At 62.8% G+C, this 55,562-nt stretch carries 54 protein-coding genes and 1 tRNA gene (2 of these 55 only partly in view); 30 read left to right on the top strand and 25 right to left on the bottom strand.

Annotation, left to right across the window (positions count from 1 at the left end; all coding sequences use genetic code 11):
- On the top strand, nt 1–416 hold the final stretch of the coding sequence (locus ACYG9V_RS27050) for a LysR family transcriptional regulator (RefSeq protein WP_373420136.1). The gene continues 463 nt to the left of window position 1, outside the view; only the last 416 of its 879 coding nucleotides appear in the window; the start codon falls outside the window, past its left edge; its stop codon occupies nt 414–416.
- A 63-nt stretch (nt 417–479) separates the two neighbouring features.
- Here ACYG9V_RS27050 and ACYG9V_RS27045 read toward each other — a convergent pair whose 3' ends face one another.
- The 3 genes from ACYG9V_RS27045 to ACYG9V_RS27035 all read right to left on the bottom strand — a co-directional run bounded on the left by ACYG9V_RS27045 (nt 480) and on the right by ACYG9V_RS27035 (nt 3,516).
- Nucleotides 480–1,130: a dihydrofolate reductase family protein gene (locus tag ACYG9V_RS27045; RefSeq protein WP_352762300.1), complete on the bottom strand. Its 651-nt coding sequence runs from the start codon at nt 1,128–1,130 to the stop codon at nt 480–482.
- 116 nt (nt 1,131–1,246) lie between these two features.
- Nucleotides 1,247–2,104 carry a protein-L-isoaspartate O-methyltransferase family protein gene (locus tag ACYG9V_RS27040; RefSeq protein ID WP_023821924.1) on the bottom strand — a complete coding sequence of 286 codons (858 nt, stop codon included), beginning with the start codon at nt 2,102–2,104 and terminating at the stop codon, nt 1,247–1,249.
- A 53-nt stretch (nt 2,105–2,157) separates the two neighbouring features.
- Entirely contained in the window at nt 2,158–3,516 is a 1,359-nt protein-coding gene (locus ACYG9V_RS27035; protein ID WP_023672432.1) for an Nramp family divalent metal transporter, read from the bottom strand.
- Between the two features lie 257 nt (nt 3,517–3,773).
- Between ACYG9V_RS27035 and mntR the strand changes: the two genes are divergently transcribed.
- Nucleotides 3,774–4,229 carry a manganese-binding transcriptional regulator MntR gene (gene mntR, locus ACYG9V_RS27030; RefSeq protein ID WP_023672433.1) on the top strand — a complete coding sequence of 152 codons (456 nt, stop codon included), beginning with the start codon at nt 3,774–3,776 and terminating at the stop codon, nt 4,227–4,229.
- A 91-nt stretch (nt 4,230–4,320) separates the two neighbouring features.
- The gene (locus ACYG9V_RS27025; protein ID WP_023672434.1) at nt 4,321–4,509 is read left to right on the top strand and encodes a hypothetical protein; all 189 of its coding nucleotides are present in this window, start codon (nt 4,321–4,323) and stop codon (nt 4,507–4,509) included.
- Between the two features lie 28 nt (nt 4,510–4,537).
- Here ACYG9V_RS27025 and ACYG9V_RS27020 read toward each other — a convergent pair whose 3' ends face one another.
- Nucleotides 4,538–6,604 (bottom strand): hypothetical protein, encoded by a 2,067-nt coding sequence (locus ACYG9V_RS27020; RefSeq protein WP_031215366.1) that lies wholly within the window; start codon nt 6,602–6,604, stop codon nt 4,538–4,540.
- 188 nt (nt 6,605–6,792) lie between these two features.
- Here ACYG9V_RS27020 and ypfJ point away from each other — a divergent pair, with 188 nt between their 5' ends.
- From ypfJ to ACYG9V_RS27005, 3 genes are all read left to right on the top strand, one after another.
- A complete protein-coding gene (ypfJ, locus tag ACYG9V_RS27015; RefSeq protein WP_352762298.1) occupies nt 6,793–7,728 on the top strand; it encodes a KPN_02809 family neutral zinc metallopeptidase in 936 nt (311 codons plus the stop codon).
- A 176-nt stretch (nt 7,729–7,904) separates the two neighbouring features.
- Nucleotides 7,905–9,170, top strand: a complete 1,266-nt coding sequence (locus ACYG9V_RS27010) for a TCR/Tet family MFS transporter (RefSeq protein ID WP_023683790.1) — start codon at nt 7,905–7,907, stop codon at nt 9,168–9,170.
- A complete protein-coding gene (locus tag ACYG9V_RS27005; protein ID WP_352757631.1) occupies nt 9,167–10,087 on the top strand; it encodes an aldo/keto reductase in 921 nt (306 codons plus the stop codon). Before ACYG9V_RS27010 ends, ACYG9V_RS27005 begins: the two co-directional genes overlap by 4 nt.
- Nucleotides 10,088–10,351: 264 nt before the next feature.
- Here ACYG9V_RS27005 and carA read toward each other — a convergent pair whose 3' ends face one another.
- Complete coding sequence (carA, locus tag ACYG9V_RS27000) at nt 10,352–11,569, bottom strand: glutamine-hydrolyzing carbamoyl-phosphate synthase small subunit (RefSeq protein WP_352762295.1); 1,218 nt, start codon at nt 11,567–11,569, stop codon at nt 10,352–10,354.
- Nucleotides 11,570–11,827: 258 nt separating this feature from the next.
- Here carA and ACYG9V_RS26995 point away from each other — a divergent pair, with 258 nt between their 5' ends.
- Together ACYG9V_RS26995 and ACYG9V_RS26990 are read left to right on the top strand one after the other, a co-directional pair.
- On the top strand, nt 11,828–12,277 hold the full coding sequence (locus tag ACYG9V_RS26995) for a GatB/YqeY domain-containing protein (protein WP_352762293.1): 450 nt from the start codon (nt 11,828–11,830) through the stop codon (nt 12,275–12,277).
- A 110-nt stretch (nt 12,278–12,387) separates the two neighbouring features.
- A complete protein-coding gene (locus tag ACYG9V_RS26990) occupies nt 12,388–12,945 on the top strand; it encodes a GNAT family N-acetyltransferase (RefSeq protein WP_352762292.1) in 558 nt (185 codons plus the stop codon).
- A gap of 7 nt (nt 12,946–12,952) precedes the next feature.
- On the opposite strand, the gene ACYG9V_RS26985 is transcribed toward ACYG9V_RS26990, so the two are convergent.
- Together ACYG9V_RS26985 and ACYG9V_RS26980 are read right to left on the bottom strand one after the other, a co-directional pair.
- Nucleotides 12,953–14,134 (bottom strand): MFS transporter, encoded by a 1,182-nt coding sequence (locus ACYG9V_RS26985; RefSeq protein ID WP_352762290.1) that lies wholly within the window; start codon nt 14,132–14,134, stop codon nt 12,953–12,955.
- Nucleotides 14,135–14,229: 95 nt separating this feature from the next.
- Entirely contained in the window at nt 14,230–15,894 is a 1,665-nt protein-coding gene (locus ACYG9V_RS26980; protein WP_352497543.1) for a Na/Pi cotransporter family protein, read from the bottom strand.
- 388 nt (nt 15,895–16,282) lie between these two features.
- Here ACYG9V_RS26980 and ACYG9V_RS26975 point away from each other — a divergent pair, with 388 nt between their 5' ends.
- The 5 genes from ACYG9V_RS26975 to ACYG9V_RS26955 all read left to right on the top strand — a co-directional run bounded on the left by ACYG9V_RS26975 (nt 16,283) and on the right by ACYG9V_RS26955 (nt 22,134).
- Entirely contained in the window at nt 16,283–16,651 is a 369-nt protein-coding gene (locus ACYG9V_RS26975; protein WP_023672444.1) for an RcnB family protein, read from the top strand.
- Between the two features lie 171 nt (nt 16,652–16,822).
- Complete coding sequence (gene dnaG / locus ACYG9V_RS26970; protein ID WP_023683795.1) at nt 16,823–18,763, top strand: DNA primase; 1,941 nt, start codon at nt 16,823–16,825, stop codon at nt 18,761–18,763.
- Nucleotides 18,764–19,175: 412 nt separating this feature from the next.
- On the top strand, nt 19,176–21,200 hold the full coding sequence (gene rpoD, locus ACYG9V_RS26965; RefSeq protein ID WP_023672446.1) for an RNA polymerase sigma factor RpoD: 2,025 nt from the start codon (nt 19,176–19,178) through the stop codon (nt 21,198–21,200).
- Nucleotides 21,201–21,390: 190 nt separating this feature from the next.
- Nucleotides 21,391–21,684: a GYD domain-containing protein gene (locus ACYG9V_RS26960; RefSeq protein WP_023733294.1), complete on the top strand. Its 294-nt coding sequence runs from the start codon at nt 21,391–21,393 to the stop codon at nt 21,682–21,684.
- 69 nt (nt 21,685–21,753) lie between these two features.
- On the top strand, nt 21,754–22,134 hold the full coding sequence (locus ACYG9V_RS26955; protein WP_023733293.1) for a thiol-disulfide oxidoreductase DCC family protein: 381 nt from the start codon (nt 21,754–21,756) through the stop codon (nt 22,132–22,134).
- A 44-nt stretch (nt 22,135–22,178) separates the two neighbouring features.
- On the opposite strand, the gene ACYG9V_RS26950 is transcribed toward ACYG9V_RS26955, so the two are convergent.
- Nucleotides 22,179–22,436 carry a DUF2798 domain-containing protein gene (locus ACYG9V_RS26950; RefSeq protein ID WP_023683797.1) on the bottom strand — a complete coding sequence of 86 codons (258 nt, stop codon included), beginning with the start codon at nt 22,434–22,436 and terminating at the stop codon, nt 22,179–22,181.
- A 272-nt stretch (nt 22,437–22,708) separates the two neighbouring features.
- Between ACYG9V_RS26950 and ACYG9V_RS26945 the strand changes: the two genes are divergently transcribed.
- Together ACYG9V_RS26945 and ACYG9V_RS26940 are read left to right on the top strand one after the other, a co-directional pair.
- Nucleotides 22,709–23,386, top strand: coding sequence for a PadR family transcriptional regulator (locus tag ACYG9V_RS26945; RefSeq protein WP_023733292.1), 678 nt, complete (start codon nt 22,709–22,711; stop codon nt 23,384–23,386).
- Nucleotides 23,387–23,487: 101 nt separating this feature from the next.
- Nucleotides 23,488–23,781: an HlyU family transcriptional regulator gene (locus tag ACYG9V_RS26940; protein WP_023701148.1), complete on the top strand. Its 294-nt coding sequence runs from the start codon at nt 23,488–23,490 to the stop codon at nt 23,779–23,781.
- A 1-nt stretch (nt 23,782) separates the two neighbouring features.
- Here ACYG9V_RS26940 and ACYG9V_RS26935 read toward each other — a convergent pair whose 3' ends face one another.
- From ACYG9V_RS26935 to ACYG9V_RS26925, 3 genes are all read right to left on the bottom strand, one after another.
- Nucleotides 23,783–26,359, bottom strand: a complete 2,577-nt coding sequence (locus tag ACYG9V_RS26935) for a polynucleotide kinase-phosphatase (protein WP_023733291.1) — start codon at nt 26,357–26,359, stop codon at nt 23,783–23,785.
- A complete protein-coding gene (locus ACYG9V_RS26930) occupies nt 26,356–27,789 on the bottom strand; it encodes a 3' terminal RNA ribose 2'-O-methyltransferase Hen1 (RefSeq protein ID WP_245260775.1) in 1,434 nt (477 codons plus the stop codon). Before ACYG9V_RS26930 ends, ACYG9V_RS26935 begins: the two co-directional genes overlap by 4 nt.
- 110 nt (nt 27,790–27,899) lie before the next feature.
- The gene (locus tag ACYG9V_RS26925) at nt 27,900–28,535 is read right to left on the bottom strand and encodes an FMN-dependent NADH-azoreductase (RefSeq protein ID WP_023672454.1); all 636 of its coding nucleotides are present in this window, start codon (nt 28,533–28,535) and stop codon (nt 27,900–27,902) included.
- 109 nt (nt 28,536–28,644) lie between these two features.
- Between ACYG9V_RS26925 and ACYG9V_RS26920 the strand changes: the two genes are divergently transcribed.
- Complete coding sequence (locus ACYG9V_RS26920; protein WP_023748198.1) at nt 28,645–29,601, top strand: LysR family transcriptional regulator; 957 nt, start codon at nt 28,645–28,647, stop codon at nt 29,599–29,601.
- Here the strand turns inward: ACYG9V_RS26920 and ACYG9V_RS26915 are convergent.
- Nucleotides 29,534–30,160, bottom strand: a complete 627-nt coding sequence (locus ACYG9V_RS26915) for a TetR/AcrR family transcriptional regulator (RefSeq protein ID WP_023748199.1) — start codon at nt 30,158–30,160, stop codon at nt 29,534–29,536. The genes ACYG9V_RS26920 and ACYG9V_RS26915 overlap by 68 nt on opposite strands.
- A 66-nt stretch (nt 30,161–30,226) precedes the next feature.
- Between ACYG9V_RS26915 and ACYG9V_RS26910 the strand changes: the two genes are divergently transcribed.
- The gene (locus ACYG9V_RS26910; protein WP_023691511.1) at nt 30,227–30,652 is read left to right on the top strand and encodes a VOC family protein; all 426 of its coding nucleotides are present in this window, start codon (nt 30,227–30,229) and stop codon (nt 30,650–30,652) included.
- Between the two features lie 94 nt (nt 30,653–30,746).
- The gene (locus ACYG9V_RS26905; RefSeq protein ID WP_352762285.1) at nt 30,747–31,658 is read left to right on the top strand and encodes an arginase family protein; all 912 of its coding nucleotides are present in this window, start codon (nt 30,747–30,749) and stop codon (nt 31,656–31,658) included.
- Between the two features lie 4 nt (nt 31,659–31,662).
- Here the strand turns inward: ACYG9V_RS26905 and ACYG9V_RS26900 are convergent, their stop codons facing one another.
- Nucleotides 31,663–32,613 (bottom strand): S1C family serine protease, encoded by a 951-nt coding sequence (locus ACYG9V_RS26900; protein WP_352446394.1) that lies wholly within the window; start codon nt 32,611–32,613, stop codon nt 31,663–31,665.
- Nucleotides 32,614–32,782: 169 nt separating this feature from the next.
- Here ACYG9V_RS26900 and ACYG9V_RS26895 point away from each other — a divergent pair, with 169 nt between their 5' ends.
- From ACYG9V_RS26895 to ACYG9V_RS26885, 3 genes are all read left to right on the top strand, one after another.
- On the top strand, nt 32,783–33,655 hold the full coding sequence (locus ACYG9V_RS26895) for a S1C family serine protease (RefSeq protein ID WP_352461910.1): 873 nt from the start codon (nt 32,783–32,785) through the stop codon (nt 33,653–33,655).
- 8 nt (nt 33,656–33,663) lie between these two features.
- Nucleotides 33,664–34,371: a helix-turn-helix transcriptional regulator gene (locus ACYG9V_RS26890; protein ID WP_352446398.1), complete on the top strand. Its 708-nt coding sequence runs from the start codon at nt 33,664–33,666 to the stop codon at nt 34,369–34,371.
- Between the two features lie 119 nt (nt 34,372–34,490).
- Entirely contained in the window at nt 34,491–35,357 is an 867-nt protein-coding gene (locus ACYG9V_RS26885) for an SDR family oxidoreductase (protein WP_023697090.1), read from the top strand.
- Nucleotides 35,358–35,487: 130 nt separating this feature from the next.
- Here ACYG9V_RS26885 and ACYG9V_RS26880 read toward each other — a convergent pair whose 3' ends face one another.
- Together ACYG9V_RS26880 and ACYG9V_RS26875 are read right to left on the bottom strand one after the other, a co-directional pair.
- Entirely contained in the window at nt 35,488–36,003 is a 516-nt protein-coding gene (locus tag ACYG9V_RS26880) for a TIGR00645 family protein (protein ID WP_023672463.1), read from the bottom strand.
- A gap of 326 nt (nt 36,004–36,329) precedes the next feature.
- A complete protein-coding gene (locus tag ACYG9V_RS26875; protein WP_352762284.1) occupies nt 36,330–38,540 on the bottom strand; it encodes an OmpA family protein in 2,211 nt (736 codons plus the stop codon).
- 202 nt (nt 38,541–38,742) lie between these two features.
- Between ACYG9V_RS26875 and ACYG9V_RS26870 the strand changes: the two genes are divergently transcribed.
- Entirely contained in the window at nt 38,743–39,189 is a 447-nt protein-coding gene (locus ACYG9V_RS26870) for a YcgN family cysteine cluster protein (protein ID WP_023672465.1), read from the top strand.
- Between the two features lie 220 nt (nt 39,190–39,409).
- Nucleotides 39,410–39,754, top strand: a complete 345-nt coding sequence (locus ACYG9V_RS26865) for a hypothetical protein (protein WP_023672466.1) — start codon at nt 39,410–39,412, stop codon at nt 39,752–39,754.
- 268 nt (nt 39,755–40,022) lie between these two features.
- On the opposite strand, the gene ACYG9V_RS26860 is transcribed toward ACYG9V_RS26865, so the two are convergent.
- Entirely contained in the window at nt 40,023–40,733 is a 711-nt protein-coding gene (locus ACYG9V_RS26860) for an SIMPL domain-containing protein (protein WP_460222043.1), read from the bottom strand.
- 134 nt (nt 40,734–40,867) lie between these two features.
- Here ACYG9V_RS26860 and ACYG9V_RS26855 point away from each other — a divergent pair.
- Nucleotides 40,868–40,943 (top strand) — tRNA-Ile (locus ACYG9V_RS26855).
- Between the two features lie 217 nt (nt 40,944–41,160).
- Here ACYG9V_RS26855 and ACYG9V_RS26850 read toward each other — a convergent pair.
- The 6 genes from ACYG9V_RS26850 to ACYG9V_RS26825 all read right to left on the bottom strand — a co-directional run bounded on the left by ACYG9V_RS26850 (nt 41,161) and on the right by ACYG9V_RS26825 (nt 46,731).
- On the bottom strand, nt 41,161–42,849 hold the full coding sequence (locus tag ACYG9V_RS26850; protein WP_460222042.1) for a recombinase family protein: 1,689 nt from the start codon (nt 42,847–42,849) through the stop codon (nt 41,161–41,163).
- A complete protein-coding gene (locus ACYG9V_RS26845) occupies nt 42,846–43,352 on the bottom strand; it encodes a DUF2924 domain-containing protein (RefSeq protein WP_023727441.1) in 507 nt (168 codons plus the stop codon). Before ACYG9V_RS26845 ends, ACYG9V_RS26850 begins: the two co-directional genes overlap by 4 nt.
- A 5-nt stretch (nt 43,353–43,357) precedes the next feature.
- Nucleotides 43,358–43,732 (bottom strand): DUF3489 domain-containing protein, encoded by a 375-nt coding sequence (locus ACYG9V_RS26840; RefSeq protein ID WP_023727440.1) that lies wholly within the window; start codon nt 43,730–43,732, stop codon nt 43,358–43,360.
- Between the two features lie 284 nt (nt 43,733–44,016).
- The gene (locus ACYG9V_RS26835) at nt 44,017–45,060 is read right to left on the bottom strand and encodes a CBASS cGAMP-activated phospholipase (RefSeq protein WP_352762280.1); all 1,044 of its coding nucleotides are present in this window, start codon (nt 45,058–45,060) and stop codon (nt 44,017–44,019) included.
- Nucleotides 45,057–45,497 carry a hypothetical protein gene (locus ACYG9V_RS26830; protein ID WP_023740268.1) on the bottom strand — a complete coding sequence of 147 codons (441 nt, stop codon included), beginning with the start codon at nt 45,495–45,497 and terminating at the stop codon, nt 45,057–45,059. The genes ACYG9V_RS26835 and ACYG9V_RS26830 overlap by 4 nt, the downstream gene beginning before the upstream one ends.
- The gene (locus ACYG9V_RS26825) at nt 45,490–46,731 is read right to left on the bottom strand and encodes a nucleotidyltransferase domain-containing protein (protein ID WP_023727438.1); all 1,242 of its coding nucleotides are present in this window, start codon (nt 46,729–46,731) and stop codon (nt 45,490–45,492) included. Before ACYG9V_RS26825 ends, ACYG9V_RS26830 begins: the two co-directional genes overlap by 8 nt.
- A gap of 163 nt (nt 46,732–46,894) precedes the next feature.
- Here ACYG9V_RS26825 and ACYG9V_RS26820 point away from each other — a divergent pair, with 163 nt between their 5' ends.
- Genes ACYG9V_RS26820 through ACYG9V_RS26810 form a run of 3 tightly spaced genes read left to right on the top strand, consistent with a single transcriptional unit; the run spans nt 46,895 to nt 48,699 of the window.
- A complete protein-coding gene (locus ACYG9V_RS26820) occupies nt 46,895–47,512 on the top strand; it encodes a hypothetical protein (RefSeq protein WP_023740269.1) in 618 nt (205 codons plus the stop codon).
- 24 nt (nt 47,513–47,536) lie between these two features.
- Nucleotides 47,537–47,929 (top strand): hypothetical protein, encoded by a 393-nt coding sequence (locus ACYG9V_RS26815; protein WP_023727435.1) that lies wholly within the window; start codon nt 47,537–47,539, stop codon nt 47,927–47,929.
- On the top strand, nt 47,926–48,699 hold the full coding sequence (locus ACYG9V_RS26810; RefSeq protein ID WP_352762276.1) for an ImmA/IrrE family metallo-endopeptidase: 774 nt from the start codon (nt 47,926–47,928) through the stop codon (nt 48,697–48,699). The genes ACYG9V_RS26815 and ACYG9V_RS26810 overlap by 4 nt, the downstream gene beginning before the upstream one ends.
- A gap of 195 nt (nt 48,700–48,894) precedes the next feature.
- Here the strand turns inward: ACYG9V_RS26810 and ACYG9V_RS26805 are convergent, their stop codons facing one another.
- Both ACYG9V_RS26805 and ACYG9V_RS26800 read right to left on the bottom strand, forming a co-directional pair.
- Nucleotides 48,895–50,328 carry an HD domain-containing protein gene (locus ACYG9V_RS26805; protein WP_023727433.1) on the bottom strand — a complete coding sequence of 478 codons (1,434 nt, stop codon included), beginning with the start codon at nt 50,326–50,328 and terminating at the stop codon, nt 48,895–48,897.
- 30 nt (nt 50,329–50,358) lie between these two features.
- Nucleotides 50,359–51,777: a B12-binding domain-containing radical SAM protein gene (locus ACYG9V_RS26800; protein ID WP_352762275.1), complete on the bottom strand. Its 1,419-nt coding sequence runs from the start codon at nt 51,775–51,777 to the stop codon at nt 50,359–50,361.
- Nucleotides 51,778–51,822: 45 nt separating this feature from the next.
- On the opposite strand from ACYG9V_RS26800, the gene tmk reads away from it, so the two are divergent.
- Nucleotides 51,823–52,473 carry a dTMP kinase gene (gene tmk / locus ACYG9V_RS26795; RefSeq protein ID WP_023727431.1) on the top strand — a complete coding sequence of 217 codons (651 nt, stop codon included), beginning with the start codon at nt 51,823–51,825 and terminating at the stop codon, nt 52,471–52,473.
- A 667-nt stretch (nt 52,474–53,140) separates the two neighbouring features.
- Here the strand turns inward: tmk and ACYG9V_RS26790 are convergent.
- Nucleotides 53,141–54,076, bottom strand: a complete 936-nt coding sequence (locus ACYG9V_RS26790) for a LysR substrate-binding domain-containing protein (RefSeq protein WP_352762274.1) — start codon at nt 54,074–54,076, stop codon at nt 53,141–53,143.
- 103 nt (nt 54,077–54,179) lie between these two features.
- Here ACYG9V_RS26790 and gabT point away from each other — a divergent pair, with 103 nt between their 5' ends.
- Complete coding sequence (gene gabT, locus ACYG9V_RS26785) at nt 54,180–55,466, top strand: 4-aminobutyrate--2-oxoglutarate transaminase (protein WP_023740272.1); 1,287 nt, start codon at nt 54,180–54,182, stop codon at nt 55,464–55,466.
- Between the two features lie 10 nt (nt 55,467–55,476).
- Nucleotides 55,477–55,562: the start of an NAD-dependent succinate-semialdehyde dehydrogenase gene (locus tag ACYG9V_RS26780; protein WP_023727428.1), read on the top strand. 1,369 nt of this gene lie beyond the right edge of the window; 86 of the gene's 1,455 nt are visible here — the first part of the coding sequence; it begins with the start codon at nt 55,477–55,479; its stop codon lies beyond the right edge, outside the window.

The raw sequence follows: 55,562 nt of genomic DNA, 5'->3' as shown, positions 1-55,562 counted from the left end.
TCGGCCCGTCGGCCGGTGAGTGCCTGGCCATTGACCGGCTGGTCTGGGTGGGGGCCAAGGGCGGCGTCGCCCGCGCCAAGCGGCCGCTGCCGGTGTCGATCGTCGCCGACACCTGCGCCTTCCGCCCGGTGGTGCTGTCGGCGCTGAACGAGCACGGGCTGGAATGGCGCACCGTGTTCGAGAACGGCAACATCGACGCGACGACCGCGACAGTGCGCTCCGACCTTGCCGTCACCGCCTGGCTGGCCTCCACCGTGCCTGCCGATCTTGACATCCTGGCTTTTGATGCCGGGCTGCCGCCGCTGCCGAATTTTTCCATCAATCTGCATTTGCCGAAGTACGGCACGGCGCCGGCAGCGCAGGAGTTCGCGCGGTATATCCGGGGTGGGTTGGCACGGCGGGCTGTGGCGGCTTGACAGAACTTGCATTTCCTCTCCCCCGTCGATCGGGGGAGAGGAAAGGTGCCAAGCCTGTCCCTGTTACTTCCAGTTCTTACGCCGCTCGAGCTCGGCCTCTGACGGCTTCTGCGTAGCGAACGACCCGACCTTGACCTCACCCCCGCGTTCGTAGGTCGCCATGATGACGCCTGTGGTAGTGGCCTGCGACTTGACCAGCTTGAAAGCGGCGGGCATCGCACCACCATCGAACAGCCGCTTGCCCTTGCCCAGCAGCAGCGGGAAGATCATCAACCGGATCTCGTCGATCAGCCCGTTGGCGAGCAAAGTCTGGATCAGCTCGCTCGAACCCTGGATGAGCAGGTCAGGCCCATCTTCCTTCTTGAGGCGGCGCAACGCCGCGACGATATCTTCTCCAAGCCATTGCGTATTTTCCCAGGTGAGCGAATCCGGCCGATGCGTCGCCACATATTTAGTCGCAGGGTTGAAGGCATCTCCGATGGCATCTTTCTGGTACGGCCAGTAAGCGGCGAAGATGTCGTAGGTTCTGCGGCCGAGCAGCAGGGCGAAGGGCTTAGAGAACAATTCCTCCATGGCCACGCCCGCCACCTCGTCGAAGTAGTGGAACGTCCAGCCGCCGAACTCGAAGCCGCGAACCGGGTCTTCTTCCGGGCCGCCCGGCGCCTGCATGACGCCGTCGAGGCTGACGAAGGTAGCGGCGATGATCTTTCGCATTGGATTTTCCTTTTCCAGGATCCGCGCCGTCAGGGCCGGATTTCGATCTAAGGACGGACAGGCCGGCGGCCGCCCGACAGGCGTTGGCAAAAAAACGCTGCGGCCGACAAGAGTACCTACCGCCGTCGCCCGCCGCCAAGCGCCTGCGACGAAAACCAGACATCGCCGATGATGGCGGTGGCGGTCCGGTCCGGCGCCCTGTCTGATGTCAGCCAGATCGAACGGCTGCGCGCGGCCTTCTGGAGGTCGGGGATTTTGGCCGCCGAACCGGCGACCGAGGCGCCGACGCAGGGGATGAACCACGAGCGCATGAAGGGGTCGCAGGCAAAACCTTGTTTGGTGCGGGTCACCATTACGGCCAGGCCGACGCCCTGGGACGGGCGCCAGGGAAAGATCATGCGGCCGCCCGCTTTCAGCGCCCTCAGCCAGGCAGCCGGCGGTGCGACGACACCGGCATTGACATAGATGATGTCGGACGGCGGCAGATCGCCGGTGACGGCATCGCCGTGGACGACGCTTACATTGCCGTAGGTTTCGAGATTCTTTGTTGCTCTGGCAGCAAGATCGGCCTCCATTTCGAAGGCGGTCACCGGGCCGGGCGCAACCAGCCGGGCCAGCAAGGCGGTGTAGTAGCCGGTGCCGGCGCCGATATGGGTGACGGCCTCGTCCGGCCTGGGAGCGATCCTGCCTATCCACATGGCGTGCAGGGAGGGTTCGCCATTGTTGATGCCCTTGTCGGCATCGAGCGCCACCAGCACGTCCTGATAGATGTGAACAGGATCGGCGCTCGGCGTCATGATCTTGCCGTTGCCGGTGGTGAGCGCCCTGCCGGCGACGACCGCCCAGGGTCCGGGACCGAGAAAGGCCTCGCGCGGCACGGTGGCAAACGCCTCTTCGAGGCGCGGGTCGGCCGAGCCGGCATTGGCCGCCATCAGTTGCGCGTAAAATTTCCTGGCGTCTTCGACACTTGTCATGATGGCGATCAAGATAGCGCAAGCGGCCGGTTTGTCGCGGTCGGGAATGAAACTCAGCCGACGCCGAAGACGGTGTCGTAGAGCAGCTTGAAGTTGAGCACCAGGATGACCGCCGCGACGACCCAGGCGAGGACCGCCACGCCGCGGGGAATGGCAAGGTTGCCCATCTTCTTCTTGTCGGAGACGAACTGCACCAGCGGGATGACTGCGAAGGGCAGCTGCATCGACAGTACCACCTGGCTGAAGACCAGCAACTGGCCGGTGCCCTTTTCGCCATAGAGCGCGGTGACGACCACCACCGGGACGATGGCGATGCCGCGCGTCAGCAGCCGGCGCGCCCATTGCGGAATGCGCAGGCGCAAAAAGCCTTCCATGACGATCTGGCCGGCAAGCGTTGCCGTAACCGTCGAGTTGAGGCCGGAGGCCAGCAGCGCCACCGCAAACAGGATGGAGGCGATGCCGAGGCCGAGCAGTGGCGACAAGAGCTCGAAGGCTTGGCCGATCTCGGCGACATCCTGATGGCCGGTGCCATGGAAGGCCACCGCCGAGACGATCAGGATCGAGGCGTTGACGAACAGCGCCAAGACGAGCGCGATGGTCGAGTCCGTCGTCGCCCATTTAATGGCGTCGCGCTTGCCTTTTTCGGTCCGTTCATAGGCGCGTGTCTGTACGATCGAGGAGTGCAGGTAGAGATTGTGCGGCATCACCGTGGCGCCGATGATGCCGATGGCGATGTAGAGCATCGCCGGATTGGTGACGATCTCCGTCGACGGCACGAACATCGAATGCAGGATCGAGCCGACCGGAGGGGCAGCGGCAAAGATCTGGATGGCGAAACAGCCGAAGATGATGATCAAAAGCGCGATGACGAAGGCTTCGAGATAGCGGAAACCCTTGTTCATCAAGAGCAGCACGATGAAGGCGTCGAGCGCCGTCAGCAACGCGCCGCCGATCAGCGGAATGCCGAACAGAAGCTGCAGCGCGATCGCCGTGCCGATCACCTCGGCGAGGTCGCAGGCAATGATGGCGAGTTCGCAGGCGATCCACAGCACGAAACTGACGGGACGCGGATAATAGGCGCGGCAGGCCTGGGCGAGGTCGCGGCCGGTGGCGATGCCAAGCCGGGCGGCAAGCGCCTGCAGCAGGATCGCCATCAGGTTGGACAGCATGATGATGAACAATAGCGTGTAGCCGAACTGGGCGCCGCCGGCGAGGTCGGTGGCCCAGTTGCCCGGATCCATATAGCCGACCGAGACCATGTAGCCCGGTCCCATGAAGGCGAACAGGCGACGGAACCAGACGCCGGACTGCGGCACCGCGATCGTGGAGTTCACCTCGCGCAGGCTGGGAGGATTGTCCTCCGGCCTGTCAAATCGCCAGGATGATCCCAAGGTAGCGTCAGCTTCGGACATGGAGGGCTTTCCACTGGGTGGATCGGTTGACGTCATCCTATCTATGCCAGGGCTCAACATTATGCAATAGGCTATATTTCATTGTATGTGCTTCCTGTTGCGCCGACCGGCAGGCCGGCCGGGGATCGCAAACGCCGGTTGCGCCTACCATGGAATGGAAATAAACGGCTGGAACAGTTAAGCCCGTGCTATGAATGGCAAAGGGCGATTGCTTTGCCCAAAGCCGATTCTTGTCAAAAGATAGGAAGGAGCGCGTGTTGGCGCTGAAGCACAGACCGGTTGGACGCGAGGAGCCGCTGCCTGACGCCGAGATTCATTCGAAAGGGTTCCGGCAGCAGCGCGAAGCGCGCCGCGGCGCGCTGGTCGAGGATTATGTCGAGCTGATCGCCGACCTGATCGAGGACGGCAATGAGGCGCGTCAGGTCGATATTGCTGCGCGGCTCGGTGTCGCCCAGCCGACGGTGGCCAAGATGCTGACCAGGCTGTGCGCCGACGGGCTCGTTTCCAGAAAACCCTATCGCGGTGTGTTCCTGACCGACGCCGGGCGCAAGGTGGCGGAAGAGAGCCGCATCCGCCACCAGACGGTAGAAGCGTTTTTGCGTTCGCTCGGTGTCAGCGCCGAGACGGCGCGCATCGATGCCGAGGGCATCGAGCATCATGTCAGCGCCGAGACGCTGGAAGCCTTTCGCAAGGCGATGATCGCGCCGCGCTGAGGGGTGCCGGGGCCGCACCACTGGAACCTCCGCACGTCAGGCTCGTTGCTCCTGACGTTGCGCGTGATTGTCGCGCGCCAAGGAGGAAAACATGGGCGTCGAACAGGCACCGACCGCGAAGGGCAAGCAGGCGGCCGAGGGTTTGAGGCAGGCAGCGGCAAAGGACGAACGCAAGACCGAGGTCGAAACCGGCCATGCGCTGAAAAAGGGCGCCGCGCGTTTCGAGGAACGCTCCAAAAGCTCGGACGGCAAAAGCGCCGGCACCAAGCAGAAGATCTGAGTTCTGTTCGCAAGCGGCAACCTGCCGCTCATTCCTCGGTGTCCTGCACCCAACTGCGCGGATGGCCGTCGACGCGGAACTGGAATATGAAATAGGGCGGAATGCAGGAGCCCTTGCCAGGCTTGGCTGCGGCCAGATCGTCGTAGCCGGCGGTGCAGATATAGTCCTCGCGGCAGGGATGCGCCTTGTCGCAGGCGCGCAGGCCGGCGGTCTTGGTGAATTCCTTGGTGCAGAATTTGTGGTCCTTGCCCGACGCGATGCAGTCGTTGAAACCGGTCTTGGCGAGGCGGCCGCAAGTCGCCTCGTCGGGAAGCTTGTCGCAGCTTGCCTTGCGCAGCATGCCCCCGGGAAAGCCACCGGTCTTCTGCTCGGGGTTGTCGTAGCGTTGGCGCGCCGCGCCATAGCCGGCGAGCTTGATTACCGGTTTCTTGTCGCGCGCCGGATCGATGGCGCAGGCTTTTGCGGTGGCCGGCGACAGGCGGCAATATTTGTCGCTGCCCCAGCTCGACATCTTAATCTCGCCGAACTCGACGGGGTCGCCGACTGCGGTGGCCGCCTCGCTGACGCAGGTGCCGAAGCCCGGATGGATGTCGCTTTCATGGACGCCGGCGCAGCGCAGGCTTTCGCCGCAGCTCCAGTCCTTGAAGCTGGCATCCTTGCCGCTGTAGCAGATCGAGCCCCAGCCATTGTAGAGATCGGTGCCTTTCAGCGCTTCGGCGAGTTTGGCGTCCGGACGGGCGGCGAAGCCGCGTGAGAAATCCGGATGGCCGCCGGCGGCGAAGTCCTCGACGATGGCGCGGCGGCGCGGCAGGTCGGCGAAGAACACCGCCGAGCCGGGGACGAAGACGGCGTTGCGGCGCGGCTCGCTGGCCGGATCGGCGCCGGTGTAATGGAAGCCGGCAATGCCGTGCGTCTGGTGGCAGCCGGTGCAGGTCATTTCGTTGAGACGCAGATTGAAGCCGGCCACCGATTTCACGCTGCGCAGCTCGTTGCCCTTGGCGACATAGTCCTGCAGTGCCTTGTCGATGTCGGCATCGTCGAGCAGCCCATAGGCGATATTGTTTTGCGACCTGGCCATGCCGCCGGGTGCGACCGAGACGGCGCTGGTCGCCAGGAACTTGTCGTCGATGACCAGCCGGCCGCGATCGAGGTCGTAGAGGTTGCGGTCGGTGAGCAGCCATTTGGCGAAGGCCGGCCGGTCGGCCAGAACCACTTTCCGGTCGATCTGGTTCTCCATCTTCGATTCCTGGAAGGTGGACGTCGTTGGGTCCCATTTGAAAATCTTGAGGAGATATTCGGCGTGGCCACCGAAGTCGCGGCGGCTCGAGGCCGACAGCCGGAGAACCTGCATGTTCAGCTCAAGCCGCATGATCTGCGACGAATTCAGCATGGCGTTGGAGAGCGGCCCTTCGTCGGAGCGCAGCCAGGCTGCCAGTTGCTCGGGCGCAAGGTTCTTCTGGCCGGCGGCGAGCCAGCGCTTGGCGATTTCGGCACAGGAAACGGCGGTGGCGCTTGGACGGTCTCTCGAAGCGCGGGGGCGAGCCTCGCCGGGCCTGGCGTTGAAGACCAGACCCATGGTCAGCGGCAGCCGCGACGAGATGCGTTGCGCTGTCTTTCCCTTCGTGGGCTTCTCCGCCACCGAATAGTGGAAGCGGTAGATCAGCCTGATCTCGCCGCATTCGGTGTGGCCGAGATAGCCGCGGTCCATGCGGTTGACGACGCCGGTCAGGTCGAGCGTCGAGCCGTCATCGTCGATGTATTTCGGGTTGAATTTCTGGCTGGTGTCCTTCGACTTGGCCATGGCCGCGACGTAAGGATCGGGGCTATTGGCAGGCTCGTCGGCGATCTCCTGCTTGACGGCGTTGCGCACAGGGGTCAGCGCGCGCACCGAAAACAGGCCCCGATTGTCGACCTCGCGCGTGAGACCCAGCGCCGGGCCGAGCAGGCGGCTGATCGAGAGGCCGCCACGCTCAAGCGCCTGCAATGTCTCGGGATCGGTTACGGCGACGCTGGAATCGAGCGTCACGGCGCGCGCCGGCGACGGGCCGAGGCATAGCACCACCGCCAGCAGCAGAAATCGACCGATCGTCCGCAAGTCCCCGACACCCCCGTTCGAACCGGATGCTACAGCGCGCATGCCGCCTCGACCAGAGTGCGAACACGATGCCGCCGCCACGAAAAATACTGTGACTTGGCGCAACCATTGCGATAATTGTCTGTTGGGTCGGACTGGGCCACGACAATCGGCCAGGCCAGCCGAAAATTTGCATACGGGGAGTTGCCATGCTCTGGAAGGGCCGCCGTCAGAGTGACAATGTCGAGGACGAGCGCAGCGACAGCGGCGGCGGTGGTGGTTTCGGCGGCGGCAGCCCTGGCCAGTTCCGCATCCCGATCGGCGGCCGCACCGGCGGCGGCGGCAGCATCCTGCTCGTTGTCTTCGTGGTGCTGGCCGGATGGTATTTCGGCTTCGATCCGTCGCAGATCCTGGGCACCGGCGAGGGCGGCGGCGTGCTGCCGGGTGGTGGTGGCCAGATTACCGACAACAGCGGCGGCCAGGACGACGGCGCCGGCACGCCTGCTTCCGACGAGATGAAGCAGTTCGTGGCGACCGTGCTGGCCGAGACCGAAGAGACCTGGACCGGCATCTTCCAGTCGCAGGGCCTGAAATACGAGGACCCGAAGCTTGTGCTGTTCAGCGGCCAGATCCGCTCGGCCTGCGGCTCCGCCTCGACGGCAGCCGGACCGTTCTATTGTCCCGGCGACCACAAGGTCTACCTCGACACCACCTTCTTCCAGCAGCTCGACCAGCAGTTCGGCGCCTCGGGGGATTTCGCCCAGGCATATGTGATCGCCCATGAAGTCGGTCACCATGTGCAGAACCTCACCGGCATCCTGCCCAAGTTCAACCAGATGCGGCAGTCGATGGGTGAGGCGGAAGCCAACCAGATGTCGGTGCGCATCGAGCTGCAGGCCGACTGCTTCGCCGGCGTTTGGGCGCATTTCACCGCGCAGAAGGGCATTCTGGAACAGGGCGACATCGAAGAGGCGCTCAACGCCGCCAAGCAGATCGGCGACGATACGCTGCAGAAGAAGATGCAGGGCTATGTCGTTCCGGAAAGCTTCAACCACGGGACGTCGCAGCAAAGGCAGACCTGGCTGGCGCGCGGCTACAAGAGCGGCAAGCTGTCGGATTGCAACACGCTGACCGGTCCGGTTTGAGGCGCTCGCAAGTTCCAGCCGACCGCGGTTCAAAGCGCATCCGTCGGCGGGCCGATTCACCACCGGCAACAGATGTCAGGAGGAGAACGCCTGAGGCGTTCTCCTATTGTTCCAAAGTGGCGCCTCGCCTATAACGGGCGCCCGCCCAAGGGCGGTCTCAGGGAGCAGACGCCATCATGATCGACCCCAAAACCGCCAGGCGGGGCCTTGCGCTCGTCTTCACCACGCTGCTGCTCGACATTATCGGCTTCGGCATGATCATGCCGGTGTTGCCGGCCTTTCTCAGGGAGCTTTCCGGCGTCGGCATCAGCGAAGCGGCGATCGAAGGCGGCTGGCTGTTCTTCGTCTATGCGGCGATGCAGTTCTTCTTCGCGCCAATCATGGGTGGATTGAGCGACCGCTTCGGGCGGCGGCCGATCCTGCTTGCCTCGGTGCTTACATTCTCGATCGACAATCTGATCTGCGCCATCGCCTGGTCCTATCCGATGCTGTTCATCGGCCGCGTGCTGGCCGGCATTTCGGGCGCCAGCTATTCGACGACGTCGGCCTTCATTGCCGACATCTCGAACGACGACAACCGGGCGAAGAATTTCGGTCTGCTCGGCATCGCCTTCGGCGTCGGCTTCGTCATTGGGCCGGTGCTGGGCGGGCTGCTCGGCACGTTCGGGCCGCGAGTGCCGTTTTACTTTGCCGCCGGGCTTGCCTTCGTGAACTTCCTCATCGCCATGTTCTTCCTGCCTGAAACGCTCGATGAAAAGCACCGCCGCCGCTTCGAGTGGAAACGCGCCAACCCGGTCGGCACGCTGCTGCAGATGCGCCAATATCAGGGCATCGGCTGGATCGGGCTCGCCTTCTTCCTGATGACGCTCGGCCACATGATGTATCCTGCGGTGTGGTCGTTCGTGTCCAATTATCGTTATGGCTGGAGCGAGCAGCAGATCGGCTTCTCGCTCGGCGCCTTCGGCCTGTGTGGGGCGATCGTCATGGCGACGGTGCTGCCGCGCGTGATCCCCAAACTTGGCGAATGGAGGACGGCGGTCATCGGCCTGACATTTACTGCGGCCAGCGCCTTCGGCTACGCCTTCGCCTCGCAAGGCTGGATGATCTATGCGGTGATCGTCGTCGGCTGCCTGGAAGCACTGGCCGATCCGCCGCTGAGAAGCCTTGCCGCCGCCAAGGTGCCGCCGTCGGCGCAAGGCGAATTGCAGGGCGCGATGACGTCGATCTTCTCGATCACCTCGATCATCACGCCGCTGCTCTACACCGCGATCTTTTCCTGGTTCACCGGACCGAATGCGCCCGTGGTGTTCGGCGGCGCGCCCTATCTGGTTGGCGCGTGCTTCCTGACGCTTGCCGTCATTGTCTTTGTGACGAAAGTTGCGAGGCCGACGGCGGTGAGAAGTGTTGCCACCGGCGCTGCGGAAGATGGAGCCCAGATATGAGCCATGACAGCCGCATAGAGCTGACCAAGGACGGAGTGTCGCTGTCGCGGCTGGTGTTCGGCGCCTGGCGCCTGCTCGACAACGCCGCGCGCCCGGACGCCGACCAGATCGCGCGGCTGATCGGCACTGCGGTCGATCTCGGCCTTACCAGCTTCGACCATGCCGATATTTACGGGCATTACCAGGTGGAAGCTGCCTTTGGCGCCGGCTTGTCGCGCTGGAAGGGCAAGCGCGACAGCATCGAGCTGATCTCGAAATGCGACATCATTCTGGCATCGGCCAACCGGCCTCAGAACCGGCTGAAGCATTACGACACCAGTGCGGCCCACATTGCCGCCTCGGTCGACCGTTCGCTCGCCAATCTCGGCACCGACTATCTCGACCTGTTGCTGCTGCACCGGCCGGATCCGCTGATGGATGCCGACGAGACGGCGGCGGCCCTTGCCGGGCTGGTCAAGTCGGGCAAGGTGAGAGCGGTCGGGGTCTCCAATTTCACGCCGTCGCAGTTCGACCTTCTGGCTTCGCGGCTGCCGTTTGCCTTGGCCACCAACCAGATCGAGATGTCGGTGCTGAAGACCAATGCGCTGATGGATGGCAGCCTCGATCATGCGCAACGCCTCGGCTATGCGCCGATGATCTGGTCGCCGCTCGGCGGCGGCTTGCTGTTCACCGGCAAGGAAGGGCGCGAGGCGCGGGTCAGGGCGGCAATCGCGGCGGTGGCTGCCGAGATCGGCGCCGGCGATCTCGCCGCCGTCGCCATCGCCTGGCTGCTGCGTCATCCGGCGCGGCTGGCGCCGGTGCTCGGCACGATGAAGCCCGAGCGGCTGGCCGCCATGGTCAAGGCGCTGGAGATCGACCTCGACCGCCAGCAATGGTTCGCCATACTGGAGGCCAGCGAAGGCCGGCCGGTGGCATAAGGTTACCCAGGCGCGAACTTCGAACCCGCCATAGGTGTGTGCTTCGTCCGTTAATGCGGCGCGCAAGCGAAGCGATGAGGGGGGGCTTGGGCTCAGGGGATGCCGTCGGCGCTCTCGAAGCCTTCGTCGCTTCGCGCCGTCACAAACAGACCGGTTGACCGGTTTATTCCATTGACCCAAGACAAGGGCAATCGCGCCGCGTTTGTAACTCCGGCTATTCGGAGCATCACGATCTGGGCAACGGCTAGGCGAAGACCTGTAAAATCAAACCCGTTCGGCCAGCAGTTCCTCGCCGCGCTTTTCGCGGATCAGATTGACGAAACGGCGGAACAGATAGTGCGAGTCCTGCGGACCGGGCGAGGCCTCGGGGTGATGCTGGACCGAGAACACCGGACGGCCCGTGAGCGCAATACCGCAGTTGGAGCCATCGAACAGCGAGACATGGGTTTCCTCGACGCCCTCGGGCAACGAGTCGGCATCGACGGCAAAGCCGTGGTTCATCGAGACGATCTCGACCTTGCCGGTGGTATGATCCTTGACCGGGTGGTTGGCGCCGTGATGGCCCTGGTGCATCTTGGCGGTCTTGCCGCCGAGCGCCAGGGCCAGCATCTGGTGGCCGAGGCAGATGCCGAATACCGGGATGTCGGTCTTCAGCAGGTCCTGGATGACCGGCACGGCGTAGTCGCCGGTGGCTTCCGGGTCGCCGGGCCCGTTGGAGAGGAAGATGCCGTCGGGCTGCATGGCCAGGATCTCTTCCGAGCCGGTGCCGGCCGGAACCACGGTGACCTTGGCGCCGAGGCCGGAAAGCAGGCGAAGGATGTTACGCTTGACGCCGTAGTCGATGGCGACGACGTGCATCGACGGCTCGGCCTGTTCGCCAAAGCCTTCGTTCCACACCCAGGGCGTTTCACGCCAGACCGAGGACTGGCCCGAGGTGACTTCCTTGGCGAGGTCAAGCCCGATCAGGCCCGACCAGGCGGCGGCGCGCCGCTTCAAATCGTCGATGTCGAAGATGCCGTCGGGCGCGTGCGCAATGACGGCGTTGGGCATGCCCTTTTCGCGGATCAGCGCGGTCAGCGCGCGGGTGTCGATGCCCGACAGCGCGACGATGCCGCGCTTCTTCAGCCACTGGTCCAGCCCGGTGCCGGCGCGGTAGTTGGACGGGTTGGTGACATCGGCCTTGAACACCGCGCCGACGGCGCCGGCACGGGCGACCGGGTTCAAGTCCTCGATGTCCTCGTCATTGGTGCCGATGTTGCCGATATGCGGGAAGGTGAAGGTGACGATCTGGCCGGCATAGGACGGGTCGGTGAGAATTTCCTGGTAGCCGGTGAGCGCGGTGTTGAAGCAGACTTCGGCAACGGCGGAACCGGTGGCGCCGAGGCCGCGACCCTCGATGACGGTTCCGTCGGCCAGCACCAGGACGGCGGTCGGCTTTTCGGTTGCCCAAGGCGGGGTCAGTTCGGGGGTCATCTCGGCCATGGCGACGCTCCTGTCACGCTGCGCGCTTCGATGGCGGGCCATCTGCGCAGCAAACGGCGCGGCCGATCTCTTGAGCCTGCGCGCATCAATTCTTTGTCTTATGCAAGGCCGAGTACATAGGGGAAGGCGCCAGAGCGGTCAATGATGCCGTGCCAAAACGGCGAGCATTTGTTTCAGCGAATGATATCAGGGCTTTGGCGCGTTTGCTTTGCGGATGGGCCGCGGTTATTGTCCGCGCCGTTCTAAGGAGAAGGCATCATGCGCGCAAAAATCGCCGAATCCCTGAAAAGCGCGATGAAGGCGCAGGACAAGCACCGCCTGCCGACGCTCAGGCTGATCCAGGCCGCCATTCACGACCGCGACATCGCCAATCGCGGCTCGGCCAAGGACCCCGCCAGCGACGAGGAGATCCTGCAGATCCTGGCCAAGATGGTGAAGCAGCGCGAGGAATCGGCCAAGGCGTTCGAGGACGGCAAGCGCCCGGATCTGGCCACGCAGGAGCGTGGCGAGATGGAGATCATCCGCGGCTTCCTGCCGACGCAGCTGGATGACGCCGCCGTAACAGCTGCGGCGCGCGAAGCGATCACTGCTACCGGTGCGACCAGCCAGAAGGACATGGGCAAGGTGATCGCTGTGCTGAAGCAGAAATATGCCGGCCAGATGGATTTCGGCAAGGCCAGCGGCATCGTCAAAGGCCTGCTGCAGTAGGAGCCGACACCACTTCAATGGCGAAGGAGAGCAGGGGCATTACCTCTGGGCAAGAAACGGTCCGCACCGGCTTAAGCGAGCCAAGCCTTGACCTGCCGGAGAGACCCACCATGATCGAAATCGTCAAACCCACGCTCGAACATCTGCCCTCCTACAAGGCGGCGCTCGAGCGCGGCTGGTCGCCGGACAATGTCCGGCTGATGGAAGCGACGCGCGAGCAACTTGCGGCGATCGACGAGGATCCCGCGGCGTTCCTTGCCAGCCTCGACGATCCCGAGGCCAAAGGAGGCCCGATTACCTTGCCGGACGGCACGACCGTGCCGCGGCTGCCGGGCTTCCGGCGCTGGATCTGGGACGGCGAGGCCGCCGGCTCGATCGGCTTTCGCTGGCAGCCGGGTACGGCCGCACTGCCGTCGCATGTGCTCGGCCATATCGGCTATGCCGTGGTGCCGTGGAAGCGCGGACGAGGCTATGCGAACGAGGCGCTGCGGCTGATGCTGGACGAGGCGAGGGCTGTTGGTTTGCCATATGTCGAGCTCACCACCGACCTCGACAATCCGGCCTCGCAGAAGGTGGTGCTGGCCAATGGCGGCCGTGTGGTCGGTCCGTTCATCAAGGACGCCGCGTATGGCGGCGCCGAGAGTTTGTTGTTCCGGATCGATTTGTAGTCCGACGCTATTCGGCCGCTGCCGGCAGCGGCGGCGCTGCCCGGCTGCGCCCCTCCCAGATGTAGGAGGCAAGTGCCACCAACACCGCCACCAGCATGGCGGCAGCGCCCACAACCGGCAGGCTGCGAAAGCCGTAGCCGGCATTGAGCATGGCAGCGCCCAGGGACGCGGCGAGCGCGATGCCGACATTGAAGCCGGAGGGGATGAGCGAGGAGGCGAGGTTGGAGGCGTCCGCCGTCCAGGCCAGGATGCGGGTCTGGATCGGCGTGCCTATGGCGAAGTTGAGGCCACCCCAGATAACGATGGCGATGACCATCGGCACGGGGTAGGGGCTGACGGCATAGATCACGCCCAACATCACCGCCTGCAGCGCAAGCATGGTGATCAGCGACGGCATCAGCTTCCAATCGGAAAGCTTGCCGCCGAGAAAGACGCCGACCGTGGCGCCGACGCCGTTGAGCAGCAGCACCCAGGGGATCAGGCCCTTGTCGAGATGGGTCACCTCAAGCAGGGTCGGGGTGATGTAGGTGAACAGGCCGAACTGGCCGATCATCAACATCAGCATCAGGATCAGCGAGGTCCAGACTTGCTGGCGCGCCAGCACGCGAACCTCGCTGCCAAGACTGGCGGATGGCCTTGATGCGCCTGTCGTGCGCGGCAAAAGCGCAGCCATGGCGGCAAACGCCACCACGCCCAGCGCGCACATCACCCAGAAGGTGGCGCGCCAGCCCCAGAGATTGCCGATTGCGGTGCCGGCCGGCACGCCGATGACATTGGATACGGTGAGGCCGGAGAGGATCACAGCCACGGCCATGCCGCGCTTGTCCTCGGGCACGAGGCCGACAGCCACCACCATGGCGACGCCGAAATAGGCGCCGTGTGCGACGGCGACCGCAATGCGCAAGAGCAGCATCGAGGCAAAATCGGGCGCCAGCGCGCAAGCGGCCTGGCCGATGGTGAAGGCGACGGTCAGGCAAAGCAGCAGCGTCTTGCGGGGAATGCCCTTGGTGGCGAGCGCCAGCAATGGCCCGCCAACCGCGATGCCGCCGGCATAGCCTGAGACGAGATAGCCGGAGGTCGGGATCGAAACGCCAAGGCCGTCGGCCACTTGCGGCAGCACGCCGGCAATGACGAATTCGGTGGTGCCGAAAGCGAAGGCGGCGATGAACAGGGCAATGAGCGGAAGCATGGCGCGGAAGCGATCCTTGAACGAGTTGGCCTCAAATCATGGATGGCGCTTGCCGGCAATGCAGAAATTTTTGCGGCCGGTTTAGGTTTTCTTGATCAGCTCGCCTTCAACCTGGAGCCGCCGAGCAGGCCGCGCTCTTCCAGCACCGGGTAGGCCATCGACGCCAGCAGCGAGTTGATCTGCTTCAGGTCGCGGATGGTGTCGAGGTGGATGGAGCTGGTCTCGACGCTCTTGGCGGTGCCGTCGCGCAGGCGCACGAAATGGCTGGCGCTGGTTTCCTTTTCGCGGTCGCGCAGCCGGTCCTTTTCCAGCACCAGCTGGCGGGCAGTCTCAGGGTCGCGCGACACCAGCACGTTGAAGGCAAGCCTGGCATTGGCCAGCACCGAGGTGTGAAAGGCGAGCAGCTCGCTCCAGCCCTCGGGCGTGAACTCCAGCCCGCGCTCGAACTTCTTCTTCACATGCACCAGCATGTTGCGCACGATGATGTCGCCGACCTGCTCAAGCTTGACGCAGGCGCCTATCAGCTCCTGGCAGCGCAGCGCCTCGTCCTCTGTGAGCGAGTTCCTGGTCAATTTGGCCAGATAGAGCTTGATCGCCGCGTGCTTCCTGTCGACGCGGTCGTCAAGGGCGGCCAGCGCCTTGATCTTGTCGCCGTCGGCGCTTTCATACAGCTCGATGATACGCTTGAGCATGATCTCGACCGTCTCGCAGACGCGGACCACCTCGCGGGTGGCGTTGGCCAGCGCCTGGCTCGGAACGTCGAGCGCGCCGTCGTTGAGGGCGGAGAGTTCGACCACATCGAGCTCTGTAGCCGGCGCCGGCTTGGTGCCCATTGCGACGATCTTCTCGGAAGCACGATAGATCAGGCTGGCAAGCGGCAGGCCGGCGAGCAGGATCAGCACATTGAACAGTATGTGGGCGTTGACGATCTGGTCGGGCACGGTGGCGCCGAGGAAGGCGACCGGTGGCTTCAGCGTCATGAACAGGATCAGCATCACCAGCGAGCCCATGCCGCGCATCAACAGATTGCCGATCGGCACGACGCGCACGCCAGGTTCGGCACTTCGGGTGAGCAGCGGCGCGATGATCGACGAGCCGAGATTGACGCCGAGCACCAGCACGATGCCGAGTTCGGGCGGGATGAAGCCGCGCCCGGCCAGCGTGACCATCAAAAGCACGGCGGCGATTGAGGAGTGGAAGAGCCAGGTAACGAGCGCGGCGAGCAGATAGGCGGTGACGTAGTCGCTGGAGAAATATTCGATGATGAGCGGCATCAGCGTGCTCTGGCGCAGCGGCTCCGAGGCCTGGCCGATCATCTCCAGCGACAGTACCAAAAGGCCGATGCCGACCAGGATGCGGCCGAACTGGCGCCAGTCGCGCCGCTCGGTGGCCATGAACATGACCGTGCCGGCGACGAGGCAGATCGGCACCAGCAGCGTCAGATCGAAGGTCAAGAGCTTGACCACCAGCGCCGAGCCGATCTCGGCGCCGCGCACAGCCAATTGGCCCGACATGCCCGAGACGATGCCGGCGCCGGCGAAGGAGCCGACGAGAAGCGTGACGGCGGTCGAGCTCTGCAGCGCGATGGACAGGCCGCAGCCGGCCAGCACCGCCATGATCGGATTGCGCATGGTGGAGCGCAGCCGGTGACGCAGCACGTCGCCATAGGCGCGCTCGACGCCTGTCTTGACCATGCGGGTGGCAAACAGCATCAGCGCCACCGAGCCCGCCAGATGCAGCAGAACGACGGAGCCGCTCATTTCGAAACCCGCACGCAGACAGCTACCGCGACGCGGAGGGCGCGCAGTGCAGGGATGAAAACGGGGCTGCGAATCATGGTCATGACAGTCTTGAACAATATCCGGAATATTTTAGCCGGGTAATAAAATCTTGTCGATTTCAAGAGCCGTCGCGGCGCGACAGGGCGTGTCGGAAAATGGACGGATGCGCAAATGGTTGCATGGCGGATCCCTGGTGATGGCAGCGGATCGTCCCGGTTTGCCGGACTCCCGGCAATCGCCTTTGCGATGATGTTCAAATATCCAGGATAAGCGCCGGATTTCATTGCGTAAATGTAATGCTAGTGTTCAGTTTCGGTTCATCCTTCGGGCGCTATTCCCTAGGCATCGACAACCAAGGAGCCCCGCTATGAAACGTGTTGTTCTTTCCGCCCTCGCTTTCTCGATGCTGGCCGCCACTTCGCTTACCGGCCAGGCCGCACCGGTGAACGCACCGGTCGCACCGCAGTCGAATTACACGCGGGTCGACTGGCAGAGGCCCGGCAAGCATGTCGATGTCAGGAAGCGCGTCGTGAAGAAGACGGTGGTCGTCAAGCGCAGCCATTGGCGCAATGGCCAGAAATATTCCAGCTGGAAGCGGCACCAGCCGATCCGCGATTATGGCCGCTACGGCCTGCATCGCCCCGGCCGCGGCCAGGAATGGATCCGCGTCGGCAACGACTATGTGCTGGTCAGCGTCCTGTCCGGCATCATCTTCGGCGCCATTGCCGCGCATTAAGCCCGGCCTCGCCGGCGCAATGCAGAGACTTGAAAGGAGGCGGCCCGAAAAGGGCCGCCTTTCTTTTGGCTGTAGAACCGGGCTTTTTGGCTGTGGAAACCGGGTATGGTCCGCAATAAGGGTCGTCGGATTCCGCGAGCATGATTATATGAGGGACAAACGAGTTCCCCAATGCGCTTTCCGCCCGCCTTTCTCGATGAGATACGCGACCGTGTGCCGATTTCATCGGTCATCGGCCAGCGCGTCGCATGGGACAGGAAGAAGACCAACGCCTCGCGCGGCGACTATTGGGCCTGTTGTCCGTTCCATGGCGAAAAGAGCCCCTCCTTCCACTGCGAGGACAAGAAGGGCCGCTATCACTGTTTCGGCTGTTCGGTGTCGGGCGATCATTTCAAGTTCCTGACCGAGCTCGACGGATTAAGCTTTCCCGAAGCGGTCGAGAAGATCGCCGACATGGCCGGCGTGCCGATGCCGGTGCGCGACGAGCGGGAAGAACAGCGTGAGAAGGAACGCGCCAGTCTGACCGACGTCATGGAGATGGCGACTGCCTTCTTCCAGGAGCGGCTGCAAGGACCGGAGGGTGCAAAAGCCCGCGCCTATCTCAGGGATCGCGGGCTGACGCCGGCGACGCAGCAATCGTTCCGGCTGGGCTTTGCGCCCGACAGCCGCAATGCGCTGAAGGAACATCTTGCCGCCAAGGGTGTGCCCAAGGCCGACATCGAGGCCTGCGGGCTGGTGCGTCATGGCGACGACATCCCGGTCTCCTATGACTGGTTCCGCGATCGCATCATGTTCCCGATCCCGGATTCGCGCGGCAAGATCATCGCCTTTGGCGGCCGCGCACTGGCGCCCGATGCGCTGGCCAAATACATGAATTCGCCCGACACGGAGCTCTTCCACAAGGGCAACGTGCTCTACAATTTCGCCCGCGCCCGCAAAGCGCTGGCGAAAGGCGGCACGGTGATTGCCGTCGAAGGTTATATGGACGTGATTGCGCTGGCGCAGGCCGGCTTCGAGAATGCCGTGGCGCCGCTCGGCACCGCGCTCACCGAAAACCAGCTCGAACTTCTGTGGCGCATGGCGCCTGAGCCGATGCTGTGCTTCGACGGCGACCAGGCCGGGCTGAAGGCGGCGTGGCGGGCCGCGGATCTCGCGCTGCCGTCGGTGCAGGCCGGGCGGTCGGTGCGCTTTGCGCTGTTGCCGGAGGGCAAGGATCCCGACGATCTGGTCAAGGCAGAAGGGCCGGACGCGTTTCGTGCCGTGCTGGCGGAAGCGCGGCCTCTCGCTGATTTGTTGTGGATGCGTGAGACATCCGGTGGCGTCTTCGACACGCCGGAGCGGCGGGCGGGGCTGACAAAGACGCTGCGCGAACTGACCAGCCGCATCCGCGATGAGAGCCAGCGCTACCACTACCAGCAGTGGATGCGCGAGCGGGAGCTGACCTTCTTCAGCGCCCAGCGCGAAGTGCGGCAAGGTCGCCAGGACTGGAAACCGGGGCAGGGCAAAACGCCCGCACCCGGCGGACAGTTCGCCAAAGGCAGCGGGGCAGGCGCGCGCGCCGCGATCACCGAAAGCCTCGGCCGCTCCGCCATGGTCAAACGCGGTGGCGAGATGATGTCGGTGCGCGAGGCGACGATCATCGTAGCCCTCGTCAACCATCCGGCGCTGATCGACGAGAACTTCGCCCATGTCGAGTTCCTCGATCTCGCCAACACCGATCTGCAGCGGCTGCACGCCGCCATCCTCGATGCGATGGCGCACGACATGGCCAATGACCGTAGCGCGGTGATCGCCACCATCGAACGTGCCGGCTGCAGCGATATCTGGGGGCGCGCCGTGGCGCTCATCCAACGGGCCAGGCAATGGCCCGCGCTGGAAACCGCAGCGCTTGACGATGCCCGCGACGCCTTCAACCAGGCGCTGCACTTGCAGCGCAGCGCGCGCACCTTACATAAGGAGCTGAAACAGGCGGAAGCAGCGCTCGCCAGCGATCCCACTGACGAAAACTACCGGCACCTCATCGAGATTCAGGCGCAGTTCCGTGATGTACAAGCAACGGAAGCGCTGATCGAAGGCTTCGGTGTGTCCTCGGGCAGGGGTGGGCGCGTGTAGGTCGAAACCTGCGCAAGAATGGATGATGTACGTGCTGCGCGTCGAATCGACGCCTCTAAGTCGGGTAATTGATTCGCTTTTTTGATGCGAATCATGCGAGAGGCGCTTGACCTTCTGGCAGAATGACGGAATCAGGACGATTCGAAACCTTAACCCGTGCCGGCGTCGATGGAAATGCACTGACGCGAGGTGCTGATCACTGGACAGGCTGTCAGCCTGCCACAGATATCAGGGTTAATCTGGACTTAATGCATATCGCCCAAAAGTGAAAACCGGTTTTGGGGGCACGATATGAACAAACAAAAGAGTTGATTCGGTTACCGGCCCGGTTAAGCGCCACCAGCGCATGTAGTTTGACCGGTGCGGCAGCTACGCGGCTTCGATGCTCGGCCGCTAGGAGAAGATAAAGACTATGGCGACAAAGGAAAAGGAAGAGGTCGAGACCGAACGTGAAGGCGCCACCGATGGGCCTCTGCTCGACCTTTCCGATGATGCTGTCAAGAAGATGATCAAGGCCGCCAAGAAGCGCGGCTATGTGACTCTCGACGAACTGAACGCGGTGCTGCCGTCGGAAGAGACCGATCCGGATCGCATCGAAGACATCAATGCGATGCTGTCCGACATGGGCATCAACGTGGTCGAGGACGACGATCAGAGCGAGGAGCCCGAGGCCGCCGACAGCAATGCCGACGCCGAGGAAGACGCCAACGAGCTGGCCGAGCAGACCGGCACCGCCGTCGCCGCCACGACCACCAAGAAAGAGCCGACCGACCGCACCGATGACCCGGTGCGCATGTATCTGCGCGAGATGGGCTCGGTCGAGCTCCTGTCGCGCGAGGGCGAAATCGCGATCGCCAAGCGCATCGAGGCCGGCCGCGAGACGATGATTGCGGGCCTCTGCGAAAGCCCGCTGACCTTCCAGGCCATCATCATCTGGCGTGACGAGCTCAACGAATCCAAGATCCTGCTGCGCGAGATCATCGACCTCGAAGCCACCTATGCCGGCCCCGAAGCCAAGCAGGCGCCGGTGGTCGAGCGCATCGAGGAGGCGCCCAAGGCCGAGGACAAGCCGAGGCGTGGACGCGACGAGGAAGACGACATCACCAATGTCGGCGCCGACACGCGCGGCCTGGTCGATGACGACGAGGAAGACGAGGATGAGGCGAGCCTGTCGCTGGCGGCGATGGAAGCGGAACTGCGCCCGCAGGTGATGGAGACGCTCGACGTCATCGCCGACACCTACAAGAAGCTGCGCAAGCTGCAGGACCAGCAGGTCGAGAACCGTCTGGCCGCGACCGGCACGCTGTCGCCAAGCCAGGACCGCCGCCTGAAGGAGCTGAAGGACCAGCTGATCAAGGCGGTGAAGTCGCTGTCGCTCAACACGGCGCGCATCGAGGCGCTGGTCGAGCAGCTCTACGACATCAACAAGCGGCTGGTGCAGAACGAAGGCAAGCTGCTGCGCCTGGCCGAAAGCTATGGCGTGCGCCGCGAGGAGTTCCTCAAGGAATATCAGGGCTCCGAGCTCGACCCGAACTGGACACGCTCGATCGGCAATCTCACCTCGCGCGGCTGGAAGGAATTCACCAAGAACGAGAAGGACGCGATCAAGGATCTGCGTTCGGAAATCCAGAACCTCGCCACCGAGACGGCGATCTCGATCCTGGAATTCCGCAAGATCGTCAACCAGGTGCAGAAGGGCGAGCGCGAAGCCGCTATCGCCAAGAAGGAAATGGTCGAGGCCAACCTGCGCCTCGTCATTTCCATCGCTAAGAAATACACCAATCGCGGCCTGCAGTTCCTCGACCTGATCCAGGAAGGCAATATCGGCTTGATGAAGGCGGTCGACAAATTCGAATACCGCCGCGGCTACAAGTTCTCGACCTATGCGACATGGTGGATCCGGCAGGCGATCACGCGTTCGATTGCCGACCAGGCGCGCACCATCCGCATCCCGGTGCACATGATCGAAACGATCAACAAGATCGTGCGCACGTCGCGCCAGATGCTGCATGAAATCGGCCGCGAGCCGACGCCGGAGGAACTGGCAGAAAAGCTCGCAATGCCGCTCGAAAAAGTGCGCAAGGTCTTGAAGATCGCCAAGGAGCCGATCTCGCTCGAAACCCCTGTGGGTGACGAAGAGGATTCGCATCTGGGCGATTTCATCGAGGACAAGATGGCGATCCTGCCGATCGATGCGGCGATCCAAGCCAATCTGCGCGAGACCACCACGCGGGTGCTCGCCTCGCTGACGCCGCGCGAGGAGCGGGTGCTGCGCATGCGCTTCGGCATCGGCATGAACACCGACCACACGCTGGAAGAAGTCGGCCAGCAGTTCTCGGTGACGCGCGAGCGTATCCGCCAGATCGAAGCCAAGGCGCTGCGCAAGCTCAAGCACCCGAGCCGGAGCCGCAAGCTGAGGAGCTTCCTCGACAGCTGATACCGGCAACAGACCAGAATTCGAAAAGGGCGCCGATGGCGCCCTTTTTGTTGCCGGGTGAAGGCTCTTGTCGCCCATCTCCGTCGGGAGGATACTTGCCTGGTCGGATGCATGTTCTGGGCGAAAAACCGGATGTCCGCCCCGGCTGATGTCCTCAGCCGTGCTCCGTGGCGCCGGAGGGAGGTGTGTGATGACAACCTACATCCTGCTGATGAACTGGACGGAACAGGGCGCCAGAAATATCCGAGAGTCGCCGAAGCGGCTCGATGCCGCCAAGAAGCAACTGGCCGACATGGGCGGCTCGTTCAAGGCGTTTTACCTGACTATGGGCGAATATGACATGGTGGCGATTATCGAGGCGCCCGACGATGCTGTGCTTGCTCGTTTCGCCCTGATGCTGGCAACGGGTGGCAGCGTCAAGACGCGAACGCTCAAGGCTTTCCCGGAATTTGCCTATCGCGAGATCGTCGCCTCGCTTGGATAGCGCTGGGCGCGGGTCCGTGCGGCTCGGCGTCATATTGCGGGGCCGTGCCGTCAGGGTGATAGTCGCGCCATGTCCAAGCCTGCGCTGACCGTCTGGTACAACACACGCTGCCCGGTTTGCGATGGCGGCATCACCCGGCAGAAACGGCGGCTGATCGAGGCGATCAAGGCCGGGCGGATCGAATTCCGCGACATCAACCTCGAACCGGCGGCGCTCTCTGGCTACAGCGCCTCGCTGGAGGACATACGCCGCCGGCTGCATGCCACCGATGCCGAAGGCAGGCTGCTGGTCGGCGCCGATGTCGCGGTTGCCGTCTGGCGGGCGACGCCGGGCGACGGCTGGCTGGCGACGCTCTTCGGCAATCCGGTCGCGCTGCCGCTGACGCGCTTGGCCTATGATCGTTTCGCCGATCTTCTCTATGCCTGGAACCGGCGCAAGGGCCGCTGGTAGCGAGGCAAGGCCCGAAGAATCTGCGGGCCTTACCGTCATGGGCGTTACCGGGACGCCGGCTCGCAAAGCCAGCCGACAATGCGGCGCACCGCCGGCAGCACCATGAGCAACGTTGGGAACGCTACCAGCCAGGACAGGCCCCAGGCAGTGAGCCAGACAGCCGGCAAATCAGGTTGCAGTCCAAGGCTTTTCAGCGTCGATATGAACGAGACGATGAAGGTCATCAGCAGCGACAGCACCAGCGGGCTGACGATCGCGGCATAGCGCGCCGGCAGCTTGCCGCGCTTACGGTTCGTGGTCATTTTTGGATTTTCCTGAAACATCCGGTCCGTCGCATTTGGCATCCATTGCGCCGGGTTTCCGGCGGAACTGCCCGGAAAGCCCGGGGTGGATGCGTTGCTTGACGTCAGACGCTTACGGAGAGGTTTTGGCCCTCACGCGCTTTCTAGCTGCCGGCGGCGGCGAAATCAACCTTCTGGCGCCGCCTTTAGATACATCGTAAGATATATCTTGACTCGTCGGCGGGGCAAGCCTAATTAAGATGTATCGTAAGATATAACTCAAGGAGCAATTCATGCATAGACATCATCCCTTTGGCGAGCGCGCCGAGCGCGCATTCCTGCACATGGCAGGCAAATTTGGTGGAAGAGGGGGCAGCGGCTTTGGTCCGTTCGGCCACGGCGGACGTGGCGGTGGACGCGGCGGCCCGGGCGACATGTTTCGCGCCGGGCGCATGCTGGCCGACGGCGATCTCAAGCTGATCACGCTGTCGCTGCTGGCCGAGGCGCCTCGCCACGGCTACGACATCATCAAGGCGCTGGAAGAGCGCACCAGCGGCATCTACAGCCCGAGCCCGGGCGTCGTCTATCCGACGCTGACCTTCCTGGAAGAGGCCGGCTATGCGGCTTCAGCCGCCGACGGCAACAAGAAGGTGTTTTCGATCACCGAGGCGGGCCAGGCGCATCTCGCCGAGAACCGCGAGATGATCGACGGCGTGCTGGAGCATCTCGAGCGCTTCGGCCGCAAGATGGCGAAAGCGCGGGACTGGTTCGGCTGGAACGACGACGGCGAGGAAGGCGGACGGCGTGGTGGACGGGGTCGCTCGGAAGCCCGCGAGGAGTTCCGCGCCGTGCGTCACCGGCTGCGTGCCGCGCTCGGCGATCTCGTCGACGCGTCGGCTGAAAAGCAGGCCGAGGCGATTGCAGTCCTGGAAGCCGCCGCTGAAGCCCTGGAAGCGCTATCGCGCGGTTGACCCCTGGCGAGAACGCTTGCCCGTTCGACTGAGGAACGGTACTGAAAATCATCCTGCACCGCGAGACGTGGTGCAGGATGATTGCCGTTGGAGGAAGCCCCATGTCTTTTCTGAAGCGTCTTTTCGGTGGTGGCGGTGAGGGGGGCGAGCCCAAGAGCGCAGCACCGGCAAAGCAGGTTGAGCACAAGGGATTTTTGATCAGTGCCACGCCCTACAAGGCGGAGGGGGGCCAATACCAGACCTGCGGCGTGGTTTCGAAGGAAGTCGACGGCGTGATGAAGGAACACAAATTCATCCGCGCCGATCGCTTTGCCGGACTGGGCGACGCCGTCGACATCTCGATCAAGAAGGGCATGCAACTGGTCGACGAGCAAGGCGAGAGGATGTTCGGGTAGCCTACAGCCTCGGATCGATTGGCTCGCTCTCCAGCGCCAGGACGCCGAAAACACACTCGTGAACACGTCGCAGCGGTTCCTTGGCGACAAACCGCTTCAGTGCCTCGTGACCGAGCGCGAACTCTCTGAGCGCCAGGCTGCGCTTGCCACCCAAGCCTCGTTCGCGCAGGCGCACGAGATTGTCCGGCGCATCGTATTCGGGGCCATAGATAATGCGAAGATACTCCTGGCCGCGCACTTTCAGCGCCGGTTGCATGAGCCCCTTCTTGTTTCGGCTGACGAAGTCGTGCGGCTTCACTACCATCCCTTCGCCGCCTGAGTCGGTCAGCGTCTCCCACCAGGCGACGGCCTCCGCACAAGAACCGGCATCGGCCAGGTCAACCATCCGCCATTGCGTTCGCGTTACCACGCCGCCCCCGGCAGCCAGACGGTCCGCAAGCGTCATGTGCCAAACGTGGTTCTGGTCGTACCAGACGCATCCCTCACTTGCCAGCAGGTGGAACGGCGCGACCTTCAGGTCGTCGACGCCCGAGACCGGCCACACGTAAGGCGCCCAGGCAGTGGCGTATCTGGCGGCACGCGCGGCGCGGTCCTCAATGCGAGCCTTGAGCGCGGCCGTATCCACGCCGCGTGCCATCGCACGGGCCAGCGCTTCGCGGCTGGCCTGGAGCCCAGCGGCCGCAGACGTTGCCACTGGGGCGTACTGGCTTTCAATCAGGCTGCTTGCCTTGGCCGACCATGGCATGATCTCGGTGTCCAGCAGCAACCAGTCGCTGTTCAATTCCTGCCATAGATCCGCAGCGTCGACGCTGGCGCGCAGGCGATTGAGCAGGCGCTCCGTCATGCCGCTGTCGCTGAAAAAGGAGCGTCCGGTCCGGGTCCAGATCGCGCCTGTCTCGTCGCCAGATACCCCGAACCGGTCGCGCGCCGTCTGCGCGTTTCGGCACAGAGCGATGACTGCCCGCGAACCCATGTGCTTCTCTTCGCACAGGATTTGGGTGACGCCACGCTCGCGGAAATGACTGAGAGCTTCCTCGGGGCGTTCCAGCCAGCCGGCTTGGCTGCTGGTCTCGGATGGCGACATTGTCGGCGGCAGATATACCAGCCACTGCGGCGACAGCGCGAAGCGGCTCATCACCTCAAGTGCCGCCGACGCGTTCTCCTCGGCCACGACAACCCTGCCTTTCAGTTCGGTCTCGATCCAGCGTCGCCCAGAGACATCCTGATAGTCGAGCACGCCGTCGGCATCGGCCTGTGCCGATTTGCCAAGGCCCGGTCCGCCGAGGGGACGCACGGGTTCGGACCAGGTCTCGACTGCCGGCACGTCGACCAGTTCGCGTTCCGGCCAGCGCAAGGCAGTCAGCTTGCCGCCGAACACGCAGCCGGTGTCGATGCAAAGCGTGTTGTTGACCCACTCCGCCAACAGCACCGGCGTGTGCCCGTATACTACGCTGGTTTTGCCCCGATAGGCGGCTGCCCAGTCGGCACGGACGGGCAGGCCAAATTCGTCGATTTCGCCCGTGGTTTCGCCATAGAGGGCGAACTCGCGCACCGCGCCGGAACCGCGCCCGATCATCTCTTCCTTGAGTCCGGCATGTGCCACGGCGAGGCGTCCGCCGTCCAGCCAGACGTGGCTGCGCAGGCTGTCGAGGAAGGCCGGCAAAGCCTCTCGCAGGCCGCGATCCTGAGCGTCCAACTGGTCGATGGTTTGCTGCAGGCCGTGGGCGATCGTGACCTTGCGGCCTTCCAGCCAGCGGCTGAGTTTGCGTTCGTGATTGCCCTGGACACAGTAGGCGGTTCCCGCCGCGACCATGCTCATGGCGATGCGCAAGACGTCGGGCACGTTGGGACCACGATCGACGAGGTCGCCGACAAAGACGATCTTGCGGCCTTCTGGCGGCGTTACAGTGACGGTCCGATCACCATGGCCGTCGGACCAGGCGATGCTGTAACCGAGCTGACAGAACAAGGTCTGAAGTTCGTCGGCGCAACCATGGACATCACCTATGACGTCGAAAGGACCGCAATCGTCGCGCTTGTCGGTCCATAATGGCTGACGCGAGACCTTGGCCGCGTCGATACTGGCCTCGCCGGTGAGCTTCCAGACCTGACGGAAACCTTCGCGTTGCAGGCCGCCGAGGCCCTTGCGAATTTCGTTCGTCATGCGCTGGGCAACGCCGGCGCCGAAGGGACGATCGGCTCGTAGCGCGTTGCGGGCGACGCAAACATCAACACCCGGATCGATGACCACGGCGACCGGCAAAGCGTGCCATTTGCGCGCCAGCTCGACCCACGCCTTGCGATCAGCGGGTCGCACATTGGTCGCGTCGATGACGGCCAGCTTTCGATGCTTGAGCCGTTTGCCGGCGATTTCGCGCACCAAATCAAAAGCGTCGGCCGAGACATCCTGATCAGTCTCGTTGTCGCTGACGAACGCGCGGCAGCGATCCGACGAGATGATTTCGGTCGGCAGGAAGTGCCTGGCGGCGAAGGTCGACTTGCCCGATCCCGTCGAGCCGATCAGCACGACGAGGGCGAAGTCAGGGATGGTGAGGTCGGTCTTGTCTGGCTCTCTCATCGGGTGAACACCGCCATCTGCGTCGGCGCGCCGAGCACGGGGTCCACGGCTCCGATGCCACTTAAGGCGGCGCTATAGCCATAGATCTCGCCGATCCTGGCCGCCCAGGCTTCAAACCGAACCCGGCCCCATTCGAAACGGTGATCCGGATGGCGAAAAGCGCCGGCGGCCAGACTGGGGAACAAGGGGTTGTAGTCAGCGTTCGGCGTAGTCACGATCACGAATTTTGGCGCTGTCTCGCCGAAGATAATACGCTCGATCATTGGCAGCCGGTCTTCGTCGAGATGTTCGATGACCTCGACCAGCACCGCGACGTCGGCTTCCGCCCATCGGCTGTCGCGATATGTCAGCGATCCGTGCAGCAGCGTGACCCGGTCTTCAGGCGGTCCCCCGAACTCGTTCAGTTTGAGACGCTTGGCGGCCCATTCCAGTTCACGAATAGCGGGGTCGAGCCCGAACAGCTTGTGGACCCATTTTTCGCGCACGAGCCGATAGAGCAGCTTGCCTTCGCCACACCCCAAATCTGCAACACTGGTCCCTCCGGTCGCCCGAATGGCTTGCACCACGGCGTCCATGCGCAGGTCGTTCAGCCGGATGGGCGCCTCCAGCGCTTGCTCAGGTGCAGCCCAGGCCTCGGGGGGTAGGACCTCATTGGCCGTCTCCGGAGCCAGCCGCTCCAGGGCGATGCGGGCCAACGCACCTCGGTTGCGCAGATAACGGCGCACGATCAGGTCTTTGGCTGGGTGGTTTTCCAGCCAGCCCTCGCCCTTGGACAGCAGCTTGTCAATCTCGGCCTCGCCCACCCAGTAGTGCTTGGTGTCGTCCATCACCGGGATCAGGACATAAAGGTGGTTGAGCAGGCTGCTTAGGCGGCCGGTGCCAGTCAGCCTCAGATGACCGTATCGTGGTCCACCCGCGCCAGATCCGACAGTTTCGACCGGCGCCAGGTTGACGGTCCATCCCAGCGGTTCGAATAGATCTCGAACCAGGGCCTCGCCGCCACGCATCGGCAGCGGGGTCACCACAGCTTCGAGCGGGAGGTCGCTATCGGCCAGTTGCTGGCGCTCCTTCGAGATGCCGGTCATCGCTGTCCGCAGTACCTTGTTCAAAGCCACAGACAGAAATGACGATGCCGTATAAGGTCGGTCGTTTACATATTGATCCAGCAAGCCCTCTGCCTGGCCTTTGCCCCGAACGAGCCCTATCGGATCGACATCGAGCAGAAGCACAGCCTCACAACGCTCATCGGTCGCCTCCGGATAGAACAGCCAGGCCTTGCCGAAGGATAGGTCAGTCTCGTGCAGACGTTCGGGATGCTTGTGCAGCAAGAAGCCGAGATCTGTGGCTGGATGATGGGTTGTCGCGACGGAAAGGAACATCAGCGACCGATAACGCAGACAGGCCGAATAACCAATGGCGTTGCGCGGCAATCTAGTAACGCGATAGATCCGTTTTCGACACGCAACCTATCGCGCCGCCTGACAAGGAAAAAGGCAGGCGCCGAAGCGCCTGCCTTTTCAATGCGAATGACGGGGTGTGCTTACGCGGCGATTTGCGCGCTCGCGGTCTTGGCCACCACGGCATCGACCTTGGCCGTCGCATTGGCGAGCGCGGCGGTGACGGCATCAGGGCCCATGCCGACGCCTTCGATGCGGATGACGTCGACATCGGTCATGCCGAGAAAGCCGAGCACGCCGCGCAGATAGGGGATGGCGTGATCGAACTGCACGGCCGCACCTTCGGAATAGATGCCGCCCGAGGCGAGTACGATATAGACCTTCTTGCCGGTGACGAGGCCCTTGGGACCACCCTCGCCATAAGAGAAGCTCTTGCCGGAGCGGGAGATGTGATCGACCCAGGACTTCAGGGTCGAGGAGATGTTGAAGTTGATGAAGCCGGTGGCCAGGATCACGGTGTCGGCTGCGAACAGTTCGTCAAGCACGATGTCGGAGACGCCGACGACTTCGGCCTGGCGCGGCGTGCGGGCTTCAACGGGGGTGTAGATGCCGGTCGCATAATCGGTGTCGATATGCGGCAGCGGGTTGGCCACGAGGTCGCGTACGACGAGCGTATTCGACGGGTCGGCGGCGACGAGCTTTTCAGCGAATTCGGTAGCGATACGGGTCGAGTGCGAGGCAGCGCCGCGCGGGCTCGAGGTTACAAGCAGGATAGACATAGCGGTTCTCTCCAGTGGGAATTGATTTCTCCCGCCTGATATGGGCCTACCGACCCATTCAAAAAACTGGTATATTTTCTATACGATCCATCCATAAAGTAGGTATGCCGTGCAGCCCAATCCGACGCTCGACCAATTGCAGATCCTGGTTGCGGTCGCCGACACCGGCAGCTTCTCAGCCGCCGGCCGCAAGCTTAACCGCGCGCAGTCCGTCATCAGCTACGGCATCGCCAATCTTGAAGCGCAGCTTGGCCTGAAACTGTTCGAGCGCGAGGGCACGCGCGAGCCGCAGCTGACCGAAATCGGCCGGGCGATGCTGGAGGACGCCCGGCGCATGGTCGGCGTGCTGCAGCGCATCCGTTCGCGTGCCGACGGTCACCATCAGGGGCTGGAGGCTGAAGTTGCGCTATCGGTTGACGCGGCGCTGCCCTCGCCGGTGCTGGTGCGGGTGCTGAAGGCGTTCGAGGCGCAGTTCCCGACCGTGATGATGCGACTGCATATCGGCACGCTCGGTCTGATCCCCGACCATGTCGTCAGCGGACAGTCGGATCTTGGCATCGGTGGCTTGCTGGGCGAGGTCGACGTGCATCTCGTGCGCATCGGCTTCATGTCGATCGTGCTGGCTGCCGCCCCCACCCACCCTCTGGCACTGCTGCCGAAACCGGTGGCGCTCGAGGATACGCGAGAGCACACCCAGCTGGTTGTCAGCGACCAGTCGGAACGCACCAAGGGACGCGACTTCGGCGTCTTTGCCTATCGTACATGGCGGCTGACAGATGTGCGTATCAAGCATACGTTGATGCGCGAGGGGCTGGGCTGGGGCGGGTTGCCGCGCTGGCTGATCGCGGACGATTTGGCCAGCGGCAGGCTGGTCGAACTCGACCTTGAACCTTTTAGCGAGGTGCGCTCATCGCTCTACGCCATGCACCGCGCCGACCGCAGCCCGAAACCGGCGGCGGCCTGGCTGATCGACCAGTTCAAACGCCAGCTCGGCTGCTTCAACGAGTTCGACCCGGACGACCTGCCTGAGGGCGAGCCGGAGACAGCCCATCGATCAGAGCCATGAGCACGGCGCGATAGTCTTCGGCCGAGGCGCCGGCCTCGACGGCAAGTGCTGCGCGGTCGAAGGCGGCGGCGAGCAAAGCGGTCAGCGCATCGGCAGGCAGTCTGGTCATCGACTGTTCGCGCATCGCCGCAACCAGGCCTTCGCGCAGCGACCGGTTGCCGTGGTGATTGTCGATCGCATCCATGGCGGCGCGGCCAAGCACGGCCGGCCCGTCGAGCAGCAAAAGCCGCGTGCGGCCGGGCGCGCGCATGGCGGCGAGATAGGCGTCCGAGCCGGCAATCAGCGCATTGCGGGCAAACAAAGAAGGCGGCGAGGCGCGCTCGATCTCTTGCGCCACCGCCGCCGCCTCCTGCTCGACCACGGCGGCAAACAGCGCCTGCTTGTCGGCAAAGTGGTGATAGAGCGCGCCGCGGGTGACGCCGGCGGCCGCAACGATCTCCGGCGTGCCGGTCTCGGCATAGGACTTTTCGATGAACAGTTTGCGCGCCGCGGCGATCAGGTCGGCGCGCGTCGCTTCGGTGCGGTCGCGGTTGGAGCGGCGCGGGGTTTCTCGTTGCATACATGCAGCCTGTATGTTATTTTGAATTACATGCAAACTGTATGTTGGCTGACGGGAGAAAGAAAGATGAAGACGACGAGCTATTATCCGGTGCTGATGACGGGCGACGTAGCCGGCACAAAAGCCTTCTATATCAATCACTTCCGCTTCAAGCCGCTGTTTGCGAGCGACTGGTATGTGCATCTGCAGTCTGCCGAGGATCGCCGGGTCAATCTCGGTATCGTCCAGGGCGACCACGAGACGATCCCCGAGGGGGGGCGCGGCCGCACATCGGGGCTGCTGATCAATTTCGAGGTGAGGGATCCTGATGCTGTCTATGAACGGATCGTTGCGGCCGGCCTACCGATCCTGTGCCCGCTGCGCGACGAACTCTTCGGCCAGCGCCATTTCATCACCAGGGATCCCAATGGCGTGCTGATCGACGTCATCAAGCCGATCCCGCTCAGCCCGGAATTTCAGGCGCAATTCGCGGCGGGCGCGGCGGGCGCCTGAACAATGGCAGCAAATGTCGGCAGCGGCTCCGGCCGCTGTGGCCGGACCCGCACCATGCGGTCTATGTTGGTGATGTTGAAGCTGGGCCTGCCGCATGCGTGACATCTGCCTTGTTCGTGCGCCATCCAATCTCGGCCTTCGGCCCTTGGAGCCGGGCCATGTGCCCGGCACCTGGCGTGCGCCGCAGGCGCTGAGCGAAGCTGGTTTGATCGAGTCGCTGGCGCCGGGGCGGGTGGTCGATCTCGACAGACCCGCCTACAGTACCGAACCGCAACCGGGCACTAGGCTGCGTAATGGTCCGGCGATCCGCTGCTTCAACCTCGATCTTGCCGAGATCGTCACCGGTGCGCTTGGGCAAGGCGAGTTCCCGCTGATCATCGGCGGCGACTGCTCGATCCTGCTTGGCGCACTGGTCGCCGCGCGGCGCTCGGGCGCGGTCGCCCTGGTCCATGTCGATGGCCACAGCGATTTCCGCCATCCCGGCAACTACGATGTCAATGCCTCACTCGGCTCGGTTGCCGGCATGGATCTGGCACTTGCCACCGGACGCGGCGAGGCTTTGCTGGCGCAATGGCCAGGTGTTGTCGGTCCGCTCGTCGCCGACGAGGCGGTGGTTCAGATCGGCGAACGCGAGAGCCGCGATGCCGATTTTGCCTGGCCCGACATCAATGCGACCGCCGTGACGCGCATCGACGTCTTTGCCGCGCAGGAACTCGGCGCGGCTGGAGTGTTGCAAAAAACAAGAGCGACGCTGGCGCGCGCCGGCTGTCCCTACTGGCTGCATCTCGATGTCGATGTGCTCGACCAGACGGTGATGCCGGCGGTGGATTCGCCCGGCAGCCCCGGCATCGACCCCGATGAACCCGTTGCCATTCTGTCGGCGCTGACAGCGGACCAGCGCTGCACCGGCTTGGACATGACGATCTACGATCCCGACCTCGACCCGACCGGTGACCTTGCGCGACTGCTGGTGTCGCTGCTCGGGCGGGTGCTCAACCCTCGATAAGGGCTCAACTCGCCCTTGCTACCGGCGTCACCGTCACCTGGCTGACGCCGGTGCGGCGCACCACGGTGCACAGCGTCTCGCGGCCGATGCGTTCGGCGTCGAGCATGCGCACGAGGTCGTCGACGCCGGTGACCGGGCGACCGTCTATTGACGCGATGATGTCGCCTTCCCTGAGGCCGGCCTTCGCCGCGGGTCCGTCTTTCTCGACGCTGCGCAGCCGTACCGCCGTACTGGTGGTCACCTGCGACAGAAGGGCGGCGCGGCGCGGCAAACTGGTGGTGTCGGCCGAGATGCCGATGAAGGCACGGCGCACGCGGCCGAAGCGGATGATCTCCGAAATGACGAAATTGGCGGTGTTGGAAGCGACCGCGAAGGCGATGCCTTGCGCGCCGTGGATCATGGCGGTGTTGACGCCGATGACCTCGCCTGCCGACGACACCAGCGGTCCGCCGGAATTGCCGGGATTGAGCGCGGCATCGGTCTGGATGACATCGTCGATCAGCCGCCCGGTCGAGGCGCGCATCGAACGGCCAAGTGCGGAGACCACGCCTGACGTTACGGTCCATTCGAAGCCGAGCGGATTGCCGATGGCAATGGCGATCTGGCCGCGCCGCAGCCGCTTGGAATCGCCGAGCGGCGCGACTTCGGTGAAGCTGCCATCGGCGCGCACCAGCGCGATGTCGGTGTCGGGGTCGCGGCCTAGCACACGGCCTTCGCTGGAGGCGCCGTCGGGCATAGAGACGCGCACCGTTTTGGCATCGCCAACGACATGGAAATTGGTGACGACCAGCCCGTCCGGGGTGATGACGAAGCCGGAGCCATGGCCACCTTGGCCACCGACGCGCTCGATGCGGCAGACGGCTGGGCCGATGCGGTCGACGGCGTCGGCGACTGTCGTCGAATAGGCGTCGAGCAGTGTGTCGTCGGTTTCGAACTTGTGGGCGGCGAGGGCCATTGGCGGGGCTCCGTGTTTTCAGGCGCGATGATGACTATATGTGCGGAGCGGCTCGAACTGCCGCGACCTGACCAGATGGCCAGTCAAACCAGTAACTAGCCGTCAGACGAGTACCTCCGGGCGCACTGCCGAGCGATATCTGGGGCATGAGAAAACCCAGGAGATCATCATGAGTGACTTCAACCTTAATGCATTTTCCGAGGCCATCGCCGATCTCGCCGCCAAGGCTGCGCCGGCAACGGCAAGTTTCACCACCCATCACCATCGCACCGCCAGCGCCTTCCACTGGCGTGACGGCTGTTTCGTCACCGCCGAGGAAGCTGTCGAGGCCGGTGAGGAGATCGAATTGACATTGGCTTCGGGCGAAGCGGTGAAGGCCGAACTGGTCGGTCGCGATCCGTCGACCGGCGTAGCGCTTCTGAAGCCGGCCGGCGCGGCCGCGGCGCCTGCGCTCGCCAAGGCGGATGGGGTGCGGCCGGGCAACGTCGCCATCGCTGTCGGCAGCAGTCAGGGCTCGGCGCTGGCTGTCTCGGGCTCGGTCGGCGAGGTCGGCCCCGCCTGGCGCTCGATGCGCGGCGGCACCATCGATCGGCGCATCAATCTCGCCGTCAATGCCGGCGGCCGTTTCGAGGGCGGGCCGGTGCTTGACGCCAAGGGCGCGCTGATCGGCATGCTGCTGTTTGGGCCACGTGGTCGTGCGCTGGTCATGCCTTATGAGACGATCGAGCGGGCCGTGGCGACGCTGCGTGAAAAGGGCCATGTCGCGCGCGGCTATCTCGGCGCCGGCCTGCACCCGATCCGTGACGGCGCGGCGCGCGGCGCCATGGTCATGAGCCTCGACGACAATGGTCCGGCCAAAGCCGCCGGCCTTGCGCTGGGCGACATCATCGTGGCGTGGAATGGCGAGGCCGTGCACGGCCCGCGCGAACTGATCCGAAAGCTTGGGCCGGATAGCGCGGGCGCTGCGGTGACGCTCGGCGTGGTGCGCGGCGGCGAGCAGCGCGACGTCGCGCTGACCGTCGGTGAAAAACCGCTGAGCTGAGAGGGCCGATGGAAAGCGACACGCTGACAAGGCCGGAGGCGGGTGGGCCGGAGGTGGGTGGGCCGGAGGTGGCGGGCGGCGGACGCCAGCTCGTGGTGCTGATCGCGCTGCACGATGCCGCGCGTGCCGAGCGCCTGTCAGCTTCGCTTGCCATGGCGGACGATCTGCTTCCGGTCGTAGCCGGCAGCGGGATTGCCGACGTCGCTGTCGTCGATGACGCTGTTGCGAACAGTGCGGCCTGGCTCGATCGGGCCGATGGTGGCAACAGCGCAATCCCACGGGTGCTGCTATCCGCGAGCGCTGGCCGGCCGGAAAACCGGGTGCTTGCCGTGCTGCCTTTGGCGTCGGATGCGAATCTGATCGCGGCTGCCGTCAGACTGGCGGCGGCCGGCTACCGGGTGTCCAGGGATGGGCGTTCGACGCCCGCTCGCCACGACGATTTCGATGCCGCCGCCAACGGCGGAAGCCATAGCGGGCTGTTCGGCGAGGAGCCGTTGGACGATGGCGCTACCGCCCGTCCGGCGCTGTCGCCGCGCGAGGCCGAAGTGCTGGCGCTGCTGGCCGAAGGCGCACCCAACAAGGTGATCGCGCGGCGGCTGAACATCTCCGTGCACACGGCAAAGTTCCACGTCGCCGCGATCCTGATCAAGCTGGGTGCTGCGAACCGCACGGATGCCATCGCGATCGCGATGCGGCAGGGCCTGGTGCTGGTCTAACCCCGTTTTCCGTTTGAGCCTACGTTGCGTAACCCGTTGCAGGCTGCCGAGGCCTTGCGCAGTGCATTGCCGCCGCGCAATGGTTCGCGTCAGTGATGTAGCAAGGGAGGTGCCAAGACATGTCGCTCAAGGGAAAGACGCTGTTCATCTCCGGCGGGTCGCGCGGCATCGGTCTTTCGATCGCGCTGCGAGCTGCGCGCGACGGCGCCAATGTGACGGTCGCGGCCAAGACCGCCGAGCCGCATCCGAAGCTGCCGGGCACGATCTACTCGGCAGCTGAGGAGATCGAGCAGGCCGGCGGCAAGGCGCTGCCTGTTTTGTGCGACATCCGCGAGGAGGCGCAGGTGGCTGAGGCGGTTGCCAAGACCGTCGAAAAGTTCGGCGGCATCGATATCTGCGTCAACAATGCCAGCGCCATCCAGCTCACCGGCACGCTGGAGACGGACATGAAGCGCTACGATCTGATGCACCAGATCAACACGCGCGGCACCTTCCTGGTGTCGAAAATGTGCATTCCGCACCTGAAGTTGGCAAGCAATCCTCACATCTTGAATCTGGCGCCGCCGCTCGACATGAAGGCCAAATGGTTCAAGAACCATGTCGCCTACACCATGGCCAAGTTCGGCATGTCGATGTGCACGCTGGGGATGAGCGCCGAGTTTGCCAAGGACGGCATCGCGGTCAATTCGCTGTGGCCGATCTCGACCATCGACACGGCTGCGGTGCGCAATCTGCTCGGCGGCGCGACGGTGGCGGCGATGAGCCGCTTACCCGACATCATGGCCGATGCCGCACACGCCATCTTCCTGCGGCCATCGCGCGAGACATCAGGCAATTTCTACATCGATGAAGAGGTGCTGCGGGCCGAGGGCGTGACCGATTTCGCGGTCTATGCGCCGGGCGCGACCGGGCCGCTGGCCGGCGACTTTTTCGTGCCGGACGCGGTATTTGCCAATTCGCCGACGAACGTCAAAAGCATCTACTGACGGAAATCACGGGCCGACGGCGCTGCTTCCTCATCCACCTGCCGGCGTTTTTCGAAAAACCAAGCAATTGGCTTTTCGCCCGCTGTGCGGACCAGCCTCACCTCCCCATGAACGGGGAGAAAGGGGCTCATCACTCCTCGCCCTTCTTGCCTTTGCTCAGTCCCATCAGCCGGTCGATATAGGCCAGCATCAGCGCCGAGACGACGAAAGCGAGGTGGATGATGGTCAGCCACATCAGCTGGTCGATCGTATAGGAAGACGAATTCAGGAACACCTGCAACAGGTGGATCGAGGAAATAGCGACGATGGTCGAGGCGACCTTGACCTTCAGCGAACCGACATCGATCGTACCCAGCCAGTGCACACCGCCATCCTGGTCGTCGAAGCGGCTGACGAAATTCTCGTAGCCGGAGATGATCACCATCACCACCAGCGAGGCGACAAGTGCGGCGTCGATGAGGCCGAGCATCTTCAGGATGGTGTCGGTGTCGTCGAGTGTGAAGGCGACCATGACGAACTCGTAGAGTTTTTTGCCGAAGGACAGCGCATAGACGGCGAGCGCTAGGGCCAGCCCGATGTAGAAAACCACCAGCAGCCAGCGTGAGGCGAGGATGATCGATTCGATGGCGAGTTCGAGACGTTTCATGCAGCGGTTCCGGTCAGCTTTCTGAGGTCGACTGGGGTATTTCGATCAGCTTGCCGCAGTTTGCAAGGCAAATTGCGACGCAAAAAAACCCCGCCGGGAGGGCCGGCGGGGTTCAATGCATCCCGCTGGAGTCGGGACGGGGCAGGGAACGCCCAGGCTTGAATCTGGGGAGGGCGGCCGCTCTATTCAATGAGCCGGTTCTAATACCAGTACAATTCTTGCTGAACCGGGATTGCTGTCCGCAGCTCGACCCATCCCGATCTGCCGGGATGGGTCCTTGTTGTCGATCTGATTCCAGAAAGCTGCTCAAGCCATTGGAAAGCAGATCAATTGTTACTCGCCACCGGTGCCACCAGCGAGGTGATGCGACGGATGCCGACACGGCGGTTCTCGCGGTTGGGCGCCGTGGTGTTGACCTTCAGGTATTCCTCGCCATAGCCCTGAGTGGTCAGGTTTTCCGGCGGGATCCCGAAGGCATTGGTCAGCGCTTCGGCGACAGACTCAGCGCGCCGGTCGGACAGAGCAAGGTTTGCTTCCGGCGTGCCAACCGCATCGGTGTGGCCTTCGATCAGGAAGGTTTCGGCCGGGTTCTTCTTCAACAGTTTCTCCATGGCCGTGGCGACGCCTTCCAGTTTCTGCACTTCGGTGTCGGATATCGAGGCCGAGCCGAACTCGAAGTTCAATGTATCGAGGTCGACGCGACGGGCAATGTCGCGCACGCGCGCCGAACGCTTCACTTCGTCGATGGAATAGAGGCGCTGGACCTTCTCCACCGGCGGTTGTTCGAGGAACTCGTAATAATCGTCCGGGCTTTCGACATCTTCCGAATCGAGGATGTACTCGCGGCGCGGGATGGTGAGCCGCATCGGCGGCAGGTCGTCACCGGGATCGCGCCAGTCATTGTCGTCGTCATAGCTGCGCTCGTCGACATAGCTCAGCACATATTCGTGCCCATCCGGCGTGATGCGCGATCGCCTGATGACGTCGCCATTGCGGTTGCGGATGGTGACGATCTGGATGCCATTGTCGCGCTCGACGATTTCCCGAGAGCGATCGCCCGACAGTTCCTCATAGTAAACATTCCTGGCGCCGCGGTGCATGCGCGGAGCGTCATTGCTTTCCACGACCGTCTGGTTGTTGAACTGCAGGATGACGCGGTCGCCGAGTTCCTTGACGACGTCGACGCCTTTCGGACGCCGGCGGTCGCGGACGTTCTCATCGGGTGCACGCTCGACGCGTTTGCCTTTTTCCTCCGTCACCGGGGCGATCTTTTCTGGCTGAATTGCCTGCTGAGCTGACTTGTCGTCGGTGGGCGGCGGTCCCTGGTCGACCGGAGCCGGCTTCGGGGCTTGCGCCTCGGTGCCGCCCTGCGCGGGCTGCTCGCCCGTCTGGCCGCCAGCATTCTGGCCGTTCCCATTTTGGCCGTTCCCATTTTGGCCGTCGCCATTCTGGCTGTTGCCGCCCTGGTCCTTGCGGTGCTTGCGCCTGGCATCCTTCTGGCTGTCCAGGATGGGTGCTTCGTCGGGGTTGGCCGTGGCTTCGCCTTGCGCCGGCGTCTCACGTTGCGCGGGCTGCTCGGCATTGGCCGGTTGCTCCGCAGGCTGTGGTTCACCGGTCGCAGGCTGCTGTTCGCCCGTCACCGGCTGTTCGCCGACAGTTTTTTTGCCGTGCTTTTTCGCCTGATCCTTCGGCTGTTCACCTTCGGCGGGAGCCGCTTGCTGATCGGCCGGGGGCTGAATTGGCTCGGCCTGCGGCGCGGGCTCTCCGGCAGGCGCAACTTTGACGTCTGGCGCTTTGTCGGCAGGCGCGGCCTCAATCTGCTGATCCTGCTTGCGCTTTTTCTTGCCCGACTTGTTGTCGTTTGCCGGCGCCACCTGTTCGGTGGGCGCTGCCTGCTCGGCAGGCTGCTGGGCCGGCTGTTCAGCGGGCGCCGCTTCGATCTGCTGTTGGTCGCGCTTCTTCTTGCGTGGCTTTAGCGGCTGTTCTTCATTTGCCGGAGCTACCTGTTCGGCCGGTTGTTCAGCCGGTGCTGCCTCGATCTGCTGCTGGTCACGCTTCTTCTTGCGTGGCTTGAGCGGCTGCTCATCGGTCGCCGGCGCTGCCTGGGCGCCGCCCTCATCCGCAGGCGCCGCCTCGATCTGCTGCTGTTGATTGCGCTTCTTTTTGCGCGGCTGCTGTTCCTCGGCGGCAGGTGCGGCCTGTTCGGCCGGGGCCTGCTCGGTCTGCTGCTGATCCCGCTTCTTCCTGCGCGGCTGTTGTTCCTCGGCGGCAGGGGCGGGTTGCTCTGCAGCCGGTGCAGGCTGCTCGGCGGCCGGCGCTGCCTGTTCGGCCTGCTGGCGTTTCTTTTTGCGCGGCAGTTCCTGGTCGGTCTGCTGACCATCTGCAGCAGGGTCGTCCTGGACCAGGATCAGTGGCGCGGCCGTGTGCTGCAAGGCGCCGAAAACGGCGTTGCCCTGCAACGGGGATGCGCCCAACGGCGCGGATGCCATAAGCAGGCCAAGTGCCGTACCTGCCAGTACCCGTGGTTGGCGTTTCATCTTAAATTCTCCTTGTGGGGTCCCATCCCTGCCCAAACTGTCCTTGACCGGATTGGTTCCGGTTTGCAGGCATTACCCGCACCCAAGGACGATTGACCGGCGTTTTGAAGGCAACTTCATGTTTTTCCTATGGTGCGGCCGCAACTTGAAGTCACACAACAGCTTGACCTTGCCGCATGCGGAGGCCACATCTCGACCCATAATGGAAACGCCGTTCTGGAAGACCAAGACGCTGGAAGCGATGACGCCCACCGAGTGGGAATCGCTGTGCGACGGCTGCGGAAAATGCTGCCTGTCTAAACTCGAGGACGAGGATACCGGCGAGATCTACTGGACATCAGTCGGCTGCCGGCTGTTCGATGGGCAAAGCTGCCGCTGTTCGGACTATGCCAACCGGCTGGCGCGCGTGCCGGACTGTGTCGGGCTGACGCCGCAGAATGTGCGCACCATCACGTGGCTGCCGAAAACCTGTGCCTACCGGCTGGTTGCCGAGGGGCACGACCTCTATTGGTGGCACAGGCTGGTGTCGGGAAGTGCCGAGACCGTTCATGATGCCGGCATCTCCATGCGCGGCCGCGTCCGCGCCAGTGAGACCGATCTGGCCGAGCCGGACGATTATTTCGACTATATGCTCGACGACGAGCCCTGAGCATTCTGGAACGGACGTTGCCATAGGGCGTTCCGCGCCATTGGACGTTTTTGACGGTCAGGATCGTTTGCAGCGGTGGAAGGGGCGGTTGCTTTTGACCTGTCGGGCAGATTAACCGAAAATGAACGGCCGGTTCGCGAAGAGTTCAGATTGCAAGGAGCATTCTCCCCCCATCGGTTCGACCAAGACGGGCGCAAGCCCTCAACAAGGAGAGAAGACAATGTTCAACTCATTCAAGACGGCAGCCCTTTCGGGTCTCGTAGCTCTCGGCACCCTTGCCGCAGTGCCCGCCCAGGCGGACTCGATCTATCTCGGCTTCGGCAACAACCATGACCGCCGCGTCGGCGTCTACACCGGCGACGATGAGGACGGCTTTCGCCGTGACCGCAATTGGCGCCGCTGCTCGCCGGACCGCGCCCTCGACAAGGCCGAGCGCATGGGCCTGCACCGCGTCCGCATCGTCGATGTCAATCGCCGCGTGGTGAAGGTCGCCGGCCGCCAGTATGGCGATCGCGTAGTGGTCGTGTTCGCCAATGAGCGCGGCTGCCCGGTTATCTATCGCTAAGAGAACCAGACTGATCTTCTGCGAAGATCAGTCTGGGATACGACCTTCTGCGAAGGTCGATCCGGAGGCATGTTCCTCTGCCAGGATCAGCCTGGAGTACCTGGAGTAGCGGCATGACCCTTCTAGGGTCAGCCAGGAGCCCCTTTCCCTCCGCGGAAAGGTGCGGCTCGAAAAAACCCCGGAGGCCAGTCCTCCGGGGTTTTTCATGTCGGAAATCTGCGGTTCCGGCCGACGGGTTCAGCAGAACCGCGCCCAGCCCGGCGGCCTGCTACTTAAGCTCGAATGTCACTGTTACCTGCACGGCGTAGGCATTCTCGCCGGCCTGCACGGGAACCGCGGCGCCTGCCGCATCGAAGGCCTTTGCATCGATCGGCATCGGCGCCGGCGCAACGTTCTGGTCGGTGATTTCCAGCACCCGGCCTATGCTGACGCCGGCGGCTTCGGCCAGCGTCTTGGCCTTGGCCATGGCATCGGCGACCGCCTTCTTGCGGGCTTCGGTGACGGCAGCTTTCGGATCCTCGTTGGAGAACGAAATGCCTCCGCCCTGATTGACGCCGAGCGACACAGCCTTGTCGAGAATCTCACCTGTTTTGTCGATGTCGCGGATGCGCACCGAGAGTGTGTTGGTCACCTGGTAGGCGACAAGCTCGGCTTCCTGGCTGCCGTCCGGTTTGTTGGTGTAGTTGTAACGCGGGTTGATCTGGATGCCGGCGGTCTGCAGGTCGCGGTCCTTGATCCCTGCCGACTTCATTGCCGCGATCACGGCGGCCATGGCGTCGTTGTTGGCGTCGAGTGCCGCGCGTGCGGTCTTGGCCTCGCGCATGACGCTGAGCGTCAGCAGCGCCAGGTCAGGCGCCACGGTCGACTGGCCTTCACCCGACACGATGATGCGGGGCGGGGGCAGCGAATTGGCAGCGCTTGCCATCGCCGGAAAAGCGATCGCGGCGGCAAGTGCGAGCGGCAAAATATGTCTGGTCATGAAAATCTCCTCGGTGTGCGATCCAGTCGCGCCTGTCGACTAGGGCGCGAATATGGGCTGATTTGGGCGATCTCGGCCAGCCCGTCCGGAAAGCCTTGTGCCGCGCAAGGAAAAACACTAATCCAGCGCGCGTGGGGCCTGTAGCTCAATGGTTAGAGCCGGCGGCTCATAACCGCTTGGTTGGGGGTTCGAGTCCCTCCGGGCCCACCATTCAGTCCGCCCGATTTCCGGGTTTTTCATCCGTCTCAGGATAGCGTCGACATTTCCGTAGGTTAGCGGCGGGTTGTCCGCAACACTTGGCTGAGACGCCGGGGTGAGCGCGCAAAACACCTGATTTTTGGTGATCCGTCTCAGTCGGGTGAATTCCGTAGCCAAGTGTTTGGCAGAGCGATGGTTTAGGCTTTGGCTTGATGCTTGCTCGATGGTGCTAGAAGCCCAGGAGCGCAGCCTGGCTGATCCAAGCGTGGGGCAGGTCAGAGGCGCGCGAGAGCCTGTGCGCCGTTAGTTCGACAGGTTGATCACCTGCAACGATGCTAGCCGCAATTTTCGGGGCAAGGAAAGCGAAGGGCAGCAGGCGGCTTACCTCAGATGTATCTGTGCCGTTGAGCATGGCAACATCGGTGAGGCTGCGGTTGGCTCCGTCCGTAAGCTGATCTAGGTACAAGTGGGCTCGACGCAGAAGGTCGATCAAGGCGCCATCGGGTTCTCGGCTGCTTCTAGATCCATCTGTAAGCACGATGCGTGTTTCGACGCCGCGCCGCCTCATACCGATTGGACATTCGATGGAAGTCAATTGCGCCCCATCGCTGTGCGGCAGAATCCGGTCGAGAAGCAATTCCGATAGCGAGCGGCAATCCAGTTCGATGGTCAGTGATCCCGGCTTGAGGGTGATCTTGCGAACGATCTTTTGGAGCAGGGATCGCTTTGCGTTCGCAGTGGCCGATGCCCAGCACGTCCGCATCACTTCGGCTCGCCGGATCGCCGCCCCGATTTCGCCAGCGTCGACCGATTGCCGAATCCAATCGGACAGTTGGGCATGATCGCTGAGAATACGATTCAGGCGATGCTCAACAACTGACTCAACGGCCTGAGCGGGAAGACGCCAACCCTCGGACCCGTTTCGCCGCCGGTCGACGAATTGCTTCGAGACATAGTAGCGGTAGCGGACACCTTGCTTGTTGGCGTGAACCGATCGCAATTTCTCGCCCGCTTCATCAAAGAGCAGACCGGAGAGCAGATGCGGTTGCGTGACATTGGAATTGCTTCGCCGCGGCGGCGCCTGCGAGGCGAGCAGCGCCTGGGCCTCTTCGAACGTGGCCGACGTGACGATCGGCTTATGCTCTCCATCGTAAACCTGACCCTTGTGCCTGATCTTGCCGACGTAGACCGGGTTCGAAAGCAGGTGATAAAGATTGCCGCGACCAAACGGCATGGTGACTGCAACTGATCCGTCTTTGCGCTGTCGCGATCGTGTCGAGAGTCCCTCGCTCGCCGCCTCATCAACGAGGTCCCGGACCGACTTCAGAGTGAGATAGCGGGCGAAGAGGTGTCTGACTGTTTGTGCCTCGGTTTCGTCAATCACCAGCTTGCGGCTTTCGACGCGATAGCCCAGTGGCACCACGCCGCCCATCCACATGCCTTTCTTCTTCGATGCAGCAATCTTGTCCCGGATACGCTCGGCTGTGACCTCTCGCTCGAACTGAGCGAAGGACAAAAGCACGTTGAGGGTGAGCCTGCCCATCGAGGTCGTGGTGTTGAACTGCTGGGTCACCGAGACAAACGAGACGGAGCTGGCATCAAAGATCTCGACGATCTTGGAGAAATCCATCAGCGAACGGGTGAGGCGGTCGATCTTGTAGACGACCACCACATCTATCTTTTTGTCCCGGATGTCCTGCAGGAGACGCTTCAGGGCAGGGCGCTCCATCGTGCCGCCCGAAATGCCGCCGTCGTCGTATTGGTCTGGCACCAACTTCCAGCCAAGACCTACCTGCGAAGCAATGAAGGCCGTACAAGCTTCGCGCTGTGCATCCAGCGAATTGAATTCTTGTTCCAATCCTTCTTCGGTCGACTTGCGAGTGTAGATCGCACAGTTGAGGCGAGGGGTCGCTGTCATAGCCCAAAGAACCTCGGGCCAGACCAATGGGCGCCGGTGATACGGCGAGCGACAGCTGACAGCGATCCGTAGGTCTTGCCATCAAGCACGAAACCGTAGTCGACAACTTCGACGATGTGCATCCGGCCATTCCACTCCCGCATCAGGCGGGAGCCGGCCTTGGGTGGAATCGATCGCGGCGGCGAGGCGGATGCCTGATCCGATGATGCGGGCCGGAGCGACGGAACTCCGTCTTGGCGATCCGACCTAGTGTTGCCCGGTTGGAAAGCATTCACTTTGGTCCTCCGCGCGTTGCCTGTCGCGACTGTTTTCTTGACGGTCGAAGTCAAACCACCCAAGCGCTTGGCTTGAAGATGCCAGGCGGCCGACCGTTCAAGCAGCCCACGTTTGACCCCTTTGGGCGGCGGGCAGCCATAGGCCTTTGTCCAAGCTGCTGTGAGTTCATCACGCGTGAGATCGCCGACCTCGGCGATCTCACCATCCAAATCAAGTCGCTTGCGCATAGAGATCAACCGGCGGTCTTCGCCTCGGCGATGCGGTATCGTCGTTGTCCGTCCTTGCCGGTTTCGCTGAGGATTTCGTGGCCGAGCTTCTTCTTGACGGTGCCGGAGAGGAAGCCCCGCACCGAGTGCGCCTGCCATCCCGTCGCTTCCACGATGGCTTGGATCGTAACGCCCTTGGCCGACTTCAGCTTCTTAATGACAACGTCGGTTTTTGTCGGCGCCGCTGGCGGCTCGTCCTTAGCTTTCTTGGCCATCACAGAGGTGGTCATACCGGACCTTTGGCGCGGCTTGCGGGTCGAGCTGCTCTGGTTGAGATTAGTTGCCGTTTCGCCGGACTGGGCGTCGTCGGCATCGGTCGTCATGTCATTGAGGATAGCCATTTCAAATCTCCGTCAGTTCGAAGCCGCCCGGACCATTCCGGCGCTTGTACTGACCGAAGCCCGCTGTCCTGGCGGGCTGGAGATTCTGCTCGGTCTTAATCCGCTGCTCTTCTGCTGCGCGGAAACAGCAATGCTTCCTTGCCGTATGAAGTCCAGTCGAATGTCGCTCCCTCGTGGTTATTCGACAGGTCCCCGAGAGCACCTTTGCGTCTCATCCCAGACGTTCGAATGATCATTTGGTGATCCCAAGAGCGGTCGTCGATCAGCAGCGGCCAGTTTGGCAACTATGACAGCGCGCATTTTATGAACCGGTCCGCTATGTCTCCTAGGAACATCTGATTCACATAGTGCCCGGTCGCTTCAGCGTGCGAGCGGGCCAAACGCGGCAGCTCCGTTACCGCGCGCTCGACATCATCGAGACCGATCGGCCTTTCCGACTCTGGCGGATCGATGCGAATGACATTCTGCTTGCCGACGAGAAGGTAGGCCTGGCCAAGGGCGTTGTGAGACTGCGCCTTCGCCGCTGCGCGAAAGATCATCGGCGCCTTTCCCAGGCCGGGAAAGATCCAGCGCCACAGTCCACCGTTCCGAACGCCTTCGTCCAGCCCAAGGACCTCGTCACCGGTGCCGATGGACAGAATGCGAATGTTTTCTCGCGGAAGATCATAACAGGCGAGCGCATCGACCACGGCGTTCATGACAGGGTTGTTCGCCCAGATGCCCCCGTCGATCATTATGTGGCCGTCGTTCTCGACCCCCGGGTAGTATCCCGGAGCCGCTGAAGTGTGGAGTGCCACGTACGCTGCCTTCGCGTGCCGATCCTTCTTGTAATCGAGGTGGTGCGGGGTCTTGTAGATGTAGGGCTCGCCGTAACGGCCCTCGAAGCTCGGAATCACAAGACGCGTCGTCGCATCATCCAGAAGACGCTCGCCGAACACGTTCAGAAGTTCGTCCTTCAGGACGCTCTGGTCGTGCTTCGGACGCTGCAACCACCGTGGGAGATCGAAGATCCCTTTGCCCTTCGGAAAGATGACAGATCCCCGCTCGGTGTAGATCGCGGCAGCCTGCCGAGCCGTCATGCCTACGGCGAGTGCCAGCGCGATGATGCCGCCAGTTGAGGTGCCGGTGATCATGTCGAAATGATTGGCGATCGACTGCCCGTTCAGGAAGTGCCTTTCAATCTCGGCGAGATAGGATGCGCCGAAGACGCCCTTGATGCCGCCGCCATCGATTGACAGGATGCGGAAGATCCGACCTTCCGGCCACGGCTCCCTTTTCCGCGTTTGCTGAAGAGTGCCGTCTGAACGGCGAGGCGGATGATAGGTCATGGTGCAACTCCTGCTGTAAGAGGGGTCGGGTGACGCCCACCGCCGGTCCAGCGCCCGGTCATGAGCCACAACTCGTAGCAGGCGAGCCAATCGGCACTCCAGGGGACGATCGTCTGGGACAGGTGCATGGTTGCATCCCATTCACCCGCAGGCGGGTCGTAGAGGCAGAGTCTCGGGTCGCTGTCACGGTCATAGACATGGGGAAGCGAGCCCTCCGGATTTTCCGGCAGCCTGATCAAAGCCGGAGACAGAACCCGCACCTCGGGCGCATAGTCCACCCGGTAACGGATCTCGATCCGATGGATCTGGAATTGCTTCAGGTCACCGGTCCAGCGAGCCGCCCTGTCGCGGCGGGAAAGGTGACTGACCCGAAAGCCGGGCCAGTCACGCTTCATTGAAGCGACCTGCTCCTCGATCGAGATTGGTCGACTATTCATCAACCGGATCTCCGAAGAAGGTGTGCGGCTTGGCGACGACCGGAGCCACCGATGTGACGATCGTGGCCGCAGCCGGCAGGAGAATGCTGCCCTTCTTGCTGTAGACCTGCGACCCTGCCACGATCCCAGCGCCGGTGGCGTCCGCCATTCTGTCAGCCGCGCGCGTCACCACGCGGTCGCCAAACATCTCGCGCAGCCAGTTGCGAAGCTTGACGGGGTCCAACTCGCCGCGCTTGGCGCGCTCGATGCCGGCCACGAGATCGTGGAGATAGCGGGCGAACTGGTTCTGCTGATCCAAGTTCTCGGGCCAGCGGTCGGTGAAGACGTCGGCGCTGTAGGTCGGATTGACGACGTGAAGCTTCTGACGGTTGATCGTCGCCCGCTCGATCTCGCCGATGATCCACCGGCAGATGCGGATCAAGATGTCCGAGAGATTCATGTCGGGAAGCGCCGCCGCGCCGGCAAAGTACGACAGCATCACCGACGGCGGGATGCGGCCACTGTAGTTTGCATAGCGAACGTTACGATAGCGCTTCAGCAGTTGCAGTGCGACGGTTGCCATGTTCTTCACAACGAACTGCGTCTGATCGGGAACTTCGTCGACATCGGCGTCCGCGCGGATCCTCATACGATCGTCGCCGGACCAGCGGTCCTTGAAGGCTTCGATCACACGCTCTTCGTTCGGAGTCGACGCCATGTACCATTCCGCATGGCCGTATGCGTTCATCGGTACCATGCAGTCGTCATTCGACGGCAGCGGCCCTTTCGCATGGGTGATCGCCGACTGGCGATCGGTGGTGCCGTAGTCGCGAAGCGCCGGCGTCACATCGAGATGCATGTTGTCGGCGTAGAACAGCGTGATGCAGCGGGTCTGCTGAACGATCTTCTGAACTGGATAGTCCTTCAGGGCCGCGGCGAGCGCCTTGAGGATCCCGAGCGGCGTCATGTGACGATATTGACTGCCGAGCTGGGCTACGATGTCGATATCGTATTCATCGTCGGTACCGCGCGTGGAGATAGTCGCGTCGATCGCCATCGATCCCTGTACATAGAAGTGCTCGATCTGATCATGGAACGACGTCGTGCCTTCCAGGTACTCGCGCACAGCCTTGTAGCGCTGGCAGGCCTTGCCATGGAGGAACGGCGGCAACTGAACGCTGAAGGCGATTTCCGCCAGGATGCGATCAAGCGGATCTTCAAAGGGGTTCTTCCCCTGGTATGCGAATGTAGTCATAGTTATGTTCCTGAATTCGAAGGTTTCGGAAATGCTTGGGGGCGCTCTAAAAGAAAGGCGCGGGACCTCGGAATTCAGACAATTTTATTTTTTGTCTGAATCCGTTTTGGTGCGCGCATAACATTCATGAGGAGAGCCGACGGGATGTTGTGGGAGACGTCGAATGGATGCCGAAATCGGCATTAAGCGCATACCTTGCTCGGAAGAGGAGGTAAGCGAGTTCTTTGATCGGATGACGTCTGTCCAAAAGCGGGACGCTTATCAGTTTGCCGTCAAATGTTCGGCGGCGTGCCTTGCCGACGCTCACGAACTGATCAACGAGGCCTTCGTGAGGATGTGCGACGGGCGCCGTACGCGCCTAAGCGACAATAACGACCTGTTTCCGGTTCTGATGGGCACGATCAAGAGTCTGGCTTCCGACCGTCACTTCGTCACGGAACGCGCACGGATCCGGCGCATGGGTTCCGGGAAGGAAAAGGGCAAGTATGGCGTCGTCGAACACGACGCCGATCATGGGAGCATTAAGATCGACAAGGCCATCGCCGATACCGACGAAGTCACCGATCGAATGGATCCAGACGAATATCGGAAGGCGCTGCTTGCCGACATCGCCGGCGATGCGGAGTTCGAGTTGCTTTTCGAGGGCATGTCCGCCTCGTTCATCGGAAAGGACTTGGCCGAATGGATGGGAATGGACACAGTTGCGCTGGCGACGGTTCGCAGGCGCTTCAGGAGGCAGATGCTACAACTCGGTAAGAGGCTGTCAAGGGTAGCGCGCTAGCGCTAAGCAGATTGGAAGGTCCGCATGTCAGGGAAAGATAGAGAGTGGCTCGGCCACCTGCACGAGTTCCTGATCGACGAGATCGTGCATGGCAAGGATGACGAGCCGGTAGATGAAGCCGAAGTCAGAGCCTTCGACGCTGCGGTTGCAGCCGGACGCTCGCAGCTGGCCAAACGTAAGCTCGAAGCGGCACGACAGGCAGTTCGTTCGGACGTGTTCGCGTCCGCCCCTATTTCCGACTCGGAAATGGGACACGCAAAGCGGCGGCTCACCTCGCTGAGGACCGGAGCCAATGATGACGACGCTAATCTGACGCTCGCCGCCCGCTTTGGTCAGGGTGGCAATGAGGACGATGATGGTATGCTCGAAGACATTGCCGAGCTTGAGCGCGATCGCGACGACAATAGCGGCAAATGATGAAACGGCCAACAAGAGCCGAAGGCCTGCTTCAGTCTTTGGGCATCGACGAGCCCAAAGATATTGATCTCGAAGCGATCGCGTGGCACGTCGGTGCCAAGATCAAGGTTCGTCCCTTGGTTAATTGCGAGGCCCGCATCATCGGGCTTGACGACAAGGCGATCATCTCTGTGAACGCCGCCTCGCCTCCAGAGCGGCGGCGATTCTCGATCGGACACGAACTTGGGCATTGGGCGCATCATCGCGGACAGTGTGCCGTGTGTCGCGCGGCTGATATCGGGAACTACAGGAACGAACAAGCGACAAAAGAGCGGGCCGCCGACGCATACGCCGCCGATCTTCTCATGCCGTGGTATCTCTTCAAGCCTGCGGTGCGCCTGCACAAGCGCTTGGACATCAATGCGCTGCGGGCCGTAGCCGCGCTCTTCTCAGCGAGCCTGACCGCAACCTTAATCAGGATGATCGATAGCGATCAGTTCCCTTGCAGCATGGTCGTCACTCACCGCGCATCCGGCAAGCCTTGGGTCACGCGGGCTCCCTCGATGCAGCGTCGCTGGTTTGCTCGCGAGGACCTCGATTCGGGCTCGTTCGCGTTCACAATGATGTACGGCAATGATGCTCGAACAGAGGGTTTCCCGCGGAAGATCGGCGCGGACGCATGGTTCGATCATCACTCGGCAGCTGAGTTCGAGATCACCGAGCAATCATTCAAGCTACCAACTGGCGACGTGGTTACGATCCTGAATCTGCCCGAAAGGATGGCTGGCTGACCGAGTGCCAATTATTCGGTGGTTGACCGCATTTCCAGGATGATGATCAGTTATTTTCTAAGCTACGGTACCAAAAGCGCACCTTCCGCTGACGGCCCCACCCAGTCATGGCCGCGGGACATCACATTCATCGGCATCGACTATGGCGGCCATAACCTCGGACCGATGAGGTCCGGGATCCGCCGCCCTCGAAATCTAGACGCGGAAACCGTTCTCCGCCGCCTCCGCGAGCTCTCTTCGGATGCTTGATCGGATTTCCGACGCTAGCCGGTCTTGCAGGCCTTCGTCGACGTCGTCGAAGTAGATGCGATGGATGTTAAAGCTGGCGGCGCTGGCGACGATCGGCGAGATCGACGCGATGTCGACGATCTTGCCGCCGACTTCCACGTTGATCTGCTGCGGGTGCCCGCCTTCGGCGCCAAGCGGCTTGTAGATCGGGCGCGGATACCTGTCGTAGTAACATGCTTCCGTCCACAGCCCGTCCTTCTTGCGAAGGTCTTGCGAAACTTTCTCGCAGACCTTGTGCAGCACGCCCACGCGCTTGGCGGCGTCGAGACCTTTCATCGTGCCGTCCTTGGCTGCGACCTCGTCCGCGAGTTTCCAGACATCGAGCATGGGGTAGAATTTGCGCGATGTGATGCGGTCGGCAACCGTGCTGATCGACTTGTCCCTCGCTTCCTGGAAGAGGTGCAGCGAGCCCCAAAACAGTGTGTCGTCGAGAAGCAGTGCATTCTCGAGCCGCTCGGGATCCCTGAAGAAGCGGACAAGCGGGTGGCTCGACGACAGGCCGGCGAGCTTTTCGTCGCCCTCCGCGAAACGCTCAAATACGCGACTCATCAGCAGTGAGAACATGTATTCAAGACCCCGCGTCCTCTTGTGCAGGTACAGGGTGGGATACAGTTGGAACAACGTCACTGTGAACTGTTCTAACGAGATGTAGGCTTTGCTGTTTACGTACAGGAATTGGCCGTTCTCTCCGGAGCCGACCTGGAAATTGCGGATCAGCCAGTCGAGATCAAGGCCGCCCGAGGAAACGCCGGCAAAATAGGGGTCGCGCTTGGCGTAGTCGAGGCGATCGGCGTCCAACTGGCTGGAAACGAGCGAGGTGTATACGCACCTCTTGTCTGCCTTATTGATCATGCCGGCCACCATGGAAGGAAAGTCGGGGCCGCCCATCTCGGTCAGCGTCATGGCGATGGAAGAATCCGTGATGATCTTTTGACCGACCTTTTCGTGGTTCACCGCGGCTTGAAGGGCGCCGTCCTCCGGTTGTGGATTGCGCTCCACGAACAGCTCCATCGCACTTTCGAACGCATGGCTGAACATGCCGTGGCCGATGTCGTGGAGAAGAGCAGCCGCCAAGCAAGCCCGTCCTTTTGGGGTCCATTCGCCGTTCCGTGCCTCCGGCTCCACGACGGACAACATGCGCTTGGCTACCGAGTAGACACCCAGCGAGTGGGCGAACCGGGAATGGGCGGCCGAGGGGAAGACGTAGTCGGAAAAGCCGAGTTGCTTGACACGGCGCAGACGCTGGAAAAACGGGTCGGCGAGCATTGACTTTAGCTGAAGCTCCGACTCCCCTTCGAACTCGATCGACCCGTGGATCGGGTCCTTGATCATCTTGGTCATGAAATCCTCCTCAGTCGAAAATTGCGTTATCTAAATCCAGTCATATTCTGCCAGCGAGCCGGTTTCACGCCGACGGAGAGTGAATGGCAGCGCCGACGGGTCGGACGCGGCGACGTCGCGGTCAAAATCGGCGCGACCGTAATTCCGCGGGTAGTATGAAAAGCTCTTGAGCGCGAAATAGGCGTCATCGTCCATGTACCTGCGGGCCAGCCGCTGGCTCGCGGCTTCCGCGGCCTCCGCGGGAAAGTCGGCGCTGAGGTGCATGGTCGTTATCCCGGTGGTGACCGCGGCAGTCTCGTCCACCGGCTGCGCACCGAGAGCGCGCCAGTTGTCGAGCAAAACTCCGGCCGTCTTGGGCGGACCGTAGGCGATGACGGGTCCGACCGACACCCCGGCGATGGAACCGGCGTGTGCGTCGAGCCAACTCGTCGTCTCGGCCACGGTCTCCTCGGTCTCGCCCGCATAAAGCAGCACGTTGACCTTCGCCATCACGCCATGCTTCCGGCAAGCTTCCAGCAATTCCGACGCCCGACGCAGATAGCGGTCGGGGTCGCCCGTCTTGTTCATCGCCAGGATCTGGCGGGGCGAGGCGGTCTCGAGGCCCAGATCGATCACCCGCAAGCCCGAGCCCGCAAGCGAGGCCAGCGTCTGCGGGGTCATGGCGTCGACCCTTGTCTCGGTGCGCCAGGCCATGTCGAGCCCGATCCTTGCAGCTTCGTCCGCCAATCCGGCCGCCCAACGCGCAGTGGGCATGAACATTGACGACTGCAGATAGGGCCGGATCTCCTCACCGCCGTATTGCTCGCTGACCAACGCCATGGATGCGGCCAAAGCGGCTGCGTCGCCCAACTTCTCGACCTTAATGTCCCGCTCCTCGCAGAAAACGCAGCCCATGCCGCAACCGCGCGACGCTTCCACGCTGGGCTGGTATCGGCGATAGCCGTCGACGAGCAGATGGTTCAGCGTGAAACCGGGCGTCGGCTCGGCTACACGCTTCAACACGGGACTTTCGGTCAGAAGCTGCTCGATGACACCTTCGCTGAGGCCCGGGGCCAGTACGTCTGCTTCGGGCAAAAGTCTCCGAAGCCATTCGGGATCGGGTCCGACGACCCACCGCCCGCCGACGACGATGCGGCATTCGGAGTCGACCTCCTTCGCCAACCTGCAGAACGCCTGTGCCCACGGCAACGCGTAGAAACTGGGGATGGAAACCATAAGCGGATAGATCGACGGAAAGCGACCGTTCTCCCGCAACCGGCGAAACACCTCCTCGGGATCACGATGCTCGCCGTGGAAGAGAGCGACGTCGTGACCGGCCAATTGCAGCTTGGTAGCCAAAGACAGGGCGCCGTAGTTCAGATACAGCTGCCGGCGGGCCACCGCGTGGTCGCGCTTCTTGGGCGAGAGCATGCCGGCTGAGACAAAATTGACGACGCTGGATCTAATCATTCGGACCGCTTCCAAAACTCCGGCAGCAGTACATAGGAGGGCGCAATGCCGTTTGTAAGTATCGAGGGCATCGACGGCAGCGGAAAGTCATTACAGGTCGAGTATCTGACCGCCTCGCTTCTCGCGATGGACTTGCAGGTTGTCAAGACCAAGGAGCCGGACGGCGGTTGGATCGGGGCGGGGGTACGGAGCATCTTGGTGGAGCCGAGGCCTAGCCGACTGTCGCCCCTTGAGGAGATGTTGCTGATATCAGCGGCGCGGGTGGACCATGTCAGAAGCGTGATCCGCCCCGCGCTGGACGCGGGTGCCTGGGTCGTCAGCGATCGGTTCCTGGACTCGACCTATGCGTTTCAGGTCTACGGCTCCGACGTTCCCGAGCAGTTGTTCACCCAGGTCGCCGAGGTCGTCGTCGGCGGAACCATGCCCGACCTGACCTTCGTGCTCGATATCGATCCGGCTGCCGCCCTTGAGCGGCGCTCTGCCCGCGGCGGCTCGGGCGGACCGGATCCTTCCGAGGCGACCAGGGACTTCGCGCGGATCCGCGAGGGACTGCTGACCGCCGCCAAGCGCGACCCCGGCCGGTGCCACGTTTTGGATGCGGCCCAAATGCCCGGCAAGGTTTCGGAGAGGATCCTGTCGGTGGTTCTACGCGCCGGGCTCGTCGACGCAGGGCGCCACGGTCGATACGGGTTGTGAGCGAAGCGGACGTGAAGGACTTTCTGGGCGGCTACAGAGAGCATCCTGCTCGAAGTCGACGCGGGCCTGCATAACCAAGCGCACCGTCGAGTTCTACGGAAAGACGGATCTCGGTTCCGCCGGAATACTTTTTGTCAACTTCGCCCGCTCGATCAACAATCGGGTCATCGACCTTTTCGACGACGCCGTCGTGCTGCTAGAAGCGCAAAAGGTGGCCTCCGCGTGTATCCTAGCGCGATGCCTCATCTCGATGATGTACGACGTGTTGCCAATTCACGCAGAGCGGCACCAACATTTCTTGGCCCTCAATTGGCTAAACGACAGCTTTGGTTGGTCGGCCGCCCAAAAGCCGCCATTCCGCTATCGGCCCCCAAACCAGGACGTTCGGTACGCCGACTCTTGATGTCGCCTTCGAGGCGCATTTCAGACATTCAGTCTGACCAAGCTTCAGCGAATAGCTGCTTTGCGCCTCAAGTCGGCCGTTCAGCAGAACTGGGTGATCTCCCGAAAGCTGACATCGCGGCTGTGGGCAAACCGCCAGAAGTGTGTTGGTCACCCTTGCTCAGGAGCCTGGAGCCTAGCGCGGCAAAGTTCCGCGACGAGGCACCACTCTTGGATGGTCTTCACCAGTGAGAAGTGGCACAGTGTCGACTGGTGTGACCTTGTGCTAATGGGCCGGGTCACCAGTAGTCGATCGGCGGATGTTGTCGGCAATCCAATCCTTGAAGACCCCAACGAGAGGGTCGCCAGACCGGTTCGGGGCCGTCAGCAAATAATAAGTTCCTAGCTCGACGTTGGTGTCGAACAGCTCGACCAGACGCCCACTTGCGAGTTCGTCGGCAGCCATCAGCGCGTTTACAAGGGCAATGCCCTGGCCGGCAAGCGCTGCATCATAGCTGATGCTGGCGTCCGACAGGCGTGGGCCAAGAAGGCGATGACTGAGGGGCTCGCCGACAGCTTCGAACCAATTGGTCCATTGCATGTGGTTGCCTTCGTGTAGTAGCGGCGACCTGGCCAATTCGGTCAGATCAGCCGGTATGCCATGCCGGTCGAGCCAATCTCGTCCAGCCACCGGAAACATGCGGGGCCTGATGAGGTGCATCGCACCCTGGGGAAGTCGCTCGAGCACGTTGACGCCGATCGAGACGTCGGCCTCTGCGCGGGCGAAATCGGGTTTGCTATCGGTCGCGCGAAGCTCGATATCAGCGCCTTCTAATGCGCGTTCGAGGGCGGACAAGCGTGGTGTGAGCCAGCGCGTCGCCAAGCCCGCGATGCACCATATGCGTAACTGTCCGCGCTTGTGCGATGGGCGGAGTTCGTGTGCGGCATGGGCGATGGCCCCGAGGGCCCGGGACACGGTGGCGAGGAAGCTTTCGCCCTCGGCCGTCAACTCGACGCCGCGGGGACCCGCGCGGACAAGGGTGCGACCAAGCCAATGTTCGAGGTTTCGGACGTGGCGGCTAATCACAGTGTGGCTGACGCCGATGTCTTCGGCCGCTCTGCGCATGCTGCCTGTGCGCCCTGCGGCTTCAAAAGCACGCACCATGACCAACGGGGGAAGCCGGTGAGCGTGAGGGCTCGTTTCTGGGGATTTCGGTGCCATAGGGAAGTCCGAGTGGTGCTTCTGATGCACCACGGTAGTTCAATCCATCTGCTTTTCCTAGGTGCCGTGTTGGCCGTATTTTCTCAGCAGACAAGGGGTCTCCATGACAAAGAATGCTTCTCTCCATGCTCGTCGCGGTGCTGCCATTCCGCGCGGAATTGCCAACGCCTTCCCGGTCTATCCGCAGCGCGCGGAGGGTTCTGAGATTTGGGATGTCGAAGGGCACCGCTTCATTGATTTCGCCGGTGGCATTGCCGTGCTCAATACCGGTCACCGTCATCCCAAGGTGATGGCTGCGGTTGCTCGGCAGCTCGAAGCCTACACGCATACGGCCTTTCAGGTGCTCCCCTATGAGCCCTACATCGAGGTCTGCGAGCGCCTCAACGCCTTGGCGCCGTTCAGCGGCGACGCCAAGTCGGTGCTTTTCTCAACCGGTGCCGAGGCCGTCGAAAACGCCATCAAGATTGCCCGCGCTGCGACCGGCCGACCAGGTGTCATCGCCTTTGCCGGAGGCTTCCACGGCCGCACGACGCTAACCATGGCGCTGACCGGCAAGGTCGTGCCGTACAAGAAGAAGTTTGGCGTATCCCCGCCCGGCATCTATCATCTGCCGTTCCCCGCAGAAGACCAGGGGGTTACTGTTGCCGACACGATCAAGGCGATGGATTTCCTGTTCCGCGCGGATATTGATCCGACCGATGTCGCGGCTATCATCATCGAGCCTGTGCAAGGCGAAGGCGGCTTCCTCCCTGCACCGACCGAACTGCTGGTGGCTCTTCGCGCGACCTGCGACAAGCACGGCATCCTGCTGATCGCAGACGAGATCCAGACCGGTTTCGCGCGTACTGGCAAAATGTTCGGCATCGAGAACTCCGGAGTTGAGCCCGATCTGGTGACCGTCGCAAAATCGCTGGCGGGCGGATTCCCGCTGTCCGGAGTGATCGGTCGGGCGGCGATCATGGACACGGTCGAACCTGGCGGCCTAGGCGGTACTTACGCCGGCAGCCCGGTAGCTTGTGCGGCCGCACTTGCCGTACTCGATGTCATCGTCGAGGAGAACCTGCTGGAACGCGCCAAGATCCTCGGCGGCAAGATCAAGGCCGCTCTCGATGGCTTCGCAACGCGGAACAACGTCGTGCCGATCGCCGCAGTCCGCGGCCCGGGTGCTATGGTGGCCTTCGACGTCGTGAGGGAGCGAGGCGGCTTCAGGCCAGACCCAGATGCCACCAAGCGCGTGATCCAAGCGGCTTTGGCCGAAGGCGTGATCCTTCTTTCGTGCGGTGTTGGAGGCAATACGATCCGCATCCTAAACCCTCTGACCATCAGCGATGCCCTCCTCGACGAGGGACTTGCCATGCTCGGTAAGGCTCTTGCATCTGCCAATGTCTGATCGAGTCAAAATGCGCGCCCTCAACGATCCCAGCCTTCTGAAATCACAGGCGTATATCAACGGTGCCTACTCCGGCACGCCCAGCGTGAATGTGAC

It is taken from the genome of Mesorhizobium sp. W016, from assembly GCF_054719485.1.
This window is presented reverse-complemented; position numbering and strand designations above follow the sequence as displayed.

Coding starts and splice junctions, on each gene's coding strand:
- ACYG9V_RS27045 (WP_352762300.1), bottom strand. CDS start 1,130: ATGCGAAAGATCATCGCCGCTACCTTCGTCAGCCTCGACGGCGTCATG.
- ACYG9V_RS27040 (WP_023821924.1), bottom strand. CDS start 2,104: ATGACAAGTGTCGAAGACGCCAGGAAATTTTACGCGCAACTGATGGCG.
- ACYG9V_RS27035 (WP_023672432.1), bottom strand. CDS start 3,516: ATGTCCGAAGCTGACGCTACCTTGGGATCATCCTGGCGATTTGACAGG.
- ACYG9V_RS27025 (WP_023672434.1), top strand. CDS start 4,321: ATGGGCGTCGAACAGGCACCGACCGCGAAGGGCAAGCAGGCGGCCGAG.
- ypfJ (WP_352762298.1), top strand. CDS start 6,793: ATGCTCTGGAAGGGCCGCCGTCAGAGTGACAATGTCGAGGACGAGCGC.
- ACYG9V_RS27010 (WP_023683790.1), top strand. CDS start 7,905: ATGATCGACCCCAAAACCGCCAGGCGGGGCCTTGCGCTCGTCTTCACC.
- ACYG9V_RS27005 (WP_352757631.1), top strand. CDS start 9,167: ATGAGCCATGACAGCCGCATAGAGCTGACCAAGGACGGAGTGTCGCTG.
- carA (WP_352762295.1), bottom strand. CDS start 11,569: ATGGCCGAGATGACCCCCGAACTGACCCCGCCTTGGGCAACCGAAAAG.
- ACYG9V_RS26995 (WP_352762293.1), top strand. CDS start 11,828: ATGCGCGCAAAAATCGCCGAATCCCTGAAAAGCGCGATGAAGGCGCAG.
- ACYG9V_RS26990 (WP_352762292.1), top strand. CDS start 12,388: ATGATCGAAATCGTCAAACCCACGCTCGAACATCTGCCCTCCTACAAG.
- ACYG9V_RS26985 (WP_352762290.1), bottom strand. CDS start 14,134: ATGCTTCCGCTCATTGCCCTGTTCATCGCCGCCTTCGCTTTCGGCACC.
- ACYG9V_RS26980 (WP_352497543.1), bottom strand. CDS start 15,894: ATGAGCGGCTCCGTCGTTCTGCTGCATCTGGCGGGCTCGGTGGCGCTG.
- ACYG9V_RS26975 (WP_023672444.1), top strand. CDS start 16,283: ATGAAACGTGTTGTTCTTTCCGCCCTCGCTTTCTCGATGCTGGCCGCC.
- dnaG (WP_023683795.1), top strand. CDS start 16,823: ATGCGCTTTCCGCCCGCCTTTCTCGATGAGATACGCGACCGTGTGCCG.
- rpoD (WP_023672446.1), top strand. CDS start 19,176: ATGGCGACAAAGGAAAAGGAAGAGGTCGAGACCGAACGTGAAGGCGCC.
- ACYG9V_RS26960 (WP_023733294.1), top strand. CDS start 21,391: ATGACAACCTACATCCTGCTGATGAACTGGACGGAACAGGGCGCCAGA.
- ACYG9V_RS26955 (WP_023733293.1), top strand. CDS start 21,754: ATGTCCAAGCCTGCGCTGACCGTCTGGTACAACACACGCTGCCCGGTT.
- ACYG9V_RS26950 (WP_023683797.1), bottom strand. CDS start 22,436: ATGACCACGAACCGTAAGCGCGGCAAGCTGCCGGCGCGCTATGCCGCG.
- ACYG9V_RS26945 (WP_023733292.1), top strand. CDS start 22,709: ATGCATAGACATCATCCCTTTGGCGAGCGCGCCGAGCGCGCATTCCTG.
- ACYG9V_RS26940 (WP_023701148.1), top strand. CDS start 23,488: ATGTCTTTTCTGAAGCGTCTTTTCGGTGGTGGCGGTGAGGGGGGCGAG.
- ACYG9V_RS26935 (WP_023733291.1), bottom strand. CDS start 26,359: ATGAGAGAGCCAGACAAGACCGACCTCACCATCCCTGACTTCGCCCTC.
- ACYG9V_RS26925 (WP_023672454.1), bottom strand. CDS start 28,535: ATGTCTATCCTGCTTGTAACCTCGAGCCCGCGCGGCGCTGCCTCGCAC.
- ACYG9V_RS26915 (WP_023748199.1), bottom strand. CDS start 30,160: ATGCAACGAGAAACCCCGCGCCGCTCCAACCGCGACCGCACCGAAGCG.
- ACYG9V_RS26910 (WP_023691511.1), top strand. CDS start 30,227: ATGAAGACGACGAGCTATTATCCGGTGCTGATGACGGGCGACGTAGCC.
- ACYG9V_RS26905 (WP_352762285.1), top strand. CDS start 30,747: ATGCGTGACATCTGCCTTGTTCGTGCGCCATCCAATCTCGGCCTTCGG.
- ACYG9V_RS26900 (WP_352446394.1), bottom strand. CDS start 32,613: ATGGCCCTCGCCGCCCACAAGTTCGAAACCGACGACACACTGCTCGAC.
- ACYG9V_RS26895 (WP_352461910.1), top strand. CDS start 32,783: ATGAGTGACTTCAACCTTAATGCATTTTCCGAGGCCATCGCCGATCTC.
- ACYG9V_RS26890 (WP_352446398.1), top strand. CDS start 33,664: ATGGAAAGCGACACGCTGACAAGGCCGGAGGCGGGTGGGCCGGAGGTG.
- ACYG9V_RS26885 (WP_023697090.1), top strand. CDS start 34,491: ATGTCGCTCAAGGGAAAGACGCTGTTCATCTCCGGCGGGTCGCGCGGC.
- ACYG9V_RS26880 (WP_023672463.1), bottom strand. CDS start 36,003: ATGAAACGTCTCGAACTCGCCATCGAATCGATCATCCTCGCCTCACGC.
- ACYG9V_RS26875 (WP_352762284.1), bottom strand. CDS start 38,540: ATGAAACGCCAACCACGGGTACTGGCAGGTACGGCACTTGGCCTGCTT.
- ACYG9V_RS26870 (WP_023672465.1), top strand. CDS start 38,743: ATGGAAACGCCGTTCTGGAAGACCAAGACGCTGGAAGCGATGACGCCC.
- ACYG9V_RS26865 (WP_023672466.1), top strand. CDS start 39,410: ATGTTCAACTCATTCAAGACGGCAGCCCTTTCGGGTCTCGTAGCTCTC.
- ACYG9V_RS26860 (WP_460222043.1), bottom strand. CDS start 40,733: ATGACCAGACATATTTTGCCGCTCGCACTTGCCGCCGCGATCGCTTTT.
- ACYG9V_RS26850 (WP_460222042.1), bottom strand. CDS start 42,849: ATGACAGCGACCCCTCGCCTCAACTGTGCGATCTACACTCGCAAGTCG.
- ACYG9V_RS26845 (WP_023727441.1), bottom strand. CDS start 43,352: ATGCGCAAGCGACTTGATTTGGATGGTGAGATCGCCGAGGTCGGCGAT.
- ACYG9V_RS26840 (WP_023727440.1), bottom strand. CDS start 43,732: ATGGCTATCCTCAATGACATGACGACCGATGCCGACGACGCCCAGTCC.
- ACYG9V_RS26835 (WP_352762280.1), bottom strand. CDS start 45,060: ATGACCTATCATCCGCCTCGCCGTTCAGACGGCACTCTTCAGCAAACG.
- ACYG9V_RS26830 (WP_023740268.1), bottom strand. CDS start 45,497: ATGAATAGTCGACCAATCTCGATCGAGGAGCAGGTCGCTTCAATGAAG.
- ACYG9V_RS26825 (WP_023727438.1), bottom strand. CDS start 46,731: ATGACTACATTCGCATACCAGGGGAAGAACCCCTTTGAAGATCCGCTT.
- ACYG9V_RS26820 (WP_023740269.1), top strand. CDS start 46,895: ATGGATGCCGAAATCGGCATTAAGCGCATACCTTGCTCGGAAGAGGAG.
- ACYG9V_RS26815 (WP_023727435.1), top strand. CDS start 47,537: ATGTCAGGGAAAGATAGAGAGTGGCTCGGCCACCTGCACGAGTTCCTG.
- ACYG9V_RS26810 (WP_352762276.1), top strand. CDS start 47,926: ATGATGAAACGGCCAACAAGAGCCGAAGGCCTGCTTCAGTCTTTGGGC.
- ACYG9V_RS26805 (WP_023727433.1), bottom strand. CDS start 50,328: ATGACCAAGATGATCAAGGACCCGATCCACGGGTCGATCGAGTTCGAA.
- ACYG9V_RS26800 (WP_352762275.1), bottom strand. CDS start 51,777: ATGATTAGATCCAGCGTCGTCAATTTTGTCTCAGCCGGCATGCTCTCG.
- tmk (WP_023727431.1), top strand. CDS start 51,823: ATGCCGTTTGTAAGTATCGAGGGCATCGACGGCAGCGGAAAGTCATTA.
- ACYG9V_RS26790 (WP_352762274.1), bottom strand. CDS start 54,076: ATGGCACCGAAATCCCCAGAAACGAGCCCTCACGCTCACCGGCTTCCC.
- gabT (WP_023740272.1), top strand. CDS start 54,180: ATGACAAAGAATGCTTCTCTCCATGCTCGTCGCGGTGCTGCCATTCCG.